Here is a 55,320-nt window from a genome sequence, read left to right as displayed (position 1 = left end):
CCTGCTGCAAAGGCCTCGCTGCCCGAGCTGCGTACAGGCAGCGCCTGCAGCCATGGCCTGCGCCCGGTCGTTGACGCAGCCTGCCCTGCCAGCACGAAAAAATACCGTTGCCAGCGCCCCGGGGGACGGAGCGCGCGGATCTCATCGGGGCGGTATTGCCCTGGCCCCTGCACGCACATTCCGAACGATTTCATGCAAAGATTTTGCCTATCGGTTGACTATAGCTATAGATATTCGATGACGATAACGCTAGAATCGGTTGCAACAAATTTTTACAAAAGAGGCGATTTCCGATGCTGTTCTCTCGAATGACGGTGGCCAGGCGTTTGTATGCGGGGTTTGGTCTGATTCTGGCGGTCTTGGTCGCGGTCACCGGAATGGCCATGGTCAAGGTCGAGGTCATCAACAGCGCGTTGCGCGCCAACAGCGACGAGCATGTGCTGGTCCAGCGCTACGCGATCAATTTCCGGGGATCGGCGCACGATCGTTCGATCGCGGTGCGCGACGTGGTGCTCAGTGACACACCTGCGCAGCGCCAGAAGGAAGTCGCCACCATCGCCGCGCTGGCGGCCTTCTATGCGCAGTCCGCGGGCCCGCTCGAGAAGCTCATCGCCATGCCCGGCGCCGCCCCCGAGCTGGCCAGGCTCTACGCCGACATCCGCCAGATCGAGGCCCAGGCCGTCGCAACCACGCAATCCATCATCGCGCAGGCCGAGTCCGGTGAGGCCGCTGCGCGCGAGGCGCTGTGGAACCAGGCCAAGCCCCAGTACGTGCAATGGCTGGCAGCGATCAACAAACTCATAGACTTCGAAGAGGCGCGCATCCAGGCAGAGAACAAGACCGCCCTGGAGCAGGCCGGAGGCTTCCTGACCGTGATGCTGACGGCGCTGGTGCTCGCGCTGCTCCTGAGCGCCGTGGTGGCCTGGCTCGTCTCGCGCGGCATCCTGAACCAGCTGGGCGCCGAACCGCGCGAGCTGGCCGAAGTGGCCAGCCATGTGGCCGGTGGCGACCTGAGCCCCGTGCGGGGCGCAATGCTGGCGCGGTCCGGCAGCGTGCTGGCGTCGCTGGGTGCGATGCAGGAAAGCCTGGCCACCGTGGTGGGCAAGGTACGCCAGGCCTCCAATGCCATGGCCACCGGCTCGACGGAAATCGCCAGCGGCAATGCCGGCCTGCTGCAGCGCACCGAGGAGCAGGCGGCCAATCTGCAGCAGACCGCGGCGTCGATGGAGCAGATGACCGCGACGGTCAAGAACAACGCCGATTCGGCGCGCCAGGCCACGCAACTGGCCACGTCGGCCAGCGCGGCAGCGGAAAAGGGCGGCGCCGTGGTCGGCCAGGTCGTGGCCACGATGGACGACATCACCGCCAGTTCGCGCAAGATCGCCGACATCATCGGCGTGATCGACGGCATCGCGTTCCAGACCAACATCCTGGCCCTCAATGCCGCCGTGGAAGCGGCGCGTGCCGGCGAGCAGGGCCGGGGCTTCGCCGTGGTGGCCGGCGAGGTGCGCAGCCTGGCGCAGCGCAGCGCGGGGGCTGCCAAGGAGATCAAGACGCTCATCGACAACAGCGTCTCCAGGGTCGAGGAAGGCTCGCGGCTCGTGGGCGATGCCGGCACGACCATGACCGACATCATGGCCCAGGTGCAGCGCGTGGCCGACCTGATCGCCGAGATCAGCGCCGCCACCATAGAGCAGACCGGCGGCATCGCGCAGGTGAGCGACGCGGTCAGCCACCTGGACCAATCCACGCAGCAGAACGCGGCCCTGGTCGAACAAAGCGCAGCGGCGGCCGACGGCCTCAAGCAGCAGGCCGCGCACCTGGCCGAAGTGGTGAGCGTTTTCAAGCTGGGCCATGGCCTGGAGCAGCAACAGGCTTTCAGACCGGCTCCCCAGCTCCGTGCCAGCCGGGCCCCAGGCGCAGCCAAGCCGCTGCCGAAGCCCTCGGCGCCGGCCCGGCTCACGCAGTCCAGCGCGGCGGCGGTGGCCAAGCCACCTCGACTGGGCAGCAGCCGCAGCGAGAGCGCGGACTGGGAATCCTTTTGACCGCACAACGACCACGGCCGTAGCCCGGCTACCGGGGCCGCCGCAGCGCAGCGCGCGCGCCCTTACCGCGCCGCGAGCCACTGCTCCAGATAGTGGATGCCGGTGCCGCCCTGCATGAATGCCGGATCGTTCATCAGCGCGCAATGCAGCGGCACATTGGTCTCCACGCCCGTGGCCACCAGTTCGCCCAGCGCCACGCGCATGCGCGCCATCGCGTCTTCGCGGGTGTTGCCGTGGGTGATCAGCTTGCCCAGCAGCGAGTCGTAGAACGGCGCAATCTCGTAGCCGCTGTACATGTGCGAATCCACGCGCACGCCCGGGCCGCCGGGCGCTATCCATTCGCGCAGCACGCCCGGGCAGGGCTGGAAGCTCAGCGGATGCTCGGCGTTGATGCGGCACTCGATCGCATGGCCGCGCCGCACGATATCGGCCTGCTGCCATGGCAGGGGCTCGCCCGAGGCAATGCGCAACTGCATCTCGACGATGTCTATGCCCGTGACCCATTCGGTCACCGGATGCTCGACCTGCACGCGCGTGTTCATCTCGATGAAATAGAACTCGCCGTTCTCGAACAGGAACTCGAACGTGCCCGCGCCCACATAGCCCATGCGCTCGCAGGCGCGGGCGCAGCGCTCGCCCACCTGCGCCAGCGCCGCCGCATCCACGCCCGGCGCCGGCGATTCCTCTATCACCTTCTGATGGCGCCGCTGCATGGAGCAGTCGCGCTCGCCCAGCCACACGGCGTGGCCCTGGGTGTCGGCCAGCACCTGGATCTCGATATGGCGCGGCGCGAGCAGGTACTTTTCCATATACACCGCGGCATTGCCGAACGCGGCGCCGGCTTCGGCCTGGGTCATGGCAATTGCCTGCAGCAGCGCGCCTTCGCTGTCGACGACACGCATGCCCCGGCCGCCGCCGCCGCCCGCGGCCTTGATGATGACCGGGTAGCCAATGGCCGCCGCCAGCGCCCGCGTCTTGTCGGCGTCGTCCCCCAGCGCCTCGGGCGAGCCCGGCACGCAGGGCACGCCCGCGGCAATCATCGCCTGCTTGGCCAAGACCTTGTCACCCATGGTGCGCATCGCTGCGGCGCTGGGGCCGATGAAGACCAGGCCCGATTGCACGACCTTGTCGGCAAAGCCCGCGTTCTCGCTGAGAAAACCGTAGCCCGGGTGGATCGCGTCCGCGCCGCAGAGCGCGGCGGCATCGAGAACCGCCGACTGGTCCAGGTAGCTGCGCGCAGAAGGCGGGGGTCCCAGGCAATAGGCTTCCTCGGCATGGCGCACGTACAGCGCGTCCCGGTCCGCCTCGGAGAACACCACCACGCTGGCGATGCCCAGGCGCTTGCAGGCGCGCTGCACGCGCAACGCGATTTCGCCGCGATTGGCGATCAGCACTTTCTTGAGCATGGTCTCAGCACTCCTGCAGTTCAAACAAGGGCTGGCCGGCCGCAACGAGCTCGCCATTGCCGCACAGCACGCGCAGGATGCGCGCGCGGCATTCGCTTTCGATCTCGTTCATGATCTTCATCGACTCGAGAATGCCCAGCACCGTGCCCGGCTCGACGCTTGCGCCTTCCTCCACCAGCGGCGCGCCATCGGGCGTGGGCGCGCGATAGAAATTGCCGGCCATCGCGGCCTTGAGCGTGCGCACGGGCGCGCCGGCTGGCGCGGCCACAGCCCCAGGTTGCGCCGGCGCGGCAGGCGACACTGCGGCGACCGGCTCGGGCACAGGCGCGGCGGGCGCGGCGGGCGCGGCGCTGCCATCGACCCGCCGCACGATGCGCACGTCCAGGCCGGCCTCCGACAGCTCCAGCTCATCGACCTGCGCCTGCGCCGCCGCCGCAATCAGCGACGTCACGCGTTCCATATCGAAAACAGCCATGTTCGTTCAACTCCGATGTTGGGAAAGAGGCAGCACCTGCAAGCCGGCCTGCGCCAGCCGCGCGCGCACCAGGCCGGCGAGCCGGGCCGCGCCGGGCGTGTCGCCATGCACCAGCACCGAGTCGATGGCCACGGGCATGCGCTTGCCACTCTGGCTGGTGATGGCGCGCTCCTGGAACATGTGCAGCACGCGCTCGACCACGCGCTGTTCGTCGTGGATCACCGCATCGGGCAGCTTGCGCGAGACCAGCAGGCCGCTGTCGTCATAGGCGCGATCGGCAAACACCACGCGCTTGACGGCCAGGCCCGCGGCCAGCGCCGCGCTTTCCATCTCGGTCATCGGCGGCGCGATCACCGTGAGCGTGGCGTCGAACGCCTTGATCGCCTGCATCAGCGTTGCCGCCAGCGCCGCATCCGCAAAGCACATATTGCCCAGCGCGCCGTGGAAGGTCACATGCTGCACCTTGCGGCCCAGCGCCTGCGCAATACCCTGCAGCGCGCCCAGCTGGTACCAGGTCATGGCGCGCAGCTCCGCGGCATCGAGATGCAGCACACGCCGGCCAAAGCCCTGGAGGTCGGCAAAGCCCACATGCGCGCCTATGTCGACCCCGTTTTCCACCGCCAGCTGCACGGTCTTGACCATGATGCTCGGGTCGCCCGCGTGAAAGCCGCAGGCGATGTTGGCCGAGGTGATCACTTTCATCAGCGCCGCGTCGTCGCCCATGCGGTAGGGGCCGAAGCCTTCGCCGAGATCGCAGTTGATATCTACACACTTGTTCATTCATGCATCCTGGAAAAATTGCGCCACCGCGCGCCGGACCGTGGCGAGGTAGGTTTGCTGCTGCGCATTGGCGAGCAGCGCGTCTTCCATGCCCACGCACTGAAAGCGCAACTGACCGCCTATCGCTGTCTGCGCCAGCCGCCACATGTCGGCGGCAATCACCGTGGCGATCTTGGGGTAGCCGCCCGCGGTCTGCGCATCGCACTGCATGACGATGGGCTGGCCGTGCGGCGGCACCTGGATCACGCCGGGAACAATGCCGTGCGACAGCAGCTCCAGCGGCGCGTCCGGCTTGATTTCGCCGCCGCCCAGGCGCAGGCCTATGCGGTTGCTGTCGGGCGTGATGCGCCAGCAGCTCGCCAGAAAGCGCGCGCGCGTCGCCTCGCCAAATGCCTCCCATTGCGCGGCCGGCAGCACGCGAACCACCGTCGCCTGCGCGGGCGCTTCGCCTTCCACCTGCGGCGCGGCCAGGCCGGCGCATGGCGGCAGCACGCCAAAGCGCCGGCTGCTCGCGGCCGCCCTGCCCGGCAGCGCGGCGAGCACATCGCCCTTGCGCAGCGTGCGCCCGCAATGGCCGCCAAACCCGGCCTTGAGATCGGTGCTGCGCGAGCCCAGCACCAGCGGCACGTCGATGCCGCCCGACACGCACAGATACGCCACACCGCCGCCTTGCGGCGCGCGCAGCGTCAGCACCTGGCCCGGCTGCACCACCACGCTCCACCACGGCGGAAAACGCTGGCCGTCGACTTCCATCTGCACGTCCGAGCCCGTCACGGCGATGCGCAGCGCGCAGTCGAAGCGCAGCCGCAGCGGGAAGATCACGACTTCGAGAAACGCCGCGTCCGGCGGGTTGCAGAGCATCAGATTACCGACTTCGGCGGCCAGCGCGTCGAGTGGGCCGCTCACGCCCACACCAAAGCGCCGCAGGCCGCGGCGCCCGCTGTCCTGCACCGTCGTCAGGCCTCCGGTCGACAGCACCTCCATCACGACAACACCTCCACCGCGCGAAAGCGCACGACATCGCCCGGCGCCAGCAATGCGGGCACGGCGGATGTGGGATCGAAGAATTTCCGGTCAGTGAAACCGATCAGGTTCCAGCCGCTGGGCAGCGTCTGCGCCTGCACCCCGGCCTGTGCACCGCCAATCGCCACCGAGCCGGCGCGCACCTTCAGGCGCGGCTGGGCGCGCCGCGGCGTATGCAGCCGCGCATCGAGCCCGCCAAGATAGGCGAACCCCGGGTGCGCGCCCAGGCAGAACACGGTGTAGGTGGCGCGGCTGTGCAACTCTATGACCTGCTGCGTGCTCAGCCCGTTGTGCCGGGCGACATGCGCGAGATCGGGCCCCTGCTCGCCGCCATAGACCACGGGCAATTCGAACACGCGCGGTGTTCTGGGCTGCGCCACCGGGCTCGTCCATGCGCGCTGCACACGCTGCTCGAGGTCACCGACGCGTGCAGATGCGGAATCGAAAACCAGCATCAGATTGTTCATTCCGGGAACGGCTTCCTGCACTTCACTCCAGCCAGCCGCCGCATCCGCGAGCGCGAGTATCCGCTGCTGCACCTGAGCGTCCAGCGGCCCGCTGGTTTCGAACAACAAGGCGTGCGTGCCCAGCGCGCTCACCGAAAGGCGCTGCACGGACGGTGTTGCGCTGCGGCTCATGATTGGGCCGCGCCGCGCAACGTGAACAGCGGCCGGCCGAAGTCCACCTTGTCGCCCTCCGCAACCAGCAGCTCGGCGACTTCACCGCCCACGGGCGCGACGACCGACTTGAAGAGGCCGCGCGACTCCAGATAGACCGCGGGTGCGCCCTGCTCCAGCGGCATGCCGACCGCCAGGGGCACATGCGGCTGTGCAGGATGGCGCAGCCGCAGCACGCCCAGCCCGTTGGAGCGCACCAGCGTGGTGGCCTCGCCGGGCAAAGGCGGGCTCTGCTCCGCGGCAGCCGCGGCCTCGCCCGGCGCGCCCTGGCGCGTGACGATGCGCAGCCGCGTGCCGGCGCTCTGGATCTCGATGGCCTGCATGCCGCACTGGCGCAGTTGCTCGGCAATCCGGGGGATGTCAGCGGAATTCATCATGGGTAGGACATTCAAGGCATTCAAGGGCCTATGGTCCGCGCGGACCATCGGCAGCTGGATCATGGACATCCATTCAGGGCAGCGGTTCGAACGGGATGTCTTTGATCGCCGTGACCTTGTAGGGGCGCTTGAGCTTGTAGTCCGAGCCTTCGCCAAACCACTTGTTCCAGTGCTGGTCCATGTAGCCGCTGGCTTCGAGCTTGCCCAGCACGGCGTTGATCTCGTTGATCAGCGCGGTCTCGCCCTTGTTCATGCCGATGGCGACCGGCTGGACGTACAGCTCTTCCTCTATCACCGCGGCGGGCCTGGCGCCCTTTTGCGATTGCAGCGCGAACGCGGCCGCCGACACGTTGTTGATCACGAACGCGTCGACCTTGCCCTGCTGCAGCGCGAGAAAGGCCGACGACGCGTCCTGGTAGGTCAGCGGCGTTGCGCCCTTGAGGCGCAGCTTGATCGCGGTCTCGGACGTCGAGCCCTTGGTCGCGCTGATCTTCTTGCCGTCGAGCTGGGCCAGCGTCTTCAGGCCGGAGGCGGTGTTGGCCAGCGCGACTTCCTTGCCGACGTTGTAGGCGTGGCTGAACTCGACCTGCTCCGCACGGGTCCTGGTGTAGCCCATGTTGGCGATGATGATGTCGATGTGGCCCAGCTTCAGCTCGGGAATATGCACGCCCACGGGAAAGCCACGCACTTGCGCGGCCAGCCCCATTTCCTTGGCGACGGCATGGCACAGCTCCACGTCGGAGCCAATGGTCTCGCGCGTCTTGGGATCGGGGTAGCCGAACGGCGCGATCGCGCCAAACGTGCCGCACACCAGCGTTTTCTTGGCTTTGATACTGTCGAGTTGATCGGCATGGGCCACCGTGCCCAGACAGGCGGCAGCGATCAGTACAGGCAGCAGACGGGAAGTGGAAGGCATGGTGTTTCCTTGGTTTGAAAATGGAATGAATCGCCGGGGGATCTCAATGCGCGCGCAGGTCGTTCAGAAAACGCTGCGCACGCTCTGACTGGGGGTTGCTGAAGAACGCTTGCGGCGTGTCCGACTCGATCAGCGCGCCGTGGTCCATGAACCAGACGCGGTCGGCCACTTCGCGCGCGAAGTTCATCTCGTGCGTCACGCACATCATGGTCATGCCGTCGCGCGCCAGCTGCTTCATCACCTGCAGCACCTCGCCCACCATTTCGGGGTCGAGCGCGCTGGTGGGCTCATCGAACAGGATTGCGGGCGGGTTCATTGCCAGCGCACGCGCGATCGCCACGCGCTGCTGCTGGCCGCCCGAGAGCTGGCCGGGATAGGCCGAGGCCTTGTTCGCCAGGCCCACGCGGTCGAGCAACTGCAACGCGCGCTCGCGCGCACTGCTGCGCTTTTCGCGCAGCGCGGTCACGGGCGCAAGCTCGATGTTCTCCGTCACCGAAAGGTGTGGAAAGAGGTTGAAGCTCTGGAACACGAAGCCCACATGCGCGCGGAACTTGTTGATGTCCAGCTTGGGCGAGTAGACGTCCTGGCCGTCGAACTCGATGTGGCCTTTCTGGATGGGCTCGAGCCGGTTCACCGTGCGGATCAGCGTGGACTTGCCCGAACCCGAAGGCCCGCAGACCACGATCACCTCGCCCTTGTTGACCTGGGCGCTGATGTCGTTGAGCGCGTGGTAGTCGCCATACCACTTGTGCACGTTCTTGAAGGAAATCATGGGCTGACCGGAGGACTCTTTTGCATTGCTCATGGGGATTTTTCTTTCCGTATTCCTTAAACCTTGACCGGCTGCCGCGCCACCGCGCCACCCCCTGCCGCAGCCCGGGCGGGCCCGTGGCCGGCGCGCCGGCGTGCAATGCGCTGCTCCAGCTTGCGCGCCAGCTGCGTGAGCGCCGAGCACACGACGAAGTAGATGGCGGCCAGCAGGATGTAGACCTGGAACGGCATGGTCAGCAGCGTCGCGTTGATCTGGCTGCCGGCGAACGTCAGCTCGTTCACGCTGATCACATAGCCCAGCGCCGTGTCCTTGATGCTGGAGACGAACTGCGAAATGATGGCCGGCACCATGTTGTAGATGGCCTGGGGCAGCAGCACCTTGAAGGTGGTCTGCATGTAGTTCAGGCCGATGGCGCGCGCCGCTTCGGTCTGCCCGCTGGGCAGGCCCGTCATGCCGGCGCGAACGATCTCGGCCAGGTAGGCCGACTGGTAGATCACCAGCGTCACCAGCATCGTGGTGAAGCCCGCGACCGGGCGGCCCAGGATCTGCGGCACGATGAAATACGTCCAGAAGATGAACATGATCAGCGGCACGCCGCGCACCACATAGACCACGGCGGTCGCCGGGTAGCGCAGGAACCGCAAAGGGCTCAGGCGGCACAGCGCCAGCGCCACGCCCAGCGGAAACGCGAACGCGATGCCCAGCACCGAGAGCAGCAGCGTCACCGCCAGGCCGCCGAGCGGGCCGTGCGGATACTGGCCGATCAGCAGCAGCAGCCAGTTGTCGGAAATGATATGCAGGATGTCGTTCATGGTCAGCGGGCCCGGATGCGCGTGCGGTGTTCGATCAATGCGCCACCCCACATGAGGACCAGCGAGAGCGCGAGATAGATGACGGTGGAGGCGAGGTAGACCTCGAAGGTCTTGAAGGTCTGGCTTTCCACTTCCTTGGTCACGTAGGTGAGCTCGGCCACGCCTATCGTCATCGCCAGGCTGGTGTTCTTGAACAGCAGCACCGTGTGGTTGACCAGCGGCGGCATCGCCACGCGCACCGCCTGCGGCAGGATCACCAGGCGGCAGGCCTGCAGATACGACAGGCCCAGCGCGCGCGAAGCCTCGAGCTGCGCAGTGGGAATCGAGCGTATGCCGCCGCGCAGGTCCTCCGACATGTAGCCGCCCAGGCACAGCCCGACGCCGATGAAGGCAAAGATGAATTCGCTGTTGTTCGCGTTGATCCACTGCTGCACGTCGGCCGGCAAGACGGCGGCAACGCCGAAGTACCAGAGAAAGATATGCACCAGCAGCGGCACGTTCTGGTGGTACTCGACATAGGCCGCGGCCACCGCCACGCACAGCCGGTTGGTACTCATGCGCATCACGGCGATGACCACCGCCATCGTCATCGCCAGCGCAAAGGCGAACACCGCCAGCTCGATGGTGTTGATCAAGCCCTTGCCGACCTGCGCCAGGAACTGGGGGTCGGAAAACAGCGTGTAGTCCAGCGCTATGCTCATGCCACGGCCTTTGCTGTCCGGGGCGCGCGCAGCGTCATCGAGCCGTATCGGAATGGGTGGAATGCAAAGGGAATTCTCATGAAATTTCTCATCCGGGATGGTTGATGAAGTCACTCACGCGCGCGCTGCGGACTTGCGGATTGGGGGCGGACAAAAGACAGGCCGGAGCATGCGCGCCGGCCTGTCTTTCACGCATCTTCCATGCCAGTCTTGCACGCTGCGACGGCTTGGGCAATCGCGGCAAGACCGGCTTCCAGCTGCTCCATCGATGTGGCAAACGACAGCCGCAAGAAGCCCGGGCAGCCATAGGAAGTGCCGTCGATCACCGCCACGCCGGCCTGCTCGATGAACAGGTTCACCACGTCCACGTCGCTGCGGATTTCTCGGCCCGCCGGCGTGATGCGGCCGAACAGTTGCCGCACATTGATGAACGCGTAGAACGCGCCTGCGGGGCATACGCAGCTCAGGCCCGGAATCTGTGCGATCAATTGCATCACGCGGTCGCGGCGCGACGCGAACAATAGCGCGCCCTCGACCACGCAGTCCTGCGGGCCATCGAGCGCCACCACCGCTGCCTCCTGGCTCACGGCGCTGGCGCAGGTGGTGCTTTGTGTGAGCAGCAAATTGATGCGCTTGATCAGCTCCACCGGGCCTGCGCCGTAACCAATGCGCCAGCCCGTGAAGGCGTAGGCCTTGGACAGGCCATTGACCAGCAGCGTGCGCGCACGCAGATCGGGCGCGACGCTCAGCGGCGAGACATGGCGCGCGCCGCCGTAGACGAAGTGCTCGTAGATCTCGTCGGTGAGCAGCCAGACCTGGGGGTGGGCGCGCAGTACCTCGCACAGCGCCGCCAGCTCCGCGTGTGAATAGACCGCGCCGCTGGGATTGTTGGGCGTGTTCAGGATCAGCCAGCGCGTGCGCGGCGTGATGGCCGCGGCCAGCGCCTCGGGCGAGAGCTTGAAGCCGCTGGCCTCGTCGCACGGCACGATCACCGGCTGGGCCGCCTGCAGCGCCACCATGTCGGGATACGAGACCCAGAATGGTGCGGGCACGATCACCTCATCGCCCTCGTTCAGGGACGCCGCAAAGGCGTTGTAGATGATGTGCTTGGCGCCGCAGCCGACGACGATTTCCTCGGGGCTGAAACGCAGCTGGTTTTCGCGCTCGAGCTTGCGCACGATGGCCGCGCGCAGCGCAGGCGTGCCCGCCGATGCGGTGTAGCGCGTGTGGCCGGTCCTGAGTGCCTGGATGCCGCCTTCGATGATGTGCGGCGCGGTGTCGAAATCGGGCTCTCCGATGGTGAAGTCGATCACCTTGTGGCCCTGGGCGCGCAGTGCATCGACCTTGGCTTTGGCCGCCATGCTGGGCGAGGTTTTCACAGCGGCAAGACGTTCTGAGAACAAGATGGAAGTCCTTTACATGATGAATGTGACTCACCGATGGAAGGTGAGCGTCCATCGGATTCTTGATGCATATGAAAACAAATAAAAGCGATATTTATGCATAAAATCGCATGACATTTTTCGATTTTGTGCACGCTACTTCCGAGGTCTTTCATGATGACTTTCAAGCAGCTGGAGGCGATCTACTGGGTCACCCAGCTCGGCGGTTTCTCGCAGGCCGCAGCCAAGCTGCACACCACGCAGTCGGCGATCTCCAAGCGCGTGCAGGAGCTCGAGGCACTGTTCGCCACGCCGCTGTTCGATCGCACGCAGCGTACCTCGCGGCTCACCGAAAAAGGCGAGGAAATGTATGTGGTCGCCAGGCGCCTGCTGGAGCAGCGCGATGCGGCGATGCACCAGTTCGCCTCGTCGCAGGAAGTGGTGCGCCGCCTGCGCATAGGCGTGACCGAGCTCACCGCGATGACCTGGCTGCCGCGCCTGGTGGAGCTGGTGCGCGAGCACCATCCCAAGGTCGTGCTGGAGCCCGATGTGGACCTGAGCATGATGCTGCGCGACAAGCTGCTGGCCAACGAGGTCGACGTGGCCTTCGTGCCCGACACCTGCAAGGACGAGCGCTTCACGCTCAAGCGCCTGGGCGTGGTGGAAAACGCCTGGATGTGCAAGCCCGGGACTTTCGACGGCATCAAGGTGCGGCGGCTGCACGATCTGTCGTCGCACACGTTCCTGACCCAGGGCGACAAGTCGGGCACCGGCGTGCTCTACAACCAGTGGCTGGGTTCGGTGAACATGCAGCCCACCAACACCATTGTCTGCAACAGCCTGCTGGCCATCATCGGCATGACGGTCTCGGGCCTGGGCTTCAGCTACCTGCCCAGGCAGTGCGTGGAGCCGCTGCTGCACGCCAACTATCTGGAGCTGCTCAAGGTCACGCCCGCGCTGCCCAAGACGCACTACGTGGCGGCGTACAAGAGCGACCAGCGCAGCACGCTGATCTCCTCCATCGTGCGGCTGGCGCAGGAATGCTGCGACTTCTCGCGCGCGTTTCAGATCAGCGAACCCCGGCGCGCAAACCGCTGACGCTGTCCGCGTCAGCGTTCACGGCGAGGCCCGCTCAGGGGCCGACGATATTTTGGGGCTCGCCGCGCTCGAAGGCCTCGATGTTGTCGACGAGCTGGTCCGCGAGTGTCTGAATGGCTTGCTCGCTCGCCCAGGCCACATGCGGCGTGAGGATGAAGTCGGGGCGCGCGGTCAATTGCATCAGCGGATGGTCCAGCGCCGGCGGCTCGACCGAGACCACATCGAACGCGGCACCGGTGATCTGCCCGGCATCGAGCGCCGCGCCCACGGCCTCTTCATCGACCAGTCCGCCGCGCGCGGTGTTGATCAGCAGGGGGCGCCGGTGCATCAGCGCGAACTCGCGCGCACCAATCATGTGGCGCGTCGCGGGCGTGAGCGGGCAATGCAGCGTGAGCACGTCAGCCTGCGCCAGCGTCTGCTCGAACGGCGTGTACAGGGCGCCCTGGCCCGACACGCCCTTGTGGCCCGCAAACAGCACGCGCATGCCCAGCGCCCGGCCCACGCTGGCAACGGCCTGGCCGAGCACGCCGTCGCCAATGATGCCCAACGTGGCGCCGGCCAGATCGCGTATCGGGTAGTCGAAGAAGCAGAACTGGTCGGCCTCGATCCAGCGGCCCGCGCGCACCGCATCGCGGTAGGCGCAGATGCTGCGGCGCAGCGCGAAGATCAGCGCAAACGTGTGCTCGGGCACGGTGTGGACCGCGTAGTTGCGGATGTTGCTGACCACGATGCCGCGCTCGCGGCAGGCCGCGATGTCGACGTTGTCGGTGCCCGTGGCCGCCACGGCCACCATGCGCAGCCTTGGCGCGGCTTCAATCACCGCGCGCGTGAGCCTGACCTTGTTGACGATGACGATCTGGGCATCGGCAATGCGTTCGGCGACCTGCTCGGGCGCAGTCTGCTCGAACACCGCCCACTCGTGCGCAAACCCGGGCGCGCGCAACACGGTCTGCGGGCACAGCGTGGCGCGGTCGAGAAAGCGGATCTTCATGCCGCAACCTCGACGCCCAGGCGCTTGAGCGTCGCGTCTATCCAGGTGTTGTCCAGCGTGCCCTGCTTGATGTCGCGCATCATCACCTGCTCCAGCTCCTGCTTGCCCAGCGTGGCCTGGAGGAGTGTTTCCGCGTCGGCCAAGGGCACGCACAGCAGGCCGTCGGCATCGCCCAGGATCAGATCACCCGGGTTCACCACCATGCCGTTGAGCGCTATCGGCACGTTGATCTCGCCCGGTCCGTCCTTGTAGGGGCCGCGGTGCGTCACGCCCGCGGCATAGACGGGGAAGGTGCCCGCGCCGATCGCGTCGACATCGCGGATCGCGCCGTTCATCACGAAGCCGGCCAGGCCGCGCTGGATGGCGGTGTTCACCATCAGCTCGCCGATCAGCGCATTGGTGACGTCGCCGCCGCCGTCCACGACGATCACATCGCCGGGCTGGGCCAGCTGCAGCGCCTTGTGGATCATGAGGTTGTCGCCGGGGCGCGTCTTCACCGTGAACGCCGGCCCGGCGAGCACGCCTTTGGAATGGTAGGGCCGCAGCTGCGCTCCGCCCGCGGTCATGCGCGACATGCAGTCGCTGACATTCGCCACCGGCAGCAGGCGAAACGCCTCGACGATCCTGGAATCCACCCGGCGGGTGAGACTGCAAATTTGAAATCCGATCATTTCCATTGACTTTCGTATTCGGTGGTTCGAGCCGTTGCAACGCAGCGTATCGAAAGGCCCCTGGCCTTCGCAAAGGCCCAAAGGCGCGTTTTTCCAAAGAGGCAACAAAAGTGTAGGAAATGTGACTACGGAAAAAAAGCGAATTTATGTTCTCGTTTCGCATCGCTTTTGGAGATTCTTCAAACACCCTGCCGAGTCCGGCAGACGCAAAAAAGGGATTGCCATGCAATCCCTTTTTCTCTTCTGCTGCCCGTGCCGGGCAGCCAAGTCAATGGCGGATCAGGTGATCGAAGGCCGACAGCGCGGCCGTGGCGCCCGCGCCGGCGGCGATCACGATCTGCTTGTACGGCACATCGGTGCAGTCGCCCGCGGCGAACACGCCGGGCACATTGGTGTGGCCCTTGGCGTCGATGATGATTTCACCGAAGCGCGTGAGCTCGACCGTGCCCTTGAGCCAGTCGGTGTTGGGCAGCAGGCCGATCTGCACGAAGATGCCTTCGAGCGCCACGTCCTTGACTTCACCGGACACACGGTCCTTGTAGGTCAGCCCCGTGACCTTCTTGCCGTCGCCGTTGACCTGCGTGGTCTCGGCGTTCACGATGATGTGAACGTTGGGCAGGCTGCGCAGCTTCTTTTGCAGCACCGCATCGGCGCGCAGTTCCGCGCCGAACTCGAGCAGCGTCACATGCTTGACCAGGCCGGCCAGGTCGATCGCGGCTTCCACGCCCGAGTTGCCGCCGCCGATCACGGCCACGGGCTTGCCCTTGAACAGCGGGCCGTCGCAATGCGGGCAGTAGGTCACGCCTTTGGTGCGGTACTGCTCTTCGCCGGGCACGTTCATGTTGCGCCAGCGCGCGCCCGTCGACAGGATCACGGTCTTCGACTGCAGCGTCGCTCCCGACTCGAGTTCCACCGTGATCAGCCCGCCCTCTTCCTTGGCCGGCACCAGCGCCTTGGCGCGCTGCAGGTTCATGATGTCGACTTCATAGTCGCGCACATGGCGCTCGAGCGCCGCCGCGAACTGCGGGCCTTCGGTCTTCTGCACCGAAATGAAGTTCTCGATGTCCACGGTATCGAGCACCTGGCCGCCCAGGCGTTCGGCGGCAATGCCGGTACGGATGCCCTTGCGCGCCGCATAGACGGCTGCGGCCGCGCCCGCAGGGCCGCCGCCGACGATCAGCACGTCGAACGCATCCTTGGCGCTGATCTTCGCGGCTTCGCGCGCCGATGCACCGCTGTCGACCTTGGCGACGATCTCGGCGAGTTCCATGCGGCCCTGGCCGAAGCGTTCGCCGTTGACGAACACCGTGGGCACGCCCATGATTTCACGCGACTCGACTTCGCTCTGGAACAGGCCGCCGTCGATCGCCGTGTGGGTGATCTTGGGGTTGAGCACGCTCATCAGGTTCAGCGCCTGCACCACATCGGGGCAGTTGTGGCACGACAGCGAGTAATAGGTCTCGAAGTGCAGCGGCGTGTCGATGCCGCGGATCTGCTCGAGCAGTTCGGCCGATTCCTTCGACGGGTGGCCGCCGACTTGCAGCAGCGCAAGCACCAAAGAGGTGAATTCATGGCCCAGGGGCACGCCCGCAAAACGCAGGCCGGTGTCCACGCCGGGGTTGGTGATGAGGAACGAGGGCTTGCGCACATCGGCCGCATTGTTCTCGATCACGGTGATCTTGTCGCTGAGCGCGACCAGGTCGGCGAGCAGGGACTTGACTTCGCCAGACGCCTTGCCGTCGTCGAGCGTGGCGACGATTTCAATGGGCTTTTGCACCCGTTCGAGGTATGCCTTGAGTTGGGCCTTGAGGTTGGCGTCGAGCATGATAGTCAAATCCTACTGAAATTTATTATTGATAGCTATTGTTCAAATACTTCAAAAAAAGCCCAGGTCGCCCCGGGCTTTTTCAGGGGCATTTACTTAGATCTTGCCGACCAGGTCCAGCGAAGGAGCCAGCGTGGCTTCGCCTTCGTGCCACTTGGCGGGGCAGACTTCACCGGGGTGGGCGGCGACGTACTGGGCAGCCTTGACCTTGCGCAGCAGTTCGGTGGCATCACGGCCAATGCCTTCGGCGGTGATTTCCACGGCCTGGATCACGCCCTGGGGGTCGATGATGAAGGTGCCGCGGTTGGCCAGGCCCTGGTCAGCGCGCAGGACTTCGAAGTTGTTCGAGATGGCCATGGTCGGGTCGCCGATCATGGTGTACTGGATCTTGGCAATGGTTTCCGAGGCATCGTGCCAGGCCTTGTGCACGAAGTGCGTGTCGGTGGACACGGAGAAGATCTCCACGCCCATCTTCTGGAATTCTGCGTAATGGTCAGCGACGTCGCCCAGTTCGGTGGGGCAGACGAAAGTGAAGTCGGCGGGGTAGAAAACGAACACAGCCCACTTGCCCAGCACGTCCTTTTCGGTGATGTCGATGAACTTGCCGGCCTTGAAAGCGCTGGCCTTGAAAGGTTTGATTTCGGTATTGATAACGGACATGGTTGCTTCCTTTAAGTGATGCGACTGAACACAGGTATGAAGTTTAGAGCTTCCACGGGATATATCCAATCAATTGACTTTATTATGTTAATTTAATTTGACTATCGAATGTCACAGCCCATAGCTCGACAACGCGAACACGAGTCATCATCAAACGCAGACAGACCGGATGAGCAGGGACAAGCCCTTACAACCCTGCCGTGAACAGCGACAATCGGAGCATTCACACAAGCGAAGGAGTTCCCCATGAAAGGCGATTTACAAGCCATTGCCCACCTGCAGGCACAACTGAAGAATGAGCTCACGGCCATCAACCAGTACTTCCTGCACTACCGCATGTACAAGCACTGGGGCTTCGACAAGTTGGCGAAGAAGGAATACGCAGAGTCGATCGGCGAGATGAAGCATGCCGACTGGCTGATGGACCGCATCTTCACGCTCGACGGCCTGCCCAACCTGCAGGACCTGGGCAAGCTGCAGATCGGCGAAGACGTGCCCGAATGCCTGGCCTGCGACCTGCGCCTCGAACTGGGCGCGCAGCAGACCATCAAGGACGGCATTGCCCACTGCGAATCCGTGCGCGACTACGTTTCGCGCGACCTGCTGCAAAAGATCCTCGACGACACCGAAGAGCACATCGACTTCCTCGAAACCCAGCTCGACCTGATCGAGAAGGTCGGCGTGCAGAACTATCTGCAGTCCCAAATGGGCGAGCTGGAATAAGGTTTTCGCAGCAGAGATTGAAAGCGGGCCTGGCCCGCTTTTTTTCCGCCTGCTTGTCCCTGAATGCGACGCAGCCGGCCAATCTCGCTATGCTCGCCCCCATGCAGAATCCGCCCGAGACGCCCCCCGCACCCGCCAAGCAAACCAACAACCCCTTGCACGGCATGACACTGGCCGCCATTGTCGAAGCCTTGCACGCCCACTACGGCTGGGAAGAGCTCGCACGGCTGGTGCCTATACGCTGCTTCCAGAGCCAGCCCAGCGTGAACTCCAGCCTCAAGTTCCTGCGCCAGACACCCTGGGCGCGCGAGAAGGTCGAAGGCCTCTATCTGTTCATGCTGCGCGAACAGCGGCGCGCGGGCGCGAACCGCTGAAGCGAGGTAAATCGTCAACTTGAAAGGCAAGTGGAAATAGCGCGGCGTTTACTTGGTGCTTGTCCTGCGCGCGCTGGATAAAACTGGCGCGACTCAAAGGCCAGGGGCAGCGAGCAAGGGCCGCCCCGCAGCGAGGCTGCAGCCCCTAGCCGGGCGCCCCCCTCCACCGAAGGATGAGAGGGGGGAGACGGGGCCGGCCATCCGGCGTGAGCGGCTCAGGGGGTGCTTCAGTCAACTCGGCACCAGAAAATCCCGGCTGATATCCGCGCCCAGCGCATTGACGCGCTCGAGGAACTGCGTGAGATAGGCGTGCAGCCCGGTCGCGAGGATTTCGTCGATGCGCGCATAGCGCAGGTCAGCAAGCAGCCGCCCCGCCTTGCGCTGGGTTTCGCCCGACTGCTCGTTCGCCACCAGCGCCAGGTTGGCCACCACCTCCTGCATGCTGGCCAGCAGCGACCTGGGCATGTCGGCGCGCAGCATCAGCAGTTCGGCCACGCGCTCGGGCGTGATCACGTCGCGGTAGACCTTGCGGTAGACCTCGAACGCCGAGACGCTGCGCAGCAGCGCGCTCCAGTGGTAGAAGTCGAACTGCACGTCACCGTTGCCGCGCGCGCTGCCGTGGTATTCGCGCTCGAGCGCGTGGAATTTCACATCCAGCAGGCGCGCGGTATTGTCCGCGCGCTCGAGGAAGGTGCCCAGGCGCAGGAAGTGGTAGGCCTCGTCCTGGAGCATGGTGCCTTGCGTGACGCCGCGCGACAGGTGCGAACGGTCCTTGACCCATTCGAAGAATTGCGCGGGATCGCGCTCGAACGCACCGTGATCGAGCTGCCTACCGACTTCAAGCCAGGTCTGGTTATGCGTTTCCCAGACTTCGGTGGTCAGCGTGCCGCGCACCGCACGCGCGTTTTCGCGCGCGGACCGCAGGCAGGACACGATGGACGCGCTGTTGCTCTCGTCACGCACCAGGAAGTGCAGCACCTTGTCGCGCGTCACCTCATCGTGCAAGGCCTGATAGGCGGGCACGAGTTCGCTGATCGACAGCACGCCCTGCCAGGCCTTGCGCGCCTGTCCCGGCGCCTGCGGCAGCATCGAAGTGTCATAGGCCACGCTCAGCAGACGTGCCGTGTTTTCGGCGCGCTCGACATAGCGGGACATCCAGAAAAGATGGTCGGCGGTACGGCTCAGCATGCAACGCTCCCTTGCGCGAGGCCGGAGTCCTCCGCGCCTTCGAGTACCCAGGTGTCCTTGGTCCCCCCGCCTTGCGATGAGTTGACCACCAGCGAGCCTTCCTGCAAGGCCACGCGCGTGAGCCCGCCGGCGACCATCTTCACGGTCTTGCCGCTGAGAACGAAGGGCCGCAGGTCGATGTGGCGCGGCGCAATGCCGCTTTCGACATAGGTCGGGCAACTCGACAGGCTCAGCGTCGGCTGGGCGATGTAGCCCGCGGGATTGGCCAGCAGCGCGCGCCGGAAATCCTCGATCTCGGCGCGCGTCGCGGCCGGGCCGATCAGCATGCCGTAGCCGCCCGCGCCATGCACTTCCTTCACGACGAGCTCATGCAGGTGGTCGAGCACATAGCGCAGATCGTCGCTCTTGCGGCACATCCAGGTCGGCACGTTCGACAGCAGCGGCTGCTCGCCCAGGTAGAAGCGGATCATGTCGGGCACGTAGGGGTAGACCGACTTGTCGTCGGCCACGCCGGTGCCGACCGCATTGCAGATCGCCACATTGCCCGCGCGATAGGCGCGCATCAGGCCGGGGCAGCCCAGCGTCGAGCTCTCGCGGAACACTTCGGGGTCGAGAAAATCGTCGTCCAGGCGCCGGTAGATCACGTCGACGCGGCGCAGCCCGCGTGTCGTGCGCTTGAACACCGTGTCCTGCTCGACCACCAGATCCTGGCCTTCGACCAGGTCCACGCCCATTTGCTGGGCCAGGAAGGCATGCTCGAAATAGGCACTGTTGTGCATGCCCGGCGTGAGCACCACCACCGTCGGCTCGGGTGCGCTCGCGGGCGCCACGGCGCGCAGCGTGTCGAGCAGCAGGTCAGGGTAATGCGCGACCGGCGCCACCGCATGCTGGGCGAACAGCTCGGGAAACAGCCGCATCATCATGCGGCGGTTTTCGAGCATGTAGGACACACCCGAAGGCACGCGCAGATTGTCCTCGAGCACAAAATATTCACCTGCGCCGTCGGCATTCGCGGCACGCACGATGTCGATGCCCGCGATCTGCGCATAGATGTCGCCGGGCACCTTGACACCGGCCATTTCCGGGCGGTACTGGGCATTCTCGAGCACCAGATCGGCGGGTACGATGCCCGCGCGCAGGATCTCCTGGTCATGGTAGACGTCGTGGATGAAGCGGTTGAGCGCCGTCGCGCGCTGCACCAGGCCGCGCTGCAGGTGCGACCATTCCTGGGACGGAATGATGCGCGGTATCAGGTCGAACGGAATCAGCCGCTCCCGGCCGACCCCGCCCTCATCCTTTGCGCCGTAGACGGCAAAAGTGATGCCGACCCGGCGGAAAATCATTTCCGCCTCGGCGCGCCGTGCCTGCATGGCCGCGCCGGGCTGGCGTGCAAGCCATTGGCGGTAGTCTTTGTAATGCGGTCGAACATCACTGCCCTCAAAGGGCGTGGTTGCATACATTTCGTCGAATCTTTGCATCAGCGGAGCCTCCTGCCGTCCAACCAAGCAAGCTTCGGGCCCGATACGGCTGCGCGCTTGCCTGGCGCTTCAGTGTACCCAGCGCGCAAGAGGATGTTGACGCTCGCCGCAGATCAATTTTTCCGGCCATCGCCCGTCTGCCAGTAGCGCAGGCGCAGCGCGCGCTCGCAGTCCAGGCGCTGTGGCTGCGCCGACGACCACTGCGCGGCGCCACAGGCCGCGCTGGTCACCACGTTCACGCCCTGCGCGCGGTAGCGCTGCACCACCGGCGCTGCGGGGTGGCCGTAGCGGTTGCGGTAGCCGGCCTGCACCAGCGCATGGCGCGGCGCGACGGCGGCAATCCAGTCGGCGCTCGACGACGTCTTGCTGCCATGGTGCGGCACCAGCAGCCAGTCGGCGCGCAGTGGCGCGCGCTGCGCCAGCAGCGCGGCCTCCTGCGCGCGCTCGATATCGCCCGCGAGCAGGGCCGCGGCGCCATTGGCGGCGACGATGCGCAACACGCAGCTGTGCGCATTGGGCACGGCCTGGGCCGGCCGCCGCCGCTGTCTCCGCGCCGCAGGCGCCGGCGCATCGGCCGTGGCCGGCAATGGATGCAGCACTTCGAAGGCCACGCCATCCCATGACCACCGCTGGCCCGCAGCGCAGGCCGTGGCCGAACGCTGCACAGCCACCGGCCATTCGGGGCTGATCGCGCCGCGCAGCGCGGCCTGGGGCTGCGCGCGCAGCACGGACGCCGCGCCGCCAACGTGGTCGCTGTCACCATGGCTGAGCATCAGCACATCAAGGCGAGCGCCCAGCGCGCTCAGCAGCGGCACCAGCACCCGCTGGCCTGCATCGCTGTCCGGGCCGTAGCGCGGGCCGGTGTCGTAGAGCAGGCTATGGGACCGGGTGCGCACCAGCACCGCATTGCCCTGCCCGATATCGGCCGCGAGCAGCGTGAAGCTGCCATGCACGGGCCGCGCGGGCTGCCACCACAGCGCCGGCAGCAGCAGCGGCAGCCCCATGAGCCGCACGGGCCAGGGCAGGCGCAGCACCAGCCAGATGCCGCCAGCGACCGCAGCGAACGCGGCCCAGACCGGTGCCGCGGGCAGGAACAGCTGCGCCGCGGGGAGCTGCGCGAGCCACGCCAGTCCCGCGGTCAGGGGCAGCACGCAGATCGTGGCCAGCTGCCACAGCGGCGGCCAGCACATGCCCAGCAGGGCGAGCGGGGTGACCACCAGCGTCACCCAGGGAATGGCCAGCAGGTTGGCCACCACCCCGACCAGCGAGACCTGGCCGAACAGCAGCACGCCCAGCGGCGTGAGCGCGAGCGTGACCACGGCCTGGGTGCGCAGCAACGCGAGAGAACGCGCGCGCAGCAGTGCCAGCGGGCGCGCTCTCTCGCCGTTCGGCGCGCCTTCCTCGTGCGCCGCCGCGGTACGCGCCGACGCCGCAAACAGCACGCCAACGGCGACAAAGCTCAGCCAGAAACCCGCCTGCCACAGGGCCCAGGGGTCGGCCAGCACGACCGCTGCGAGCGCGAGCAGCCAGACCTGGTGCCAGGGCCAGCGCGCGCCGGCCAGGCGCAGGCCACCGACCACGGCCAGCATCGCGACCGTGCGCTGCGCGGGCAGCCCCCAGCCGCTGAGCAGCGCGTAGGCCAGCGCCAGCAGCACGCCGCCGACCAGCGCGGCCGTGGGCGCGGGCAGCCACAGACAGCAGCGCGCCGATCGCCGCCAGGCCCAGCCCAGCACCGCCGCAGCGATCCAGGCGAACAGCGTGATGTGCAGACCCGAAATGCTCATCAGGTGGGCCACGCCGGTCGCACGAAACAGCGCCCAGTCGCTGTGCGCGATCGCGCCCTGGTCGCCCACCACCAGCGCCGCGACCACGCCACGCGCACGCTGCCAGGACGGACTCTGCGGCACAGCCGGCGGCGCGACGACCGCATCACGCAGGTGCTGGCGCAGCCGTGCGACGGGATGGCGCCCGGTCTGCGCGAGCCGCTGCGGCTTTGCCTGCGCCTTGCCCGCACGCACATAGCCCGTGGCCTGCACGCCCTGCTCCCAGAGCCACAGCTCCTGGTCAAAGCCATGGGGATTGCGCAGTCCATGCGGGGCCTTGAGCCGCACCGTCAAGGACCAGCGCTCGCCGGCCGCAAGCGGCATGGGCGCAATCTGTGCAGATGCGCGCTCACCGCCGCGCGGCCCCTGCCAGCTCAGCTCGACCAGCGGCGGCACCCGCACCCGGGCGCCCTGCCCTGCATCCGTTTTGGCAAGCCGCTCGGCATGCTCGACCGCAAGGCGAAAGCGCGTACCCCAGGGCGTGGGTTCGGGCATCGCGGCAACGACCCCCGTAAGGCGCAGATCCTGGCCTTCGAGCGCTGCGTCCAGCGCCTGCGACTGGAATGCGAGCGCGCGCACCCCGCTGCCCGCGCCCATGGCACAGGCAGCGGCAAGCGCGCACAGCAGCCAGGCCACACCCCAGGGCGTGCGGCGGTTGGCGATCCAGGCCGCGCCGGCCAGCGCCACGCCGGCGAGCAGCAGGCCCGCATAGCCGCCCGGGCGCCACAGCGCGGGCTGCGTGACCTGCCAGGCCGCGCCCGCGACCAGGCCAATGAGCGCCGCCTGAAAGCCAGACCACGGCCGCAGCGGCCGCAGGGCGGCAGCCGGGGTCGACAGGGGGTGGAGCGCGGCGCGCATGGCGCAGATGCTAGCCAGTGCCATCCTCCCCTGCCAAGCCCGCATCCACGCTGCCCCTGCGCCCATCAGTGGCTATCGGCGCCAGGCCTATGTCACACTCGCGGACGACCCCATTTCCCTGATCTTTTGCCAAAGGAAACCGTGATGAGCGTTTACAACAAGCTGAATGAACTGCAGATCGAACTGCCCGCGCTGGCCGTGCCCGCCGCCGCCTACCTGCCCTATGTGCAGACCGGCTCGCTGGTGTTCCTCAGCGGCCATATCGCCAAGAAGGACGGCAAGGTCTGGGCCGGCCAACTGGGCCGCGACATCACCACCGAAGAAGGCAAGGCGGCAGCGCGCGCCGTGGCCATCGACCTGCTGGGCACGCTGCAGCATGCGGCCGGCGGCGACCTCAACCGCGTGCAGCGCATCGTCAAGGTGATGAGCCTGGTCAACTCGACTGGCGACTTCACCGAGCAGCACCTGGTCACCAATGGCTGCAGCGAACTGCTGGGCGAAGTCTTCGGCACCAAGGGCCAGCATGCGCGCAGCGCGTTTGGCGTGGCACAGATTCCCATGGGCGCCTGCGTGGAGATCGAGCTGATCGCGGAACTGGCCTAACGGTCTTCGGCCTGCGACATCCACGCCGGAATGTCGCGCTGGCCATGGAGCACGCGCCAGACATCGATATGGTCGTGTCGCTCGACATAGAACACCACATGCGGGTAACGGCTCAAAGGCCGGGCCCGCAGACCCGGCAGCTGGAGTTCATGCGCCCAATGCGGTGACCCCGTACCGGGGTGGCGACCAATGTGCGCATAGGCCTGCTCCAGCGCATCAATGAAGCCCAGCGCGGCAGCCTGCGCATGCTCATCCAGGTAATGGGCAATCACTTCGTCAACGTCCCGGCAGGCCTGCTCGCGCGGGACTACGGGCTTGGCTTTCATTCTTGCGCGCCCGCCTTTGCGCGCTGGCGCACACGGTCCCGCAGGCCGGCAAAGTAGGCGCCATCGACCGCCTCCGCCCGGGCACAAGCCGCGCCCGCGAGCAGCAGGCCGCGCAGTTGCAGACGATCCTGGTCCTTGCGGATCAACTCGCGCACGTACTCGCTGCTGGTGCCATAACCGCGCTGACTGACCTGTTCGTCGACAAAGGACTTGAGGGATTCGGGCAGGGAAATGTTCATCGTGCTCATGCCACAAGCTTAGCGATTTTGGCAAAATTTGGCAAAGTTGCTGCATTCCCCCCGATGGACGAAACCCCGCTTTGAGCGGGGTTTCAAACGGGCCTGGGTCAGGCCCTTCATCGGGCCAGCCGTCATTCCACGCGCGTAACGCGCGCCGGCTTGAAGCCGAGATCAGCCGCCTTGCCCTTGCCTGCGCGCTTGCCGCGGGCGTTGTTGAGGCTGCGGATTTCCAGCGTCTCGTCGCGCGCCTTGCCGCCGCGGCCAATGCCCTCGAGGCGGATGCTGCGCGTGTAGGCCGCAGCGCCCGCAAGCTGGTCGCCGGCTTCGAGCGCCAGCAGCATCAGGCCGCGCGCCGCGCTGCCCATGGTCTTGAGCTCGCCGATCTCGAACGTCAGGATGCGGCCACCGACCGAGCCCACGGCCACATGGGTGGCGGCCGGCGGGGTGACACTGCCCGAGCCGCCGCTCGCGAGCGACGGCGCGCACAGCGTTTCGCCTTCGGCCAGGTTGACAAAGGCCTTGCCGCCCTTGTTGCGCGAGACCAGGCTGTCGACATTGGCGAGGAAGCCGTAGCCGCCCGAGCTGGCCAGCAGCAGGCAGGCCTGGGCCGGGCCCGCGAAGTAGTACTGCAGCCGCGTGCCGCTTTCGAGCTCGACCAGCGTGGTCACGGGCTGGCCGTCACCGCGCCCGCCGGGCAACTGCGCCACCGGCACGGAATAGACCCGGCCATTGCTGCCGAACGCCAGCAGCTGGTCGACCGTGCGGCATTCGAAGGTGCCATAGAGCGCATCGCCGGCCTTGAAGCTGAAGCTCGCGGCCTCATGGCCATGGCCCTGGCGCGCGCGCACCCAGCCTTTTTCCGAGACCACCACGGTGACGGGTTCGTCGGCGACCTTGACCTCGGCAATGGCTTTCTTCTCTTCCTGGATCAGCGTGCGGCGCGCATCGGCGAACTGCTTGGCGTCGGCTTCGATCTCCTTGATCATCAGCCGGCGCAGCGTGGCCGGATTGCCCAGGATGTCCTCGAGCTTGCCCTGGCTTTCGCGCAGCGCGGCGAGCTCCTGCTCGATCTTGATGGCTTCGAGCCGCGCGAGCTGGCGCAGGCGGATCTCGAGGATGTCCTCGGCCTGGCGCTCCGACAGCGCAAAGCGCTCGATCAGCGCGGCCTTGGGCTCGTCGCTCTCGCGGATGATGGCAATCACTTCGTCGATGTTGAGCAGCACGATCTGCCGCCCTTCGAGGATGTGGGCGCGGTCGAGCACCTTGGCCAGGCGGTGCTGCGAGCGCCGCGTGATCGTGCCCTGGCGAAACTCGACCCACTCCTGCAGCATCTGCAGCAGGGATTTTTGCACCGGCCTGCCGTCCAGGCCGATCATCGTCAGATTGATCGAACTCGAGGTCTCGAGGCTGGTGTGGGCCAGCAGCATATGCGACAGGTCGGACTGGCGCACCTTGCCGCTCTTGGGCTCGATGACGATGCGCACCGGCGCATCCTTGCTCGACTCGTCGCGCACGCCGTCGAGCACGGCCAGCAGGTTGACCTTGAGCTGCTGCTGGTCCTGGGTCAGCGTCTTCTTGCCGGTCTTGATCTTGGGGTTGGACAGCTCCTCGATCTCCTCGAGCACCTTCTGCGTCGAGACGCCGGGCGGCAGCTCGGTGACCACCATCTGCCACTGGCCGCGCGCGAGTTCCTCGATCTTCCAGCGCGCGCGCACCTTGAGGCTGCCGCGGCCCGTGCGGTAGGCGTCGGCGATGTCGGCCGGGCTGCTGATGATCTGGCCGCCGCCGGGATAGTCGGGGCCGGGCACGAGCAGCGCGAGGTCGGCCTGGGACAGCTGCGGCTTCTTGATCAGCGCCACGCAGGCGTCGGCGATCTCGCGCAGGTTGTGGCTGGGGATTTCGGTGGCCAGGCCCACGGCGATGCCGCTGGCGCCATTGAGCAGGCTGAACGGCAGGCGCGCGGGCAGCTGGCGCGGCTCCTGGGTCGAGCCGTCGTAGTTGGGCACGAAGTCGACCGTGCCCTCGTCGATCTCGTCGAGCAGCAGGCCGGTGATCTTCGACAGGCGTGCCTCGGTGTAGCGCATGGCCGCGGCGCCGTCGCCGTCGCGGCTGCCGAAGTTGCCCTGGCCGTCGACCAGCGGGTAGCGCTGGGCGAAGTCCTGGGCCATGCGCACCAGCGCGTCATAGGCCGACTGGTCGCCATGCGGGTGAAAGCGGCCGAGCACGTCGCCGACCACGCGCGCGCTCTTGACCGGGCGCGGCGCGGTATTGCCCGAGTAGCTCAGGCCCATGCGGTCCATCGCATAGAGAATGCGCCGCTGCACGGGCTTCAAGCCGTCGCAGACATCGGGCAGGGCCCGGCCCTTGACCACCGACAGCGCGTACTCGAGGTAGGCGCGTTGCGCATAGGTTCCGAGGTCCAGCGCATCGCCATTGGCTTGCACTGCCAGATCCAAAGTATCTTGATCGCTCATTGTTCTCGTTTCTTGTCGAAAGACTCCCGCGCGCTGCCCGCAGGCAGCGTCATGCGGATGCGTGAAGATCGTGCGGCCGGCGTACCGGCGGCCGGCGCCTCGTCAGCCCCTGCCATCCAGGCCGCGGCGACGGGCGCCAGCGGCTGGAGCTGGCGGTACAGCGCCAGCACGGTCTTCACATAGTTTTGGGTTTCCTTGAACGGCGGAATCTTCTGCCCCGCGCGGCGCACCGCGCCTTCGCCCGCGTTGTAGGCCGCAAGCGCCAGGTCCAGCCGGCCGTCGAACAGGTCCAGCAGATGGCGCAGGTAGCGCGCGCCCGCGGGCACGTTCACGGCCGGATCGTGCAGTTGCTGGGCCAGCGTGCGGCTGCCCGCGGCCGCAACGCCGAAGCGCTCGGCCGTCGCGGGCATCAGCTGCATCAGGCCCAGCGCGCCCTTGGGCGAGACCGCGTGCGCGTCGAAGCCCGACTCGGTGGCAATCACCGCCTTGAGCAGCGCATAGTCGACACCGCTGCGCTCGGCCGCGCGGCGCAGGTGCGGCCGCACGCTTTTATAGGCCGGCAGGATGTCGAAATACGACTGCACGCGCGCCCGGACGACCAGTGTCGCACCCGGGTCCTCCCCGGCATGGGCCGCCCCCCCGATATCGCGCTCGGAGTCGAAGCTCGGCCCCCGAAAGAACAGCGCATAGCGCTCATCGAGCTGCTCGGCCGCGAAATGCGTCACGCCCTGCGCATCGACAAACGCCCAGAGATCGGCGCGCGCCGCGCCCGCGACCAGCCCCAGGCACAGCAGGCCTGCCGCCAGCAGGCGGCGGCCAAGGCTGCGGCCTGGCAGTGGCAGGAAGCGGGCGATGCCGGGCATGCGTTACCGGTTCTTCAGATGTCGATTTCCACGGCATCGCCATGCAGTTCCATGAGCTCGCGGCGGGCCGCGGCCTCGCCCTTGCCCATGAGCTTGGTGATCACGCCTTCGGACGCAGCAAAGTCCATGTTCAGCAGCTGCACCGGCAGCAGGCGGCGCGTGTCGGGGTTGAGCGTGGTGTCCCAGAGCTGCTCGGCGTTCATCTCGCCCAGGCCCTTGAAGCGGCTGACCTGGCACTTCTCGCGCGGCACGCCGTCCTTGGCGCACTTCTCGAAGATCGCGGCGAGTTCGCTGTCGTCCAGCGCATAGACCTTGGCCGCGGGCTTCTTGCCGCGCGCGGGCACGTCGACGCGAAACAGCGGCGGCAGCGCCACATGGATGTGGCCGGCCTCGACGAGCTTGGGGAAGTGGCGAAAGAACAGCGTCAGCAGCAGCACCTGGATGTGCGAGCCGTCGACGTCGGCGTCCGACAGGATGCAGACCTTGCCGTAGCGCAGGCCCGACAGGTCGGGAGAATCGTTGGGCCCGTGCGGATCGACACCGATGGCCACCGAAATGTCGTGGATTTCGTTGTTGGCGAACAGCCGGTCGCGGTCGACTTCCCAGGTGTTGAGCACCTTGCCGCGCAGCGGCAGCACGGCCTGGGTTTCCTTGTCGCGGCCCATCTTCGCGCTGCCGCCGGCCGAGTCGCCCTCGACCAGGAAGACTTCGTTGTGCAGGAGGTCACGGCTTTCGCAGTCGGTGAGCTTGCCGGGCAGCACGGCCACGCCCGAGCCCTTGCGCTTTTCGACTTTCTGGCCGGCCTTCTGGCGGCTTTGCGCGGCCTTGATCGCGAGCTCGGCGAGCTTCTTGCCCCACTCGACATGCTGGTTGAGCCACAGCTCGAGCGCCGGGCGCACGAAGCCCGAGACCAGGCGCACGGCGTCGCGCGAATTCAGCCGCTCCTTGATCTGGCCCTGGAACTGGGGATCGAGCACCTTGGCGTTGAGCACGTAGTTGGCGCGCGCGAACACGTCGTCGGGCATCAGCTTGACGCCCTTGGGCAGCAGCGAATGCAGGTCGATGAAGCTTTTGACGGCCTGGAACAGACCGTCGCGCAGGCCGCTTTCATGCGTGCCGCCGGCCGTGGTCGGAATCAGGTTGACGTAGCTTTCGCGCACCGGCGCGCCGTCCTCGGTGAACGCCACGCACCAGGCCGCGCCTTCGCCTTCGGCAAAGCTGTCGTGGTTGCGGTCGGCGAAGCCTTCGCCTTCGAACAGCGGAATCGCGGGCTCGCCGTGCAGGCTCTGCTGCAGGTAGTCGCGCAGACCGCCCTTGTACTGCCAGGTCTGGGTGTCACGGGTCTTCTCGTTGACCAGGGTCACCGTGACGCCGGGCATCAGCACGGCCTTGCTGCGCAGCAGATGGACCAGCTCGCCCATGGGCAGCTGCGCGGTTTCGAAATACCTGGCGTCGGGCCAGACGCGCACCGTGGTGCCGCGCTTGCGCTCGCCATTGGCCAGCGGCAGGGTCTGCAGCGGCTCGATCACGTCGCCCGCGGAAAACACCAGGCGCGCGCTGTGGCCGTCGCGGTAGCTCGTGACTTCCATGCGCGTGGACAGCGCATTGGTCACCGAAACGCCGACGCCGTGCAGGCCGCCCGAAAAGCTGTAGGCGCCGCCCTGGCCCTTGTCGAACTTGCCGCCCGCGTGCAGGCGCGTGAACACCAGCTCGATCACGGGCGCATTTTCTTCGGGATGCAGGCCGTAGGGAATGCCGCGACCGTCGTCCTCCACGCTGACCGAATGGTCGGCATGCAGGATGACCTTGATTTTCTTGCCGTAGCCGGCCAAGGCTTCGTCGGCCGCGTTGTCCACCACTTCCTGCAGGATATGCAGTGGGTTGTCGGTACGCGTGTACATGCCCGGCCGCTGCTTGACGGGCTCTAGGCCCTTGAGCACGCGGATCGAGCCTTCGGAGTAAGCGCTGGTGGAGGAGGATGAAGGTTTAGCTGCCATGGGCTGGGATTGTAGTGCTGCGCAATCGAAAAAGCTGTATGGGCAGACAGCATGGCCTTGCGACCTCTGTGCTGCCACCCCGCGAAGCCGCGTGCGAGCCAGCGGTGCGTGGCCAATTTGGCTACAGTCGCATCATCATGCAAAAAACATTACCAACACCACTGTCCATGATGCAGGTGCTGCTGTGCGGGGGCGCAGTCGTCACCTTGTCCATGGGGATTCGCCACGGCTTCGGCCTGTGGCTGCAGCCCATCACCCAGGAAATGGGCTGGACCCGCGAATCCTTCGCCATGGCCATTGCCATCCAGAACATTGCCTGGGGCGTCATGGGGATTTTCGTCGGCATGGTCGCCGACCGCTTCGGCGCGTTCCGCGTGCTGCTGGCCGGCGCCGCAATGTATGCCCTGGGGCTGACCGGCATGGCGCTGTCGACCACGCCCACCTGGTTTGCGCTCACGGCCGGCCTGCTGATAGGCGCGGCCCAGGCCGGCACCACCTATGCCGTGGTGTTCGGCGTGCTGGGCCGGCAGATACCGGCCGCGCGCCGCTCCTGGGCCATGGGCGTGATCGCGGCCACCGGGTCGTTCGGCCAGTTCTTCATGGTGCCGGTAGAAGGCGCACTGATTGCCCAGATCGGCTGGTCGAATGCGCTGATCGTGCTGGCCATGCTGGTGCTGATGATCGTGCCGCTGGCGTTCGGCCTGCGCGAGCCCGGCTTTTCTTCCAGCAGCCCGCGGCCGCAGCGCGAGCAGACCGTGGGCCAGGCCATGGCCGAAGCCTTCCGCACACCGAGCTTCCTGCTGCTGACCGCGGGCTACTTCGTCTGCGGCTTCCAGGTCATGTTCATCGGCGTGCACATGCCCAGCTACCTCAAGGACTACGGCCTCGCTCCGCATGTGGCCAGCTATTCGCTGGCGCTGGTCGGGCTGTTCAACATCTTCGGCACCTATCTGGCCGGCAACCTGGGCCAGCACTTTCCCAAGCGCTACCTGCTCGCGGGCATCTACCTCGCGCGCTCGGTGGTCACGGTGGCGTTCCTGCTGGTGCCCCTGTCGCCCACGTCGGTCTATGCGTTCTCGGCGGCCATGGGCTTTCTGTGGCTGTCGACGGTGCCGCTCACCAATGCCACCGTGGCGCAGATCTTCGGCATCCACCACCTGTCCATGCTCGGCGGCTTCGTGTTCTTCAGCCACCAGGTCGGCAGCTTCCTGGGCGTCTGGCTGGGCGGCTATCTCTATGACCGCAGCGGCAGCTATGACATCGTCTGGTATCTGTCGATCGCGCTGGGCATCTTCGCCGCGCTGATCAATCTGCCGGTGCGCGAAGCCGCGCTGCAGCGGCCCGCGGCGGCAGCGGCCTGAGCCATGGCAGACAAACCCCTTCCCCTCGGCCTGCGCGTTGTCGGCGGCGCACTGATGGCGCTGGTGTTGCTGGCCGTGTTCGGGCTTTACACCAACCCTGAATTCATGCGGATGATGGCCGATCAAATGTGGGCGTGCTTCTGATGACGGCCTCGCCCTGGATACAGCGCTTCAGCCATCTGGTGCCCGCGGGCGGCACGGTGCTGGACGTGGCCTGCGGCCAGGGGCGCCATGTGCACTGGTTTGCGCAGCGCGGCCACCCTTGCCTTGGCATAGACCGCTCGGAGCAGGCGCTCGCGGCGCTGCCGGCCTCGGCGCAGCGGCTGTGCGCCGATATCGAGCAAGCCGCCTGGCCGCTGCCGGGCGCGCAGTTCGCGGCCGTGGTGGTCACCAATTACCTCTGGCGCGCGCTGCTGCCCACGATCGTGGCCAGCGTCGCGCCGGGCGGCGTGCTGCTGTATGAGACTTTTGCCGAGGGCAACGCGCGCTTTGGCAAGCCCTCGCGCGCCGGCTTCCTGCTGCAGCCCGGCGAACTGCTGCGCGCCTGCGGCAACGAACTGCGCGTGGTTGCCTACGAAGACGGCTTTCTCGATGGCCCCGCGCGCTGCGTGCAGCGCATCGCGGCCCTGCGGCCGCTGCCCGGCACCGACACGCTGGCGGCGCTTTAGGACACTGATCAGGACGCCAATGGCTGCACTTTTTTCGTCCGGAAACAGTCCCCATTCCCTTCGCACGCCTGCGAGCACCCTGTGGGTTGCGCACACTCGTTAGAATGTCTCTTTCCCGTTTTCAACTGCGGACATGACCTCTTCCACCGTCGCCCTCACTGGCAGCATTGTTGCCCTCGTCACCCCCATGCACGAAGACGGTAGTGTCGACTACCCGAGCCTGCGCAAACTGATCGACTGGCATATCGCCGAAGGCACCGACTGCATTGGCGTGGTGGGCACCACAGGTGAATCCCCCACCGTCAATGTGGAAGAGCACTGCGAGATCATTCGCGTGGCCGTCGAACAGGCCGCCAAGCGCGTGCCCATCATGGCCGGCTGCGGCGCCAACTCGACGCGCGAAGCGATCGAGCTGGCGAAATTCGCCAGGACCGTCGGCGCCGACAGCCAGCTGCAGGTCGTGCCCTACTACAACAAGCCCACGCAAGAGGGCCAGTACCAGCACTTCAAGGCCATTGCCGAAGCCGTGGGCGACCTGCCGACGGTTCTCTACAACGTGCCGGGCCGGTCCGTCGCCGACATGCTGCATGAAACCGTGCTGCGTCTGGCGCAGGTTCCCGGCATCATCGGCATCAAGGAAGCCACGGGCAACATCGAGCGCGCCCAATGGCTGATCCGCGACGTGCCCGCGGGCTTTGGCGTGTACTCGGGCGATGACCCGACCGCCGTGGCCCTGATGCTGTGCGGCGGCCACGGCAACATCAGCGTGACGGCCAACGTGGCGCCGCGCCTGATGAGCGAACTGTGCAAGGCAGCGCTGGCCGGCGACGCGCAGCGCGCGATGCAGATCCAGCGCCAGCTGATGCCGGTGCACAAGCAACTGTTCGTCGAAGCCAATCCGATTCCCGTGAAATGGGCCGTTGCCCGCATGGGACTGTGCGGCGCCACCATGCGCCTGCCGATGACGGACCTGAGCCCCCAATATGTGGACGTGGTCGAGGGCGCGCTGCGCTCCGCAGAGCTGCTCTGAGCCTGCGTCCCCCTTACCAGAGCACCGAGGATTTTTCGCGTGAAACCAACTACTGCACGTCTGGGCCTGCTGGGCCTTGCCATGGCGCTTTCTGCCTGCTCCACTTTCAATTCGGAAAAGATCGATTACAAAAGCGCCGTCAAGGCGCCGACGCTCGAAGTTCCCCCCGACCTGAGCCAGCTGACGCGCGACACGCGCTACAACGTGCCCGGAGGCGTGGTCTCGGCCAATGCACTGCAAGCCGGCCAGGCCACGCAGGCGCCGAGCGGCGCGCAGACCGTGGTCAACGCCGTGGGCGATGTACGCATCGAGCGCGTGGGCAATGAGCGCTGGCTCGTGATCCAGCGCCCCGCCGACAAGCTCTGGGACCCGGTGCGCGATTTCTGGCTCGAAAACGGTTTCGTGCTGGTACAGGACGATGCCAAGATCGGCATCATGGAAACCGACTGGGCCGAAAACCGCGCCAAGCTGCCGCAGGACGTGATCCGCTCGGCCCTGGGCAAGGTGTTCGACTCGCTGTACTCCACGGGCGAGCGCGACAAGTTCCGCACGCGCCTGGAGCGCAAGCCCGACGGCGGCACCGAGATCTACATCACCCACCGCGGCATGCAGGAGGTCTATTCCAGCCGGGAAAAGGACGCGACCGTCTGGCAACCACGCGCGGCCGACATGGAACTCGAAACCGAGTTCATGCGCCGCCTGATGGTCAAGCTGGGCCTGAGCCAGGAGCAATCCCAGGCCGCGACCGCTTCGGTGCAGGCCGCGCCTGCCGCGCCCAGCGCCCGCATGGACACCGTCGACAACGCTCCCGTGGTGCTGCTCGACGAAGGCTTCGACCGCGCCTGGCGCCGGGTCGGCCTGGCGCTGGACCGCACCGGCTTCACGGTCGAGGACCGCGACCGCAGCCGCGGCATCTATTACGTGCGCTATGTCTCTCCCGAAGAACAGAAGGCCAAGGGCTTCTTCGGCCGCATCTTCAGCCAGGGCGGCGAAGCCTCGGCCCCGGTCAAGTACCAGATCCAGGTGCGCGCCGAAGGCGAACGCTCGACGGTGTCGGTGCTGACGACCGCCGGCGCGCCGGAAACTTCGGCCAACGCCCAGCGCATCGTGCGCGTGCTGACCGACGACCTGAAGTAAGACCAGGATCCGACAGGCCCGCGAGGGCCTGGCAAGCCAAAGCCACCGCATGCGGTGGCTTTTTCATTTTCCAGGCACGGCACCGGCCCGGCGGCAATAAAAAAAGCCCCGATCGCAAGACCGGGGCTTTCATGCCAGGCAGGGGAGCGGCGAACCGGCCCCCTGCGGCGCGTGATTACTTGGCAGCTTCGCCAGCAGCAGCGTCGGCAGCAGCCTTGGCGGCATCTTCAGCAGCCTTGGCGGCTTCTGCAGCGGCGTCAGCGGCAGCGTCTGCAGCGGGGGCCGCGTCAACAGGAGCGGCATCCGCAGGAGCGGCGTCAACGGGAGCAGCAGGAGCGACTTCCACGGGTTCTGCAGGAGCTTCCACGGCGGGTGCGGCCACGGGAGCAACTTCTTCCTTCTTGCCGCAAGCGACGAGGGCAGCAGCAGCGATCACGGTAGCCAGAACGAGAGAGTTCTTCATGTCAGTTTTCCTAATTGAGGAGCAGTGAGAATTCGATATGCCAATTAACGGCCAGCCTCTTGCAGCCATGGAACGTTCCGGCAGAGTCGCAAGAAAATTACTGCGACACAGCGGGCAATTATAGGGAGATTTCACGAATCCTGACGATTCCTGACGCCACTTCTACAATTGACCACAAACTTTTTTACGGGTTTACCCGCTGGTTGCAGTACAGGCCTGCCTGCTTAACGCGCGAGCCCCGGATTGCGCTGACAGGAATCGGGCCGACACGACAAAAAACCGTGCTGGGCCCTACGCCTTATCATTCAGCAGCACGTACCCAGCCGGCCTCGTGCCACGAAGCCAGCAGTTCAAGCGCATCGTCGCTGGCCTTGGCCAGATCGCGCGCCGACAGCGCGCGCTGGTCGGCAAGCAGGCGCATCAGCTTGGCGTCGCGGCCTGCGGCCAGATAGCTTTCGCCGTTGATGAACACATGGCGCGCGTCGTACATCATGCGCGTGCGGCGGTCGAGCACCAGGCTTTCCAGCATCACGCCCTCCTCGCCGGCCTCGAACCAGACATTCGGCTTGGGGTCGGTCAGGTACTCGCCCAGCGCGCGCTCCAGCGCCAGCGGTTCGGCCAGCGCACGCTCGAGCGCCTTGCGCGCGAACTCCGCCATGGCCGCGGGAATTTCACCCGGGTGTGTCACCGCCTCCTGCCTGGGGTCGCGGTACAGCACCGGCGCTTCGGGTTCGTCGGGTTCGTCCGACATGCGCAGCAGCAGCTCGCGCGCGAGCTCCTCGCGCGCCGGCGCCCGAAAGCCTATCGAATAGGTCATGCACTCGCCTTCGGCCACGCCGTCGTGGGCGTAGCGCGGCGGCAGGTAGAGCATGTCGCCGGCCTCGAGCACGAACTCCTGCTCGGGCTCGAAATCGGCAAGAATCTTCAGCGGAACGCCTTCCTGCAGCGTCAGGTCCTTTTGCCGGCCTATGCGCCAGCGGCGCTTGCCGTGCGCCTGCAGCAGGAACACGTCGTAGCTGTCGAAGTGCGGGCCCACGCCGCCGCCGTCGCTGGCGTAGCTGATCATCAGGTCATCGAGCCGGGCCTCGGGCACGAAGCGGAACTGCTGCAGCAGCGCGTGCACGCCCGCGTCGTGCAGGTCCACGCCCTGCACCAGCAGCGACCAGGCCTTCTGGCTCAGCGCCGGCAGGTCCTTGCTGGAGAAGGGGCCGTGGTCCATGGTCCAGCCCTTCTTCTGCTGGCGGATCAGCCGCGACTCGACACCGTCCTGACCGGCCAGCGCGAACAGCGCATCCCGCCCCACGGGCGCGACCAGCGCGGGCACGGCCTGGCGCACCAGCAGCGGCTTCTTGTGCCAGTGGCGGCGCATGAACTGGGAAGCGGTCATTCCGCCGAGCAGGGCGAGGGGTTGGTCAATATCCATGGTGGTCAACGGGGTCGCGATCTAAGAAACAGGCTGCATTGTCCTATGTATGCCGCCGGGGCTGTTTGCTTGTCCTCAAAGGGATCGTGCCCAGGGCTTGAGCACAGAATGCCCTGGCTCAGCGCAAAGCCCGAAACTCGCTGGGCGCCATGCCCGTATACGCCTTGAACGCGCGGCTGAAATGTGCGCTGTTGCTGAAGCCGCAGCCGAAAGCGATGTCGGTGATGGTGCGCGCCGCGGCGCGCGCGTCGCGCAGCTCGCGCATGCACAGCTCCAGGCGCAGCTGCTGTATCCAGGTGGCAAGCGTCAGGGGTTCGTCGGCAAACGCGTTGTAGAGGTGGCGCTTGCTGCAATGCATGGCCTGGGCGATGTCGTCGATGGTCAGGCGCGGGTCGCGCACATGGGCCGCGACATGGGCGCGTATGCGGTCCTTGAACGCCTCCTGCTGGGTCAGGACCGTGCCGCGGCCCGAAAGCTCCTGCAGCGACAGATGCACCAGGTCGATCAGCAGCTCGCCCGCGCGCTCGGCGACCGCAGGCGCCATGGTCGGCAGTTCCTGGTAGGTGCTGCGCATGGCCTCGAGCGCGACACGCGCAATGCCCGAGGCACCGCCTACGTTGCGCCCCATCAGGCCTTCGAGCCGGATGCCGCGCTGCACCAGACTGCGGCGCGGCAGCATCACGATCAGGTGCTCGGACCACTCGGGGTTGGCGACTTCATAGGCCTGGCTGGTGTCGTAGATCACCCAGTTGCCGCTGCGCGCGCTGGCTTCGCGGCCCTGCTGGCTCACGGCCGCAAGCCCCTGCCAGGGCGCGACGATCTTCACATAGTCGGGGTCGTGCGAGCGCCGCCCCTGGACGCTGCGGATCACGCGGTGGCGCGCGGCCTCGAGCCGGGTCATGACCACCGCGCCCGCCTGCGAGCGCTGCAGGTGGCCTTCGAACACCGTATCGCCATAGAGGTCGGTGCCCAGGCCCGAAAACAGCGTGGACATCCAGTCCTGCCACGCGGGTACGGCGTCCTGGGCCGACAGGCCATCGGTGCTCAAAGTGCTTGCGGTGTTCATCGGCGCGCTTTCCGGCTCCCGGCCTCGCGGCCTGATATGACGGTCCATTATCCGGTGCATGCGCGCGCGGCGCCGGCCATCGTGCGCTGCCACGGGAAAACCCTGAATCCCGTGCATTCACAGTCAAGCACTTTGTGCATGCTCAGTACAGCCGCGCCCGGGGCCACGCCCTAGCATCCCTGCACGCTCAGCAAAAGAGCGCCCAAGGAGACAAGCATGAAGACAGCGAGCAAGCGTTTCTGGCTGCGGCAGGTGAGTGCCGCCGCCGCGATCACCACTTTGGCCACCCTGGCCCCGCTGGCCCTGGCGCAGGAAGCACCGAAATCGGTGCGCATAGGCTGGGCCATCGCCAAGACCGGCCACAACGCCGGCGGCACCGCGGCCACCGTGACGCCCAACTACCAGCTCTGGGTCAAGGAGATCAATGCCGCCGGCGGCATCATGCTCAAGGCCTACGGCAAGCGCGTGCCCATCGAAGTCGTCGAGTACGACGACCGCTCGAGCACCGAGGAAGCGGTGCGCGCGACCGAGCGCCTGATGACCCAGGACAAGGTCGACTTCGTGCTGCCGCCCTGGAGCACGGGCAGCAACCTGGCCGTGGGCCCGACCTACGAAAAGCACAAATACCCGCTGCTGGCCGCGACCGCGGTGACCGACAAGGCGCCCGAACTGGCCAAGCGCTGGAAGCATGCGTTCTTCTTCCTGGGCACGGGCGCGGGCTACGCCGAGTCGCTCGTGAGCTACCTCGAAACCGCGAAGAAGGAAGGCAAGATCGGCAACAAGATCGCGATGATCAACATCGCCGACGGCTTTGGCGTGGAACTCGCCAACGCCACGCGCAAGGCGGCCAAGCAGCACGGCTTCGAGCTGGTCTACGACAAGAGCTATCCGATAGGCACGCAGGACATGACGCCGCTGCTGACCGAGGTCAAGAGCAAGAACGCCGACGTGTTCATCGCCTACTCCTACCCGCCCGACACCATGCTGATCACCGAGCAGTCGCGCATCAACGGCCTGAACCCCAAAGTGATGTTCACCGGCGTGGGCACGCAGTTCCCTATGTTCAAGGCCAAGTTCGGCGCGGCCGCCGAAGGCATCATGGCGCCCGGCGGCGTCGACTTCGACGCCCCGGCAATCAAGGACTACTTCCAGCGCCACAAGGAATCCGCCGGCCACGAGCCCGACCGTTTCGCCAGCACCATCCAGTACACCACGCTGCAGGTGCTGCAGCAGGCGATAGAGCGCGTGGGCAAGATCGACCGCGCGGCCGTCACGCAGGAAATCAGGACCGGCACCTTCGACACCATCATCGGCCCGGTCAAGCTCGAGAACCAGATGCTGACCAAGCTCTGGTACGTGGGCCAGTGGCAGAACGGCGAGTTCTACGGCATTGCGCCGAGCAACCGTGCAGGTGCCAAACCGGCCATCATTCCCAAACCAGCCTGGAAGAACTGACGCCAGCCCGCGCAGCGCCCATGCGGGTGCTGCGCCGGTGCGTGACACTATGAATCTCCTCGACATCCTGCTCGCGGGCAGCACCCTGGGCGGCCTCTACGGGCTGATCGCCATGGGACTGACCCTGCAATACGGCGTCGCGCGCATCATGAACCTCTCCTATGGCGAGTTCCTGATCGCGCCGGCCTTCCTGGCCTACCTGGGCGTGACCGCCTGGGGCCTGTCTCCCCTTCTGATGCTGCTGCTGGTACTGCCGCTGGGCTTTGGCGTGCAGTGGCTGGTCTATCAATTGCTGTTGACTCCGCTGGTGCGTCGCACCGGCGCGGGCCCGGCGCTCGAAATCGACTCCATCCTCGCCACGTTCGGCCTGATGTTCGTCGTGCAGGGCGTGATGATGGTCGGCTTCGGCGGCAACTACCACAGCTACAGCTATCTCTCGACGCCGGTGCAGATCCTGGGCAGCACGGTCGCGGCCAACCGCCTGCTGGTGCTGGGCGTGGCCGTTGCGCTGGGCCTGGGCCTGTACCTGCTGCTGACGCGCACCCGCATGGGCACGGTGGTGCGCGCCGTGTCGGTCGCACCGCGCTTTGCGCCGCTGGTCGGCATCGACGTGCGCTTCACCGCGGCGCTGGCGTTCGGCATAGGCGGCGCGATGGTCGCGGCTTCGGGCGTGCTGGTCAGCATGTTCCTGCCGTTCTCCGCGGCCATGGGCACGATGTTCGCGATGAAGGCGCTGATCGTGGTGATCATGGGTGGCGTGGGCAACCTCATGGGCTGCCTGCTCGCGGGAATGATGCTGGGCTTTGCCGAAACGCTGGTCGCCACCTTCATAGACCCCGGCCTGACACTGGCCGTGAACTACGCGCTGTTCCTCGGCGTCTTGCTGCTGCACCCCACGGGCCTGTTTGGAAAGGGCACACGATGAGCCGCCGCGATGCAATGGCATGGGGCGCGGGCGCCCTCACCCTGGCCCTGCTGGCCACGGTGCCCCGGTGGATGCACAACGACTACTATCTGTCGCTCTTGATCAGCGTGCTGATGTACAGCGTGCTGGCCTCGGCCTGGGCGCTGTTCTCGGGCCCGACGCGCTATGTCTCGCTGGCCACCGTGGCGTTCTTTGGCGTCGGTGCCTACACCACGGCGGTGTTCGGCGAAGCGCTGCCCTGGGCGGCGGTGCTGCTGATCGCGCTGGGCGTGGGCGTGGCGATGGCGCTGCTCGTCGGGCTGGCGACGCTGCGGCTGTCGGGCGTGTACTTCGTGATCTTCAGCTTCGGCCTGGCCGAGCTGACCAAGCAGCTCGTGACCTGGTATGAAGTCAACATCACCAAGGACCTGGGCCGCTATGTGTTCGTCGACATCACGGCCCAGGACATCTACTGGCAACTGCTGGTGCTGCTGGCCCTGGTGCTGGGCCTGCGCGCCTGGATCGCGCGCACCCGCCTGGGCCTAGCGCTGCGCGTGATCGGCGAGGACGAGACCGTGGCCGTGCACGTGGGCATCAACACCACGCGCGTGAAGGTGCTGCTGTTCACGCTCAGCGCCGCGTTCATGACCGTGGCCGGGGCGATCATGGCGCCGCGCTGGACCTACCTCGACCCGACCATTGCCTTCGCGCCCGCGATCTCCTTCCAGACGCTGATCATGGCCTTGCTCGGCGGCGCGGGCACGCTGTTCGGGCCGCTGCTCGGCGCGGTGCCGCTGGTGCTGCTGTTCGAGTTCCTGTCGGCGAATTTCCCCAACCATTTCGCCATCCTCGTCGGGCTGGTGTTCATGGTGATCGTCTATGCGGTGCCCAACGGCATCTCCGGCTGGCTGCGCCGGCGCAAGAAGAACAACGGAGGTGGGGAATGAATACACCCCTGCTGGAACTCAAAGGCCTGAGCAAGCGCTTTGGCGGTCTGGTCGCGGTCAACGACCTGTCGTTCGACGTGCACGCGGGTGAAGTCGTGGGCCTGCTGGGCCCCAACGGCTCGGGCAAGACCACGGCCATGAACCTGGTCTCGGGCGCCTTGCCGCTCAACGCCGGTGAAGTGCGCTTCGACGGCCGCACCATCAGCGGCCTGGCCAGCCACCAGATCGCGCGCCTGGGCGTGGCCCGCACCTTTCAGCTGGTGCGCGTGCTCGGCGGCATGCACTGCCGCGACAACGTGGCCGCGGGCCTGGCGTTTCGCCCCGGCGGCCTGCACGGCCGGGCTGCCGAGCGCGCCGCGCAGCAACTGCTCGAGCGCGTGGGCCTGGGCGCCCAGGCCGAGCTGCCCGCAGCCGAGCTGACCTATATCGACCAGAAGCGGCTGGAACTGGCGCGGGCGCTGGCGCTCGCGCCCAGGCTGCTGCTGCTCGACGAATGGCTCGCCGGGCTCAACCCCACGGAACTGCAGCAGGGCATCGCGCTGATCGCCGCGCTGCGCGATGAAGGAATGACGGTGCTGATGGTCGAACATGTGATGGATGCGGTGCACGCGCTGTGCAGCCGCTGCGTGGTGATGAACACCGGCGCGCGCATCGCCGACGGCCCCACGCGCGAAGTGCTCAGCGACCCGCGCGTGATCGAAGCCTATCTGGGCAGCGACGACATCGAGGAGGCCGCCCATGCTTGAAGTGCACGACCTGTCCCTGGCCTACGGCAAGCACCAGGCGCTGCGCGGCGTGTCGCTGCAGGTCGACAAGGGCGAACTGGTGGTGATGCTGGGCGCGAATGGCGCGGGCAAGTCTTCCCTGCTCAAGGCCATAGGCGCGATGGTGCGCCCGCAGGACGGCGCGCGCGTGCTGCTCGCGGGCCAGGAGCTCACGCGGCTGCCGGCCCACAAGGTGGTCGAAGCGGGCCTTGCGCTGGTGCCCGAGGGCCGCGGCGTGTTCGGCGACCTCACGGTGCGCGAGAACCTGCAGCTGGGCGCCCAGCCGCGGCGCGCACGCGCGCTCGAAGCGCAAAGCCTGGCCCGCGTGCTCGACCTGTTTCCCAAGCTCGCCCAGCGCATGGCGCAGACCGTGCGCACCATGAGCGGCGGCGAGCAGCAGATGGTGGCCGTGGGCCGCGCGCTGATGTCGGCGCCCGATATCCTGCTGCTGGACGAGCCGTCTCTCGGCCTGTCGCCGCTGATGTGCAAGGAGCTGTTCGCGGCGCTGGCGCGCATCCGCAAGCTCGGCGTGGGCGTGCTGCTGGTCGAGCAGAACGCGCGCCAGAGCCTGGCGATTGCCGACCGCGGCTATCTGCTGGAGACCGGGCTGGTCGTGGGCCAGGGCAGCGCTGCAGAACTGCAGGCCAGCCCGGCCGTGCGCAAGGCATATCTGGGCGCAGCCCACTGATTTTTTTGTGAAGGAAGTTCCATGATTGAACAACAAATGCTGATTGGCGGCCAACAGGTGGGCGCCACGGGCGGTGCGACGTTCGAGCGCCGCAACCCGCTCGACGGCCAGGTGGCCACGCGCGCGCCGGCCGCGACGCCCGACGATGCGCGCGCCGCGATCGACGCCGCCGCCAAGGCCTTTCCCGCCTGGGCCGCGATGGGCCCGGGCGAGCGCCGAGGCCTGTTGATGAAAGCTGCTGCGGCCATTGAATCCAAAGGTGAAGCCTTTGCCGGGGCCATGGCCGCGGAAACCGGATCGTCCGGCATCTGGGCCGGCTTCAACGTGCACCTCGCGGCCGACATGCTGCTCGAAGCCGCGTCGCTGACCACCCAGATCAGCGGCCAGGTCATTCCCTCGAACGTACCCGGCAGCGTCGCGCTGGCCGTGCGCCAGCCCGCGGGCGTGGTCGTGGGCATCGCGCCCTGGAATGCGCCCATCATCCTGGCCGTGCGCGCCATCGCCACGCCGCTGGCCTGCGGCAACACCGTGGTGCTCAAGGGCTCGGAACTGTGCCCCGCAACCCACGGTCTGATCATCGAGGCGCTGCAGGAAGGCGGCCTGCCGCCGGGCGTGGTGAACTTCGTGACCAACGCGCCGGCCGATGCCGGCAGCGTTGTGGAAGCCATGATTGCCCACCCGGCCGTGCGCCGCGTGAACTTCACGGGCTCGACGCGCGTGGGCCGCATCATCGGCCAGACCGCAGCCAAATACCTCAAGCCCGCGATTCTCGAGCTCGGCGGCAAGGCGCCGTTCCTGGTGCTCGACGACGCCGATGTCGACGCGGCCGTGGCCGGCGCGACCTTTGGCGCCTTCGCCAACTCGGGCCAGATCTGCATGTCGACCGAGCGCATCATCGTCGACGAGAAAGTGGCCGACGAGTTCATCGGCAAGCTGGTCGCGCGCGCCACTTCGCTGCCGCTGGGCGATCCGCGCCAGGGCCCGGTGGTACTGGGCTCGGTCGTCGACCAGACCACGGTCGAACGCGTCAACGCGCTGATAGACGACGCGCTCGCCAAGGGTGCGAAGCTGCTTTGCGGCGGCAAGGCGAGCAACACCTTGATGCCCGCGACGCTGCTCGACCATGTGACGTCCGCGATGGACATCTTCTACGAGGAGACTTTCGCCCCGGTCAAGGCCATCGTGCGCGTGCAAGGCGTCGAGCAAGCGATTGCCATTGCCAACGACAACGAGTTCGGCCTGTCGGCCGCCGTCTACGGCCGCGACACGGCGCGCGCCTGGCAGGTCGCGGCGCGCATCGAATCGGGCATTTGCCACATCAACGGCCCGACGGTGCACGATGAAGCGCAGATGCCGTTCGGCGGCGTCAAAAGCTCGGGCTATGGCCATTTCGGCGGCCAGGCGGGCATCGACGCATTCACCGATACGCGCTGGATCACGATGCAGACCACACCGCGCCAATACCCTTTCTAAGAACGTGTTCACGTTCTAAGCCCGGCGCAGCCCGCTGGCCTTGACAGGCATGGGAAAATCAACGCCATACGGGCCGGTCGCAACGCGGTCGGCCTTTTCCCACTCACAAGGCTGCAAACCCATGGACATCAAAGAACAATGCGTGGTCGCTCTGACCTGGACCCTCAAGGACACCCTGGGCGAAGAACTTGACGTGCTCGACGAGCCGGTGGATTTCCTCGTCGGCGGCGATGACCTGCTCAAGGCCATAGAGCGCGCGCTGCAAGGCCACGGCGTGGGCGCCAAGCTCGATCTGCACCTCGAACCCGAAGACGCTTTTGGCGACTACAACGAGAAGCTGATCTTTCTCGAGCCGCGCACGCTGTTCCCGGCAGAAATCGAGGAAGGCATGACCTTCGAAGGCCATGCGCTGCCCGCGGGCACGAACGCCGACGCGCCCAAGGAAGCGCTCTACACCGTCACCGACATCTACCCCGAGCATGTTGTGCTCGACGGCAACCACCCGCTGGCCGGCATCGCGCTGCGCCTGCACCTCAAGGTCGAAGGCGTGCGCGAGGCAACCGAAGAGGAAATCGGCCGCGGCAGCGCGGGCACGGGCTTTTTCCGCATCCAGCCCCCCCAGGCACCGGGCAACGACACTGTGCATTGAACGCACAAGGGACTCCGAGGAGTCCCTTGTTCATTGACCGGATTCAGCGGTAGATCTGGTCGTTTTCAATGCGCACGTAATCTCCAACGTTCAGCTGCGGCGGGTTCGGATAGTCGAACGCGCGCAGGCTGCCGTCGCGGGTCTCCACGGTCACGCGGTAGATGTCGCGCACACTGCCGCCGCCCACATTGCTCTGCACGGCATTGCCCGCGAGCGCGCCGCCGACCACACCGGCCGCCGTTGCCAGCGCCTTGCCCGAGCCGCCGCCGATCTGGTGGCCCACCAGGCCGCCGAGCACGCCACCGACAATCGCGCCACCGGCGCCCACGCCGCTGGAGTCCTGCACGCGCATGGTCTCGATATTGACAATGCGGCCTTGCTGTACCTGGTAGCCCTGGTTGCTGTTGTGCACGGGATAGCTGTTCGGGTAGCCGGCCGCAGGATAGGATGGGGCGGGATAGCTGGCCGTGGGCTGGCCGGGATAGCCGGGCTGGTTGTAGCCGCCCTGGGGGTAAGCCGCGCACGCGGTCAGCGCGGCGACAATGACGCCCGCACCCGCTACGCGGCCCCAACGTTGAATGTTTTGCATGGAAATCTCCTGTTGCGACATGCCGATGCGACCTGGGTCGAGGGACACCGGTCTTCGGCATGGGCCTGTCCCATTTTGACCGGCCTGTCTACCTATAACGGTAGGCCATCAGCCCATGCCGACAGGTTTGACACTTCCTCACAGATAGTGCTTTCGGATACGTCTCAGTTTCCGCGCAGCGCACGCAGCACCTGCGCCCGCGTATCGGCCTGCGGAAAGAACGTTCACCCGCTGGCGGTCGAATCGTCTATGGTCGCGCTTGTGAACCTCCACCTCCAACCCATGAGAAGGCTGCGCCCACCATGACGACATCACGCGCCCACCGGCTGCTCAGTCGCATGGTCCGCATCGAGCCGCACGAAGTGAAAGCCACGCTGCTGGGCTTTTCCTGGTTTGCCTGCCTGCTCTCGGGCTACTACCTGCTGCGGCCACTGCGCGATGCGATGGGCCTGGTGGGGGGCGTGGAAGAACTGCGCTGGCTTTTCACCGCAACGTTCCTGACCATGCTCTTGCTGGTGCCGGCTTTCGGCCTCCTGGTGAGCCGGCTGGCGCCGCGCCGATTCGTGCCCTTCGTCTACCGGTTCTTCGCGCTGACGCTGCTGGGCTTCAGCGCGTTGATGGCCATGCACGTGGAAAGCGTCTGGCTGGGCCGCACCTTCTTCGTGTGGGTCAGCGTGTTCAACCTCTTCATCGTCAGCATCTTCTGGAGCGTGCTGGACGACCGCTTCAGCAGTGAACAGGGGCGGCGCCTGTTTGGCTTCATTGCCGCAGGCGGAACCTTGGGCACCGTGGTGGGCCCACTGCTGGCCGCCGCCGCAGTCAGCGTGTTCGGCCCCATGGCGCTGGCACTGGCTGCCGCGCTCCTGCTGGAATTGGCGCTGCGCTGCTTCCGCGGGATCTACCCGGATCACCGCCAAGCCGGTGCGCAGGATGGCGGCACCCATGCGGTCACGCTGGCCCAGTCAAGGCCGCTGGGCGGGCAGGTGTGGGCCGGCCTGTCATTGATTGCCCGCTCGCCCTACCTGCTGGGCATCTGTGCCTACCTGCTGGCGCACACGGCCGCGTCGACCTTCCTGTACTTCGAACAAGGAAGAATCGTCGCCGATGCCTTTGCCGACACCGCATCGAGAACGCGTTACTTCGCCCTCGTCGATTTCTGCGTCTCGTCGCTGACGCTGGCGCTGCAAGTGTGCGTCACCGGCGCGCTGATGCGAAAGTTCGGCCTCGTGCTGTGCCTGGCCATGCTGCCGCTCGTGACGGTGGCCGCGTTCGGCGCACTTGCGTTGGCACCCACGCTGGCCGTGCTGGCCGGCGTGCAAATCTTCAGACGCTCGCTGGACTACGCCATTGCCCGGCCGGCCAGGGAAGTGCTTTTCACGGTGATCAGCCGTGAGCAGAAGTACAAGTCCAAGAACGCCATCGAGACCCTGGTCTACCGCGGCGGAGATGCGGTCAGCGGCTGGCTGTCGGCGGCGCTGTCCGCGCTGGGGGTGGGGCTGGGCGGCATTGCCCTGCTGGCCATCCCGCTCTCGGCCGCATGGTGCGCACTGTGCGTCTGGCTGGCGCGGCGCCAGGAGGTATTGCGCAGGACCGGCGCGACCCGTCCTGCCCAGGTTTCAGCAACTTTCCCGGAGAAATCATGAACCAAACGCAAGCCACCGGAGTCAACCGCGCCCAGTTCATGCGTGCCACGCTGGCCGCATCGCTGGCCATGGGCCTGCACCAGGGCCTGGCCGCAGCCCCGGCCAGGGCTATGCACCAGCGCAAGATTGCCTCGACCGGCGAAGCACTGCCCGTGGTGGGCTGCGGCACCTGGCGCGGCTTTGGTCATGCGCCCGGCACGCCGGAATACGCGCGTCTGCCTGGCGTGCTCGAAGCACTGTTCGACGCGGGCGGCACCCTGCTCGACAGCTCGCCGATGTATGGCCGATCGGAAAGGACCACGGGCGAGCTGCTGGCGCAATCGCGCCGGCGCAGCCAGGCCTTCCTGGCCACCAAGGTGTGGACCTCGGGCCGGGATGCGGGCATCCGGCAGATGGAGGAATCCATGGCGCTGCTGGGATCCGACAAACTCGACCTGATGCAGATCCACAACCTAGTGGATTGGCAGACGCATCTGCAGACCTTGCGGGGCTGGAAATCGCAGGGCCGGGTGCGCTACCTCGGCATCACCCACTACACCACGTCGGCATTCCGCGAGGTGGAGGCGGTGCTCAGGCGCGAGCCGCTGGACTTCCTGCAGATCAATTACGCCTTCGACGACCAGGGCGCGGCCGAGCGGCTGCTGCCGCTGGCGGCCGACAAAGGCGTCGCGGTGCTGGTGAATCAACCTTTCGGCGGCGGCGGGCTGCTGCGCCGGCTGAGCGACCGGCCGCTGCCGGCCTGGGCCAGGGAAATCGAGTGCACCAGCTGGGCCCAGGTGCTGCTGAAGTTCGTGCTCAGCCACCCCGCGGTCACCTGTGTCATTCCCGGCACCAGCCGGCCCGAGCACATGGCCGACAACGCCAGGGCCGGCCAGGGCGTGATCCCTGATCCGGCCTTCTGGCGCCAGCGTTCGCTGAACCTGTAGCTTGCCTGCCTGCCAGTGGCAGTCCAGTCACGCCAAACGCCAGCTGGTTCTGTGGGCGCTGCGTGGAATCAAGCGGCCTGGCGGCGTTTGATCAAGTCCAGGGCCACATCCACAATCATGTCCTCTTGGCCGCCCACCATGCGGCGTTTGCCTAGCTCCACCAGGATGTCCACCGCTTTCAGGTTGTACTTGGCGGCGGCCACTTCCGAGTGGCGCAGAAACGAGCTGTAGACACCGGCATAACCGAGGGCCAGCGTTTCTCGGTCCACCCGCACCGGCCGGTCTTGCAGCGGGCGCACGATGTCGTCGGCAGCGTCCATCAGTTGGTACAGGTGGGTGCCATGCTCCCAGCCCAGTCGTTCGGCGGCGGCAATAAATACCTCCAACGGCGCATTGCCGGCACCGGCACCCATGCCGGCCAGGCTCGCATCCACCCGGTCGCAGCCTTCTTCGACGGCCACGATGGAGTTGGCGACACCCAGGCTCAGGTTGTGGTGGGCATGCATGCCGGTCTGGGTTTCGGGCTTCAGGATATCTTTGAAGGCCCGGAAACGGGCGCGCACATCCTGCATGCCCAGGGCGCCACCGGAGTCAACCACGTAGCAGACGGTGGCGCCGTAGCTTTCCATCAGCTTGGCCTGCTCGGCCAGCTTTTGCGGCGTGGTCATGTGGCTCATCATCAAAAAACCCACCGCCTCCATGCCGAGATGGCGCGCGTACTCAATGTGCTGCTTGGAGACATCGGCCTCGGTGCAGTGGGTGGCCGCGCGCCTGCGTTGTAGGCCGCCTTGAGGTCGTGCACGGTGCCTATGCCCGGCAGCAGCAAGGTGGCGATCTTGGCATGCTGGACCACATCGGCTACCGCCTCGATCCATTCCAGATCGGTGTGGGCACCAAAACCGTAGTTGAAGCTGCTGCCCTGCAGGCCATCGCCATGGGCCACTTCAATCGAGTCCACCTTGGCATCATCGAGCGCCTTGGCGATCTGGCGGGCCTGGGCCACGCTGTACTGGTGGCGAATGGCATGGCTGCCGTCGCGCAGCGTCACATCGGAGATGTAGATTTTCTTGTGCGGGTTCATCGGGTGCCTCCTCAGGCGGTAACGATCTGCTCGGCCAGCGAGGCTGCCAGCAAGCGGGCGGCCATTTGCTCGGCCGTGCGAAGGCCTGCGCTGGTCATGATGTCCAGGTTGCCGGCGTAAGCAGGCAGGTAGTGGGCCGCGCCCTCCACCTCCAGAAAGATCGAGGTCTTCAAGCCGCGCAGCGCATCGCCCACGCCAGGGATGCGGATGGGCTGGTCGATACGGTCGAATTGCACCCTCTGCTTTAGGCGATAGCCGGGCACATAGGCATGCACCTCGGCAGCCATGCGCGCCACCGAGTCGGCAATGGCGGTTTCATCGGCCAGCTCGCTCAGGGTATAGACCGTGTCGCGCATGAGCAGCGGCGGCTCGGCCGGGTTCATGATGATGATGGCCTTGCCCTTGGTGGCGCCCCCCACTGCCTCGATGGCCTTGGAGGTGGTTTCGGTGAACTCGTCGATGTTGGCGCGGGTACCAGGGCCTGCGCTCTTGCTGGAGATCGAGGCAATGATCTCGCCATAGTGCACCTTGGCCACACGAGAGACTGCTGCCACCATGGGAATGGTGGCCTGGCCACCGCAGGTGACCATGTTCACATTGAGCGCATCCAGATGGGCATTGCCATTGACCACCGGAATGCAATAGGGGCCGATGGCAGCCGGTGTCAGATCGATCATGCGGATGCCGGGCTTGAGGCTGCGCAGGAAAGCATCGTTCTTCACATGGGCGCCGGCGCTGGTGGCGTCGAACACGAAGTCGATATCGGCGAACTGGGGCAGGCCAGCAAGGCCCTCGACGCCTTCATGGGTGGTGGCCACGCCCATGCGGGCTGCGCGCGCCAGGCCATCCGATGCGGGGTCGATGCCGACCATGGCGGCGATCTCGATATGCTGGCCGTGGCGCAGGATCTTGATCATCAGGTCGGTGCCGATGTTGCCGCTGCCAATGATGGCGGCTTTGAGTTTACGGGTCATAAAAGTCCTTTCAAACCGGGTCATGCAGGCTGGCGCTGGTGGGCGCTGGCAGTTGCCAAATAGGGGGGAGCGCTGTTCAATCGGTAAATGCGCACGGCGTTGTCGTGCAGCACGGCCTGTTGCTGGGCATCGCCAAGCGGTGCAATGGCCTCTACAAAGCCTCGCATCACCGTGCCGTAGTCGGCCACCAGGCTATCTACGGGGAAATTGCTGGCAAACAGGCAGCGCTTGTGGCCAAAAATCGCCAGCGTGTCGCGGATCAGCGCAATGTTGTCTTGCGCGCGCCAAGGCTGGCCCGCCAGGCCCAGGCCCGAAATCTTGACAGCGGTATTGGGTGCCGCCGCCAGTTGCTCCAGGGCACGGCGCCAGCCAGCCAGGCCTTCTGCACTGCGATCACTGGGCAGGCCGGTGTGGTTCAAGATGATCAGGGTGTCTGCAAAGTCGCGGGCCAGGTCGGCGGCCTGGTCCAGGTTCCACCAGGGCACCTGCAAATCGAACGTCAGGCCGTGCGGTGCCAGCAGCGCATAGCCCGCACGCCAGCGGTCGTTGTCCATGGAGCCCGCCAAGGCGCTGCTGCGCCTGCCGCCGCGTTCGGTGGGTGTGGGCTTTTGGCGGATGCCTCGCACCAGCGACACGGCGGCCTGGCGCGCCAGCGTTTCTGCCGCATCGCTGGCGGCAAGATCGGCATGCGCCACGATGGCATGGGGCCGGCCATGTGTGGCCGCCACTTCGGCCAACCACAGGCTTTCATCGACCGGGTTGGCACGCGACCATTCCGCTTCCATGTGCACCGTCATTGCCGGGGCAAAGCCGGCGGTGTCTCGAGCGTAATCGGCCGGCAGATAGTTACGACGCAGCGCGCTGTAGTCGCCATAGCGGAAGGCCGGCAGCACCTCATCCTGCAGCCAGGGATAGGGGTTGCGGTCGAGGTTCCAGAAATGGTGGTGCGCGTCAACGAACGGGCGGGCGAAACCAAACAATGCAGGCATGGCAGGGTCAGGACAGTTTCAGTTGCACTTGCTCGATCAGTTCCTTGAATAGCGCGCTGTCACGCTCCATTTGCGCAGCCATCACGGTGTGGTCGCCATACGAGTCGGCGCTGAACTGCAATTTTTTCAGCGTATCGAGCAGCACCGGCTCGCGCGCGGCCTGGGCCGCCGCAGTGCGAAGCACGGCCATGACCGCATCGGGCGTGCCTTTGGGGGCCGCCAACGCACGCCACAGGCTCACGGTGAGGTCGATACCGGTTTCGCGCAGCGTGGCGACTTCGGGCAGATTGCTCAGGCGGCGCTCGGCCATCACGCCCAAGGGGCGCAGGGTGCCGGCGGTCACATAGTTGGCGGCTTCAGCCGTGGTGATCGACACCGCGTCGATGTGGCCACCCAGCAGGGCCTGCAGCGCAGGAGCGCCACCGGCAAATGGGATATGGTTGAACTCCACACCCGCACGCTGGCACAGCGCGAGCGCAGCCATGTGCAAGGTGGAGCCCTGGCCGGCATTGCCCACACGGACGTTGGCGCCGGGCTGGCGGGCAGCGGCCAGCAGGTCGTTCAGGTTTTTGTAGCCGGAATCGGTGCGGGCCACGATGGCAATCGGATCGGCATTGAGCCGGGCAATCGGGCGCACATCATCCGGGCTGTACTTGCCCTGGCCCAGGTGTTTGACGAAAGTGATCTCGTTGGTGGTCAGCAGCAGCTTGTAGCCATCGGGCTTGGCGCCCAGCACATCCTTCATGCCCAACAGGCCTGTGGCTCCCGGGCGGTTGACCACAACGATGGGCTGGGGCAGGTGCGATGCCGCAGACACGCCAAAGGCCCGCGCCACCACATCGGCACCACCCCCGGCCTGCCAGGGCACGACCAGCTCGATAGTGCGCGTGGGAAAGGCTGGCGTGGTTGATTGGGCCTGCACCATCGAGGTACCGGCCAGACCTGCCGTGGCCAACTGCGCCGCGCCCGCCTGAAGCAGCAGGCGGCGCGACAAGGGCAGTGAAGAAAGATTGCGCATGGTTTTGTCTCCTGAAATGGGCCGCTTTTTGTGGCAGCCTCTGGGGAATCAGCGTTGTCGTCTCAGTGGTTGTCGCGCGGCACACGAGAGCCGCTGCAGCCCACCAAAAAGTCCAGGTCCGCGCCTTCATGGGCCTGGGTCACATGATCGATGTAAAGCTTGACATAGCCCCGGCTGGCATGCGGTTCGGGCGCTTGCCATGCGGCGCGTCGCTCGGCCAGTTCGGCGTCATCCACCAGCAGTTGCAACTGGCGCGCAGGCACATCCAGGCGAATCAGATCGCCGCTGCGTACCAGGGCCAGTGGGCCGCCCACGGCGGCTTCTGGCGAGACATGCAACACCACCGTCCCGTAGGCCGTGCCGGACATGCGGGCGTCAGAGATGCGGATCAGGTCGGTAATGCCACGGCGCAGCAGCTTGGGCGGCAGCGGCATATTGCCCACTTCGGCCATGCCGGGGTAGCCCTTGGGGCCGCAGTTCTGCAGCACCATGATGCTGTTTTCATCAATGTCTAGCGATTCGTCATTGATCCGGGCATGCAGGTCTTCTATGGTGTTGAACACCACGGCGCGGCCAGTGTGCTGCAGCAGATGGGGTGATGCCGCAGAGGGTTTGATAATGGCGCCGTTGGGTGCCAGATTGCCTTCGAGCACAGCAATGCCGGCATCGCTCTTGAAGGGTTGGTCCATCGGGTGGATGACTTCGTGGCGCCAGTTGCGGGCATTGGCCACGTTCTCGCCCATGGTCTTGCCGTTGGCGGTCATGGCATCGGCATGCAGCAGGCCGCGCTGGTGCAACTGCTGCAGCACGGCAGGCAGACCACCCGCTTCAAAGAAGTCTTCCATCAGGTACTGGCCTGAAGGCATGAGGTTGACCAGGCAATGCACGTCGCGGCCCAGCTTGTCCCAATCGTCCAGATCCAGCGGCACGCCCACGCGGCGTGCCAGGGCCAGAAGGTGGACCACGGCATTGGTGGAGCCGCCCACGGCAGCAGTGGTGCGAATGGCGTTTTCAAACGCCTTGCGGGTCAGCAATTGCGAGAGGGTGACGTCTTCGCGCACCATGTCCACAATGCGCCGGCCGGCGTCGCGGGCCAGCACATTGCGGCGAGCATCCACCGCAGGAATCGCGGCATTGCCGGGCATGCCCACGCCCAGTGCTTCAACCAGGCAGGCCATGGTGGATGCGGTACCCATGGTCATGCAGTGGCCGTGCGAGCGGTTCATGGCGGCTTCGGCTTCATGGAACTGCTCGATGGTGATGGTGCCGGCGCGCAATTGCTCGCTCATCGAGATGGTGTTGGTGCCCGACCCCACGGTGCGGCCTTCGTAGTAGCCGCGCAGCATGGGGCCGCCCGACACACCCACGGTGGGCAGATCCACGCTGGCTGCGCCCATCAGGAGCGCGGGCGTGGTCTTGTCGCAGCCCATCAGCAGCACCACGCCATCCAGCGGATTGGCGCGCACGGCTTCTTCCACATCCATGGACGCCAGATTGCGGTACAGCATGGCCGTGGGGCGCATCATGGTCTCGCCCAGCGACAGCACCGGGAACTCCAGCGGAAAGCCGCCGGCATCGAGCACACCGCGGCGCACATGCTCGGCAATCTCGCGAAAGTGCGAGTTGCAGGGGGTGAGCTCCGACCAGGTATTGCAGATGCCGATGACCGGCCGGCCATCAAACTGGTCTTGCGGAATGCCGCTGTTCTTGAGCCAGGAGCGGTAATAAAAGCCCATCTTGTCCTGGCGTTCGAACCAGGCGCGGCTGCGCAGTTTTTTGGGTGTGGTGGTCATCGTGAAAATCTTTTGTCTGGCACCGTTTGGACGGGCCGGGGAGGAATGGGCGGGCGCTTTGTCGGGCGTGATTCAGGGGGGCGTGGCCGGGGCGTTGATGTGCGCGATCTGGCGCCACAGGCCGCTGTGGTCGATCTCGCCTTCGCGCGCCACCAGGTCTTCGAACAGGGTGGTCACGATGTTCACCGTGGGGGCGGTAAAACCGGTGTCCAGCGCCACTTCCTGGGCATTGCGCAGGTCTTTGAGCTGCATGGTGGAGCGGGCACGGAGGGTGAAATCGCCATCGACCATGCGCTGGCCGTGCAGCTCCAGCACGCGGCTTTCGGCAAAGCCGCCGCGAATGGCGTCGCGTACCTTGGCAGGATCCGCGCCACCTGCTGCGGCCATTTGCAAGGCCTCGGCAACAGCGGCAATGTTCACCGCCACGATCATCTGGTTGGCCAGCTTGGCCAATTGCCCCGCACCGGACGGACCCACGTGGGTGGCGCGGCCCATGGCCGACAGCAGGGGCTGCACGCGGTCAAACACAGCCTCGTCACCCCCGGCCATGATGGCCAAGCTGCCAGCCTCGGCGGCGCTGACGCCACCCGATACCGGTGCGTCGACATGCTGCAGACCCAGGGCATGCAACTGCAGCGCATGCTGACGCGCCTGCGCCGGCTTGATGGAGCTGGTGTCCACCACCACGGCGCCAGGTTGCGTCCGGGCCAGTGCTTGCGCGGCGCCGCTGTCGAACAGCACCTGCTGGACCACATCGCCGTTTTCCAGCATCACAAACACCACCTCGGCCTGGGCCACGGCTTCGGCGGGCGTTGCGGCCACCGTGGCGCCATCGGCCACCAGGGCCCGTGCCTTGTCGATACTGCGGTTCCAGGCGCACACGGTGTGGCCGGCCTTCAGCAGGCGGCGCGCTTGGTGGGCGCCCATCAGTCCTGTTCCCAAAAATGCGGTGCGCATGGGATGGTCCTGTCAGGCTGTCACTGCGGCGATGCGGCTGGTGGCCGCATTTCTCGGCACAGCCGCGCCCATGCGCACGCACAGGTCAAAGGCACGCTGCAGGCCATGGATCTTGGCCAGCCCCTTGCCGGCTATGTCAAAGGCGCTGCCACTGGCGGAAGTGGCCACGGGCACCGGCAGGCCGCCGTGCAGCGTCACGCCCTTGTCAAAGCCCATCAGCTTCATCGCGATCTGGCCCTGGTCGTGGTACATGCAGACCACGGCGTCAAAGTCGCCACGCTGGGCGGCGATAAACACGGTGTCTGACGGGAACGGGCCCAGCACCTTCTTGCCGGAACGCTGGGCGGCTTGCACGGCGGGAGCAATGATGTCGATCTCTTCGCGGCCGATGGAGCCGCCGTCGCCCGCATGCGGGTTCAGGCCGCAGACGGCTACGCGGGGCGACTCAATGCCGGCCTGGCGCAAGGCGCCCCAGATGATGGCGATGGCGTCCTCCACACCCTGTTGGTCGATGTGGTCGGCTATCTCGCGCACCGGCACATGGGACGTCACGCGCGATGTCCACAGGCATTCTGCAATATTGAATTCGCAGACGAAACTTTCTACCCCGAAACGCTGCTGCATATGGCGCAGCTCGTCTTCGGCGTCCAGGCCACCGATGCGCAGCGAGTGCTTGTTGAGCGGGGCAAACACAATGGCTTGCGCCACGCCAGCGCTCACCGCATCAATGGCTTTTTCCATCGCAATGAACGAGGCGCGGCCGGCTTCCTCGGTACTTTGGCCGCGTACAGGCAGCTTGCCTCCCAGCGTGTCCAGGTCCAGCAGCGTGACGTCGCCGGGGCGCGCAACATAGTCGGCCAGTTCGGTGATGGTGTGGGTGGGAACGTCCACACCGGCAATGGCCTGGCCGTCTTTCCAGACACAGGCATCACCGATCAGCAGCAGGTTAGCGGCGGTACGGTTGGCGGGAAGGGCCAGTAGGCGAGCCATCATCTCCGGGCCGATACCAGCGGAGTCGCCCATTAGGAGTGCGAGAGTGGGAAGGGGGGTAGCTTGCATGTGGACGGTTCCTTGGGTACTTACTCTGCCTTGACGTTGGCGCTGCGGATCAACTGGCCGTAGCGCTCGAACTCTTCCTGGTTGAACCTGGAAAACTGCTCAATGCTCAAAATCTGCACTTCGCCGCCCAGGCCCTTGATGCGCGCGACCGAATCGCTGGCCGTCAGCACATGATTGAGGGCACCGACCAGGCGCTGCACCACTGGCGTCGGTGTGCCTCCGGTGGTGTACAGCGCATACCAGGTGGACACATTGGTAAGGGGCCAGCAAACACACGTTGATATCGACCCGACGCTGTAGGAGGCTCGTGTCCACCAACTTAGGCGGACACATGAACACTTACGGAATAGATTTGATGGGCCGGCGACGCAGGCGGCGGCACAGCTCGGAGTTCAAGGGTAAGGGGCCAGCAAACACACGCGGTCCGGCCCTTGCGCAGAGTCGGCGCTATGCGGTAGCAGTAGGCGGCAACCAGATGTGCGGCAGCAGTTGGTCAATGTCACGTGCCTTGTGGGTGGGCAGCCGCGTGAGCACGTCTTTCAGATACGCATAGGGATCGTGGCCATTGAGTTTGGCCGTCTGGATCAAGCTCGTGATCGCGGCCGCACGCTGGCCGGCCAGCAGCGTACCGGCGAAGAGCCAATTTTTTCTGCCAGTCGCCCAGATTCGCATTTGCTGCTCATCGTGATTGTTGTCTATGGGCAGC

General features: G+C 66.2%; 54 protein-coding genes and 1 pseudogene. 19 read left to right on the top strand and 36 right to left on the bottom strand.

Annotated features, from left to right (window positions below; all coding sequences use genetic code 11):
* Nucleotides 1–293: 293 nt before the first annotated feature.
* Nucleotides 294–2,045 (top strand): methyl-accepting chemotaxis protein, encoded by a 1,752-nt coding sequence (locus GVL12_RS26895; RefSeq protein WP_159914003.1) that lies wholly within the window; start codon nt 294–296, stop codon nt 2,043–2,045.
* A 62-nt stretch (nt 2,046–2,107) separates the two neighbouring features.
* On the opposite strand, the gene accC is transcribed toward GVL12_RS26895, so the two are convergent.
* From accC to GVL12_RS11490, 11 genes are all read right to left on the bottom strand, one after another.
* Nucleotides 2,108–3,451: an acetyl-CoA carboxylase biotin carboxylase subunit gene (accC, locus tag GVL12_RS11540; protein WP_159914001.1), complete on the bottom strand. Its 1,344-nt coding sequence runs from the start codon at nt 3,449–3,451 to the stop codon at nt 2,108–2,110.
* 4 nt (nt 3,452–3,455) lie between these two features.
* Nucleotides 3,456–3,926, bottom strand: a complete 471-nt coding sequence (locus GVL12_RS11535) for a biotin/lipoyl-containing protein (RefSeq protein ID WP_159913999.1) — start codon at nt 3,924–3,926, stop codon at nt 3,456–3,458.
* Between the two features lie 6 nt (nt 3,927–3,932).
* Nucleotides 3,933–4,706: a LamB/YcsF family protein gene (locus GVL12_RS11530; protein WP_159913997.1), complete on the bottom strand. Its 774-nt coding sequence runs from the start codon at nt 4,704–4,706 to the stop codon at nt 3,933–3,935.
* Nucleotides 4,707–5,690 carry a biotin-dependent carboxyltransferase family protein gene (locus tag GVL12_RS11525; protein WP_235033854.1) on the bottom strand — a complete coding sequence of 328 codons (984 nt, stop codon included), beginning with the start codon at nt 5,688–5,690 and terminating at the stop codon, nt 4,707–4,709. It lies immediately after the preceding gene.
* Nucleotides 5,690–6,367, bottom strand: a complete 678-nt coding sequence (gene pxpB, locus GVL12_RS11520) for a 5-oxoprolinase subunit PxpB (RefSeq protein WP_159913993.1) — start codon at nt 6,365–6,367, stop codon at nt 5,690–5,692. Before pxpB ends, GVL12_RS11525 begins: the two co-directional genes overlap by 1 nt.
* Nucleotides 6,364–6,783 (bottom strand): biotin/lipoyl-containing protein, encoded by a 420-nt coding sequence (locus tag GVL12_RS11515; RefSeq protein ID WP_159913991.1) that lies wholly within the window; start codon nt 6,781–6,783, stop codon nt 6,364–6,366. Before GVL12_RS11515 ends, pxpB begins: the two co-directional genes overlap by 4 nt.
* A gap of 73 nt (nt 6,784–6,856) precedes the next feature.
* Nucleotides 6,857–7,699: a transporter substrate-binding domain-containing protein gene (locus tag GVL12_RS11510; protein WP_159913989.1), complete on the bottom strand. Its 843-nt coding sequence runs from the start codon at nt 7,697–7,699 to the stop codon at nt 6,857–6,859.
* A gap of 43 nt (nt 7,700–7,742) precedes the next feature.
* Nucleotides 7,743–8,504: an amino acid ABC transporter ATP-binding protein gene (locus tag GVL12_RS11505; protein WP_306770595.1), complete on the bottom strand. Its 762-nt coding sequence runs from the start codon at nt 8,502–8,504 to the stop codon at nt 7,743–7,745.
* A gap of 23 nt (nt 8,505–8,527) precedes the next feature.
* Entirely contained in the window at nt 8,528–9,283 is a 756-nt protein-coding gene (locus GVL12_RS11500; RefSeq protein WP_159913987.1) for an amino acid ABC transporter permease, read from the bottom strand.
* Between the two features lie 2 nt (nt 9,284–9,285).
* A complete protein-coding gene (locus tag GVL12_RS11495) occupies nt 9,286–9,984 on the bottom strand; it encodes an amino acid ABC transporter permease (protein ID WP_159913985.1) in 699 nt (232 codons plus the stop codon).
* 188 nt (nt 9,985–10,172) lie between these two features.
* Nucleotides 10,173–11,363: a pyridoxal phosphate-dependent aminotransferase gene (locus GVL12_RS11490; RefSeq protein ID WP_200843690.1), complete on the bottom strand. Its 1,191-nt coding sequence runs from the start codon at nt 11,361–11,363 to the stop codon at nt 10,173–10,175.
* Nucleotides 11,364–11,540: 177 nt separating this feature from the next.
* Between GVL12_RS11490 and GVL12_RS11485 the strand changes: the two genes are divergently transcribed.
* Entirely contained in the window at nt 11,541–12,464 is a 924-nt protein-coding gene (locus tag GVL12_RS11485; RefSeq protein ID WP_235033853.1) for a LysR family transcriptional regulator, read from the top strand.
* A gap of 34 nt (nt 12,465–12,498) precedes the next feature.
* Here GVL12_RS11485 and GVL12_RS11480 read toward each other — a convergent pair whose 3' ends face one another.
* From GVL12_RS11480 to ahpC, 4 genes are all read right to left on the bottom strand, one after another.
* Complete coding sequence (locus tag GVL12_RS11480) at nt 12,499–13,455, bottom strand: D-2-hydroxyacid dehydrogenase (protein ID WP_159913981.1); 957 nt, start codon at nt 13,453–13,455, stop codon at nt 12,499–12,501.
* Nucleotides 13,452–14,126, bottom strand: a complete 675-nt coding sequence (locus tag GVL12_RS11475; protein ID WP_159913979.1) for an RraA family protein — start codon at nt 14,124–14,126, stop codon at nt 13,452–13,454. The genes GVL12_RS11480 and GVL12_RS11475 overlap by 4 nt, the downstream gene beginning before the upstream one ends.
* A gap of 268 nt (nt 14,127–14,394) precedes the next feature.
* Nucleotides 14,395–15,951 (bottom strand): alkyl hydroperoxide reductase subunit F, encoded by a 1,557-nt coding sequence (gene ahpF, locus GVL12_RS11470; RefSeq protein WP_159913977.1) that lies wholly within the window; start codon nt 15,949–15,951, stop codon nt 14,395–14,397.
* A 96-nt stretch (nt 15,952–16,047) separates the two neighbouring features.
* Nucleotides 16,048–16,611, bottom strand: coding sequence for an alkyl hydroperoxide reductase subunit C (ahpC, locus tag GVL12_RS11465; protein ID WP_159913975.1), 564 nt, complete (start codon nt 16,609–16,611; stop codon nt 16,048–16,050).
* A 246-nt stretch (nt 16,612–16,857) separates the two neighbouring features.
* On the opposite strand from ahpC, the gene bfr reads away from it, so the two are divergent.
* Together bfr and GVL12_RS11455 are read left to right on the top strand one after the other, a co-directional pair.
* Nucleotides 16,858–17,334, top strand: coding sequence for a bacterioferritin (bfr, locus tag GVL12_RS11460; RefSeq protein WP_159913973.1), 477 nt, complete (start codon nt 16,858–16,860; stop codon nt 17,332–17,334).
* Nucleotides 17,335–17,435: 101 nt separating this feature from the next.
* Nucleotides 17,436–17,708: a VF530 family DNA-binding protein gene (locus GVL12_RS11455; RefSeq protein ID WP_159913971.1), complete on the top strand. Its 273-nt coding sequence runs from the start codon at nt 17,436–17,438 to the stop codon at nt 17,706–17,708.
* Nucleotides 17,709–17,939: 231 nt separating this feature from the next.
* Here the strand turns inward: GVL12_RS11455 and GVL12_RS11450 are convergent, their stop codons facing one another.
* The 3 genes from GVL12_RS11450 to GVL12_RS11440 form a co-directional block, all read right to left on the bottom strand.
* On the bottom strand, nt 17,940–18,896 hold the full coding sequence (locus tag GVL12_RS11450) for an alpha-E domain-containing protein (RefSeq protein WP_159913969.1): 957 nt from the start codon (nt 18,894–18,896) through the stop codon (nt 17,940–17,942).
* Nucleotides 18,890–20,374 carry a circularly permuted type 2 ATP-grasp protein gene (locus GVL12_RS11445; RefSeq protein ID WP_159913967.1) on the bottom strand — a complete coding sequence of 495 codons (1,485 nt, stop codon included), beginning with the start codon at nt 20,372–20,374 and terminating at the stop codon, nt 18,890–18,892. The genes GVL12_RS11450 and GVL12_RS11445 overlap by 7 nt, the downstream gene beginning before the upstream one ends.
* A 113-nt stretch (nt 20,375–20,487) precedes the next feature.
* Nucleotides 20,488–23,055, bottom strand: coding sequence for a DNA internalization-related competence protein ComEC/Rec2 (locus GVL12_RS11440; RefSeq protein WP_200843689.1), 2,568 nt, complete (start codon nt 23,053–23,055; stop codon nt 20,488–20,490).
* 144 nt (nt 23,056–23,199) lie between these two features.
* On the opposite strand from GVL12_RS11440, the gene GVL12_RS11435 reads away from it, so the two are divergent.
* Complete coding sequence (locus tag GVL12_RS11435; protein ID WP_159913963.1) at nt 23,200–23,658, top strand: RidA family protein; 459 nt, start codon at nt 23,200–23,202, stop codon at nt 23,656–23,658.
* On the opposite strand, the gene GVL12_RS11430 is transcribed toward GVL12_RS11435, so the two are convergent.
* The 5 genes from GVL12_RS11430 to GVL12_RS11410 all read right to left on the bottom strand — a co-directional run bounded on the left by GVL12_RS11430 (nt 23,655) and on the right by GVL12_RS11410 (nt 29,557).
* The gene (locus GVL12_RS11430) at nt 23,655–23,984 is read right to left on the bottom strand and encodes a type II toxin-antitoxin system RelE/ParE family toxin (protein ID WP_159913961.1); all 330 of its coding nucleotides are present in this window, start codon (nt 23,982–23,984) and stop codon (nt 23,655–23,657) included. The genes GVL12_RS11435 and GVL12_RS11430 overlap by 4 nt on opposite strands.
* Nucleotides 23,981–24,223, bottom strand: a complete 243-nt coding sequence (locus GVL12_RS11425; protein ID WP_200843688.1) for a ribbon-helix-helix domain-containing protein — start codon at nt 24,221–24,223, stop codon at nt 23,981–23,983. Before GVL12_RS11425 ends, GVL12_RS11430 begins: the two co-directional genes overlap by 4 nt.
* Before the next feature lie 131 nt (nt 24,224–24,354).
* On the bottom strand, nt 24,355–26,697 hold the full coding sequence (gene parC / locus GVL12_RS11420; protein ID WP_159913957.1) for a DNA topoisomerase IV subunit A: 2,343 nt from the start codon (nt 26,695–26,697) through the stop codon (nt 24,355–24,357).
* Nucleotides 26,694–27,560, bottom strand: coding sequence for a lytic transglycosylase domain-containing protein (locus GVL12_RS11415; RefSeq protein WP_159913955.1), 867 nt, complete (start codon nt 27,558–27,560; stop codon nt 26,694–26,696). Before GVL12_RS11415 ends, parC begins: the two co-directional genes overlap by 4 nt.
* A gap of 14 nt (nt 27,561–27,574) precedes the next feature.
* On the bottom strand, nt 27,575–29,557 hold the full coding sequence (locus GVL12_RS11410) for a DNA topoisomerase IV subunit B (RefSeq protein WP_159913953.1): 1,983 nt from the start codon (nt 29,555–29,557) through the stop codon (nt 27,575–27,577).
* Between the two features lie 167 nt (nt 29,558–29,724).
* On the opposite strand from GVL12_RS11410, the gene GVL12_RS11405 reads away from it, so the two are divergent.
* From GVL12_RS11405 to bamC, 5 genes are all read left to right on the top strand, one after another.
* On the top strand, nt 29,725–30,918 hold the full coding sequence (locus GVL12_RS11405; RefSeq protein WP_159913951.1) for an MFS transporter: 1,194 nt from the start codon (nt 29,725–29,727) through the stop codon (nt 30,916–30,918).
* Nucleotides 30,919–30,921: 3 nt separating this feature from the next.
* Complete coding sequence (locus GVL12_RS11400) at nt 30,922–31,062, top strand: hypothetical protein (protein ID WP_159913949.1); 141 nt, start codon at nt 30,922–30,924, stop codon at nt 31,060–31,062.
* Entirely contained in the window at nt 31,062–31,586 is a 525-nt protein-coding gene (locus tag GVL12_RS11395) for a bifunctional 2-polyprenyl-6-hydroxyphenol methylase/3-demethylubiquinol 3-O-methyltransferase UbiG (RefSeq protein WP_159913947.1), read from the top strand. The genes GVL12_RS11400 and GVL12_RS11395 overlap by 1 nt, the downstream gene beginning before the upstream one ends.
* 133 nt (nt 31,587–31,719) lie before the next feature.
* A complete protein-coding gene (dapA, locus tag GVL12_RS11390) occupies nt 31,720–32,616 on the top strand; it encodes a 4-hydroxy-tetrahydrodipicolinate synthase (RefSeq protein ID WP_159913945.1) in 897 nt (298 codons plus the stop codon).
* Between the two features lie 39 nt (nt 32,617–32,655).
* Nucleotides 32,656–33,753, top strand: coding sequence for an outer membrane protein assembly factor BamC (gene bamC / locus GVL12_RS11385; RefSeq protein WP_200843687.1), 1,098 nt, complete (start codon nt 32,656–32,658; stop codon nt 33,751–33,753).
* A gap of 175 nt (nt 33,754–33,928) precedes the next feature.
* Here bamC and GVL12_RS11380 read toward each other — a convergent pair whose 3' ends face one another.
* The 3 genes from GVL12_RS11380 to GVL12_RS11370 all read right to left on the bottom strand — a co-directional run bounded on the left by GVL12_RS11380 (nt 33,929) and on the right by GVL12_RS11370 (nt 36,705).
* On the bottom strand, nt 33,929–34,216 hold the full coding sequence (locus GVL12_RS11380; RefSeq protein ID WP_159913943.1) for a hypothetical protein: 288 nt from the start codon (nt 34,214–34,216) through the stop codon (nt 33,929–33,931).
* A 301-nt stretch (nt 34,217–34,517) separates the two neighbouring features.
* Nucleotides 34,518–35,639: a cupin domain-containing protein gene (locus GVL12_RS11375; protein WP_159913941.1), complete on the bottom strand. Its 1,122-nt coding sequence runs from the start codon at nt 35,637–35,639 to the stop codon at nt 34,518–34,520.
* A gap of 118 nt (nt 35,640–35,757) precedes the next feature.
* Nucleotides 35,758–36,705, bottom strand: coding sequence for a helix-turn-helix domain-containing protein (locus GVL12_RS11370; RefSeq protein ID WP_159913939.1), 948 nt, complete (start codon nt 36,703–36,705; stop codon nt 35,758–35,760).
* A 216-nt stretch (nt 36,706–36,921) separates the two neighbouring features.
* Here GVL12_RS11370 and GVL12_RS11365 point away from each other — a divergent pair, with 216 nt between their 5' ends.
* The 7 genes from GVL12_RS11365 to GVL12_RS11335 all read left to right on the top strand — a co-directional run bounded on the left by GVL12_RS11365 (nt 36,922) and on the right by GVL12_RS11335 (nt 43,585).
* Nucleotides 36,922–38,160 (top strand): amino acid ABC transporter substrate-binding protein, encoded by a 1,239-nt coding sequence (locus tag GVL12_RS11365; RefSeq protein ID WP_159913937.1) that lies wholly within the window; start codon nt 36,922–36,924, stop codon nt 38,158–38,160.
* A 49-nt stretch (nt 38,161–38,209) separates the two neighbouring features.
* On the top strand, nt 38,210–39,085 hold the full coding sequence (locus GVL12_RS11360; protein ID WP_159913935.1) for a branched-chain amino acid ABC transporter permease: 876 nt from the start codon (nt 38,210–38,212) through the stop codon (nt 39,083–39,085).
* The gene (locus GVL12_RS11355) at nt 39,082–40,011 is read left to right on the top strand and encodes a branched-chain amino acid ABC transporter permease (RefSeq protein ID WP_159913933.1); all 930 of its coding nucleotides are present in this window, start codon (nt 39,082–39,084) and stop codon (nt 40,009–40,011) included. Before GVL12_RS11360 ends, GVL12_RS11355 begins: the two co-directional genes overlap by 4 nt.
* Complete coding sequence (locus GVL12_RS11350) at nt 40,008–40,757, top strand: ABC transporter ATP-binding protein (protein WP_159913931.1); 750 nt, start codon at nt 40,008–40,010, stop codon at nt 40,755–40,757. Before GVL12_RS11355 ends, GVL12_RS11350 begins: the two co-directional genes overlap by 4 nt.
* The gene (locus GVL12_RS11345) at nt 40,750–41,463 is read left to right on the top strand and encodes an ABC transporter ATP-binding protein (RefSeq protein WP_159913929.1); all 714 of its coding nucleotides are present in this window, start codon (nt 40,750–40,752) and stop codon (nt 41,461–41,463) included. Before GVL12_RS11350 ends, GVL12_RS11345 begins: the two co-directional genes overlap by 8 nt.
* A gap of 21 nt (nt 41,464–41,484) precedes the next feature.
* Complete coding sequence (locus GVL12_RS11340; protein ID WP_159913927.1) at nt 41,485–42,936, top strand: aldehyde dehydrogenase; 1,452 nt, start codon at nt 41,485–41,487, stop codon at nt 42,934–42,936.
* 121 nt (nt 42,937–43,057) lie between these two features.
* Nucleotides 43,058–43,585 carry a peptidylprolyl isomerase gene (locus GVL12_RS11335; RefSeq protein WP_159913925.1) on the top strand — a complete coding sequence of 176 codons (528 nt, stop codon included), beginning with the start codon at nt 43,058–43,060 and terminating at the stop codon, nt 43,583–43,585.
* Between the two features lie 43 nt (nt 43,586–43,628).
* Here GVL12_RS11335 and GVL12_RS26890 read toward each other — a convergent pair whose 3' ends face one another.
* On the bottom strand, nt 43,629–44,174 hold the full coding sequence (locus GVL12_RS26890) for a glycine zipper 2TM domain-containing protein (RefSeq protein ID WP_159913923.1): 546 nt from the start codon (nt 44,172–44,174) through the stop codon (nt 43,629–43,631).
* A 302-nt stretch (nt 44,175–44,476) separates the two neighbouring features.
* On the opposite strand from GVL12_RS26890, the gene GVL12_RS11325 reads away from it, so the two are divergent.
* A complete protein-coding gene (locus tag GVL12_RS11325; RefSeq protein ID WP_200843686.1) occupies nt 44,477–45,817 on the top strand; it encodes an NTP/NDP exchange transporter in 1,341 nt (446 codons plus the stop codon).
* Nucleotides 45,814–46,743, top strand: coding sequence for an aldo/keto reductase (locus tag GVL12_RS11320; RefSeq protein WP_159913921.1), 930 nt, complete (start codon nt 45,814–45,816; stop codon nt 46,741–46,743). Before GVL12_RS11325 ends, GVL12_RS11320 begins: the two co-directional genes overlap by 4 nt.
* 68 nt (nt 46,744–46,811) lie before the next feature.
* On the opposite strand, the pseudogene dmpG reads toward GVL12_RS11320, so the two are convergent.
* The 9 genes and pseudogenes from dmpG to GVL12_RS11275 all read right to left on the bottom strand — a co-directional run.
* Nucleotides 46,812–47,824 (bottom strand): annotated as a pseudogene (dmpG, locus tag GVL12_RS11315) (4-hydroxy-2-oxovalerate aldolase).
* Nucleotides 47,825–47,835: 11 nt separating this feature from the next.
* Nucleotides 47,836–48,798: an acetaldehyde dehydrogenase (acetylating) gene (locus GVL12_RS11310; protein ID WP_159913919.1), complete on the bottom strand. Its 963-nt coding sequence runs from the start codon at nt 48,796–48,798 to the stop codon at nt 47,836–47,838.
* Between the two features lie 20 nt (nt 48,799–48,818).
* Nucleotides 48,819–49,787, bottom strand: a complete 969-nt coding sequence (locus GVL12_RS11305; protein WP_159913917.1) for an amidohydrolase — start codon at nt 49,785–49,787, stop codon at nt 48,819–48,821.
* A 7-nt stretch (nt 49,788–49,794) separates the two neighbouring features.
* Nucleotides 49,795–50,805 (bottom strand): tripartite tricarboxylate transporter substrate binding protein, encoded by a 1,011-nt coding sequence (locus tag GVL12_RS11300; protein ID WP_159913915.1) that lies wholly within the window; start codon nt 50,803–50,805, stop codon nt 49,795–49,797.
* 62 nt (nt 50,806–50,867) lie between these two features.
* On the bottom strand, nt 50,868–52,598 hold the full coding sequence (locus tag GVL12_RS11295; protein WP_159913913.1) for an IlvD/Edd family dehydratase: 1,731 nt from the start codon (nt 52,596–52,598) through the stop codon (nt 50,868–50,870).
* Between the two features lie 72 nt (nt 52,599–52,670).
* Nucleotides 52,671–53,555: an NAD(P)-dependent oxidoreductase gene (locus GVL12_RS11290; RefSeq protein WP_159913911.1), complete on the bottom strand. Its 885-nt coding sequence runs from the start codon at nt 53,553–53,555 to the stop codon at nt 52,671–52,673.
* Nucleotides 53,556–53,567: 12 nt separating this feature from the next.
* On the bottom strand, nt 53,568–54,545 hold the full coding sequence (locus GVL12_RS11285) for a 4-hydroxythreonine-4-phosphate dehydrogenase PdxA (protein ID WP_200843685.1): 978 nt from the start codon (nt 54,543–54,545) through the stop codon (nt 53,568–53,570).
* Between the two features lie 89 nt (nt 54,546–54,634).
* The gene (locus tag GVL12_RS11280; RefSeq protein WP_159913907.1) at nt 54,635–54,865 is read right to left on the bottom strand and encodes a tripartite tricarboxylate transporter substrate-binding protein; all 231 of its coding nucleotides are present in this window, start codon (nt 54,863–54,865) and stop codon (nt 54,635–54,637) included.
* 196 nt (nt 54,866–55,061) lie between these two features.
* Nucleotides 55,062–55,320, bottom strand: a 259-nt coding sequence (locus GVL12_RS11275; protein ID WP_159913905.1) for a transposase domain-containing protein, incomplete at its 5' end; no start/stop codon positions are given.

Origin of the sequence: Pantoea sp. 18069 (assembly GCF_902706035.1) — a bacterium.
Classification (GTDB): domain Bacteria; phylum Pseudomonadota; class Gammaproteobacteria; order Burkholderiales; family Burkholderiaceae_C; genus Comamonas.
The sequence above is the reverse complement of the archived record's forward strand: the minus strand, read 5'-3'. Positions and strand labels throughout refer to the sequence as shown.

What these genes read in the sequence shown, in the direction of transcription:
- GVL12_RS26895 (WP_159914003.1), top strand. Translation starts at nt 294, where the DNA reads ATGCTGTTCTCTCGAATGACGGTGGCCAGGCGTTTGTATGCGGGGTTT.
- accC (WP_159914001.1), bottom strand. Translation starts at nt 3,451, where the DNA reads ATGCTCAAGAAAGTGCTGATCGCCAATCGCGGCGAAATCGCGTTGCGC.
- GVL12_RS11535 (WP_159913999.1), bottom strand. Translation starts at nt 3,926, where the DNA reads ATGGCTGTTTTCGATATGGAACGCGTGACGTCGCTGATTGCGGCGGCG.
- GVL12_RS11530 (WP_159913997.1), bottom strand. Translation starts at nt 4,706, where the DNA reads ATGAACAAGTGTGTAGATATCAACTGCGATCTCGGCGAAGGCTTCGGC.
- GVL12_RS11525 (WP_235033854.1), bottom strand. Translation starts at nt 5,690, where the DNA reads ATGGAGGTGCTGTCGACCGGAGGCCTGACGACGGTGCAGGACAGCGGG.
- pxpB (WP_159913993.1), bottom strand. Translation starts at nt 6,367, where the DNA reads ATGAGCCGCAGCGCAACACCGTCCGTGCAGCGCCTTTCGGTGAGCGCG.
- GVL12_RS11515 (WP_159913991.1), bottom strand. Translation starts at nt 6,783, where the DNA reads ATGATGAATTCCGCTGACATCCCCCGGATTGCCGAGCAACTGCGCCAG.
- GVL12_RS11510 (WP_159913989.1), bottom strand. Translation starts at nt 7,699, where the DNA reads ATGCCTTCCACTTCCCGTCTGCTGCCTGTACTGATCGCTGCCGCCTGT.
- GVL12_RS11505 (WP_306770595.1), bottom strand. Translation starts at nt 8,504, where the DNA reads ATGAGCAATGCAAAAGAGTCCTCCGGTCAGCCCATGATTTCCTTCAAG.
- GVL12_RS11500 (WP_159913987.1), bottom strand. Translation starts at nt 9,283, where the DNA reads ATGAACGACATCCTGCATATCATTTCCGACAACTGGCTGCTGCTGCTG.
- GVL12_RS11495 (WP_159913985.1), bottom strand. Translation starts at nt 9,984, where the DNA reads ATGAGCATAGCGCTGGACTACACGCTGTTTTCCGACCCCCAGTTCCTG.
- GVL12_RS11485 (WP_235033853.1), top strand. Translation starts at nt 11,541, where the DNA reads ATGATGACTTTCAAGCAGCTGGAGGCGATCTACTGGGTCACCCAGCTC.
- GVL12_RS11480 (WP_159913981.1), bottom strand. Translation starts at nt 13,455, where the DNA reads ATGAAGATCCGCTTTCTCGACCGCGCCACGCTGTGCCCGCAGACCGTG.
- GVL12_RS11475 (WP_159913979.1), bottom strand. Translation starts at nt 14,126, where the DNA reads ATGATCGGATTTCAAATTTGCAGTCTCACCCGCCGGGTGGATTCCAGG.
- ahpF (WP_159913977.1), bottom strand. Translation starts at nt 15,951, where the DNA reads ATGCTCGACGCCAACCTCAAGGCCCAACTCAAGGCATACCTCGAACGG.
- ahpC (WP_159913975.1), bottom strand. Translation starts at nt 16,611, where the DNA reads ATGTCCGTTATCAATACCGAAATCAAACCTTTCAAGGCCAGCGCTTTC.
- bfr (WP_159913973.1), top strand. Translation starts at nt 16,858, where the DNA reads ATGAAAGGCGATTTACAAGCCATTGCCCACCTGCAGGCACAACTGAAG.
- GVL12_RS11455 (WP_159913971.1), top strand. Translation starts at nt 17,436, where the DNA reads ATGCAGAATCCGCCCGAGACGCCCCCCGCACCCGCCAAGCAAACCAAC.
- GVL12_RS11450 (WP_159913969.1), bottom strand. Translation starts at nt 18,896, where the DNA reads ATGCTGAGCCGTACCGCCGACCATCTTTTCTGGATGTCCCGCTATGTC.
- GVL12_RS11445 (WP_159913967.1), bottom strand. Translation starts at nt 20,374, where the DNA reads ATGCAAAGATTCGACGAAATGTATGCAACCACGCCCTTTGAGGGCAGT.
- GVL12_RS11440 (WP_200843689.1), bottom strand. Translation starts at nt 23,055, where the DNA reads ATGCGCGCCGCGCTCCACCCCCTGTCGACCCCGGCTGCCGCCCTGCGG.
- GVL12_RS11435 (WP_159913963.1), top strand. Translation starts at nt 23,200, where the DNA reads ATGAGCGTTTACAACAAGCTGAATGAACTGCAGATCGAACTGCCCGCG.
- GVL12_RS11430 (WP_159913961.1), bottom strand. Translation starts at nt 23,984, where the DNA reads ATGAAAGCCAAGCCCGTAGTCCCGCGCGAGCAGGCCTGCCGGGACGTT.
- GVL12_RS11425 (WP_200843688.1), bottom strand. Translation starts at nt 24,223, where the DNA reads ATGAACATTTCCCTGCCCGAATCCCTCAAGTCCTTTGTCGACGAACAG.
- parC (WP_159913957.1), bottom strand. Translation starts at nt 26,697, where the DNA reads ATGAGCGATCAAGATACTTTGGATCTGGCAGTGCAAGCCAATGGCGAT.
- GVL12_RS11415 (WP_159913955.1), bottom strand. Translation starts at nt 27,560, where the DNA reads ATGCCCGGCATCGCCCGCTTCCTGCCACTGCCAGGCCGCAGCCTTGGC.
- GVL12_RS11410 (WP_159913953.1), bottom strand. Translation starts at nt 29,557, where the DNA reads ATGGCAGCTAAACCTTCATCCTCCTCCACCAGCGCTTACTCCGAAGGC.
- GVL12_RS11405 (WP_159913951.1), top strand. Translation starts at nt 29,725, where the DNA reads ATGATGCAGGTGCTGCTGTGCGGGGGCGCAGTCGTCACCTTGTCCATG.
- GVL12_RS11400 (WP_159913949.1), top strand. Translation starts at nt 30,922, where the DNA reads ATGGCAGACAAACCCCTTCCCCTCGGCCTGCGCGTTGTCGGCGGCGCA.
- GVL12_RS11395 (WP_159913947.1), top strand. Translation starts at nt 31,062, where the DNA reads ATGACGGCCTCGCCCTGGATACAGCGCTTCAGCCATCTGGTGCCCGCG.
- dapA (WP_159913945.1), top strand. Translation starts at nt 31,720, where the DNA reads ATGACCTCTTCCACCGTCGCCCTCACTGGCAGCATTGTTGCCCTCGTC.
- GVL12_RS11380 (WP_159913943.1), bottom strand. Translation starts at nt 34,216, where the DNA reads ATGAAGAACTCTCTCGTTCTGGCTACCGTGATCGCTGCTGCTGCCCTC.
- GVL12_RS11375 (WP_159913941.1), bottom strand. Translation starts at nt 35,639, where the DNA reads ATGGATATTGACCAACCCCTCGCCCTGCTCGGCGGAATGACCGCTTCC.
- GVL12_RS11370 (WP_159913939.1), bottom strand. Translation starts at nt 36,705, where the DNA reads ATGAACACCGCAAGCACTTTGAGCACCGATGGCCTGTCGGCCCAGGAC.
- GVL12_RS11365 (WP_159913937.1), top strand. Translation starts at nt 36,922, where the DNA reads ATGAAGACAGCGAGCAAGCGTTTCTGGCTGCGGCAGGTGAGTGCCGCC.
- GVL12_RS11360 (WP_159913935.1), top strand. Translation starts at nt 38,210, where the DNA reads ATGAATCTCCTCGACATCCTGCTCGCGGGCAGCACCCTGGGCGGCCTC.
- GVL12_RS11355 (WP_159913933.1), top strand. Translation starts at nt 39,082, where the DNA reads ATGAGCCGCCGCGATGCAATGGCATGGGGCGCGGGCGCCCTCACCCTG.
- GVL12_RS11350 (WP_159913931.1), top strand. Translation starts at nt 40,008, where the DNA reads ATGAATACACCCCTGCTGGAACTCAAAGGCCTGAGCAAGCGCTTTGGC.
- GVL12_RS11345 (WP_159913929.1), top strand. Translation starts at nt 40,750, where the DNA reads ATGCTTGAAGTGCACGACCTGTCCCTGGCCTACGGCAAGCACCAGGCG.
- GVL12_RS11340 (WP_159913927.1), top strand. Translation starts at nt 41,485, where the DNA reads ATGATTGAACAACAAATGCTGATTGGCGGCCAACAGGTGGGCGCCACG.
- GVL12_RS11335 (WP_159913925.1), top strand. Translation starts at nt 43,058, where the DNA reads ATGGACATCAAAGAACAATGCGTGGTCGCTCTGACCTGGACCCTCAAG.
- GVL12_RS26890 (WP_159913923.1), bottom strand. Translation starts at nt 44,174, where the DNA reads ATGCAAAACATTCAACGTTGGGGCCGCGTAGCGGGTGCGGGCGTCATT.
- GVL12_RS11325 (WP_200843686.1), top strand. Translation starts at nt 44,477, where the DNA reads ATGACGACATCACGCGCCCACCGGCTGCTCAGTCGCATGGTCCGCATC.
- GVL12_RS11320 (WP_159913921.1), top strand. Translation starts at nt 45,814, where the DNA reads ATGAACCAAACGCAAGCCACCGGAGTCAACCGCGCCCAGTTCATGCGT.
- GVL12_RS11310 (WP_159913919.1), bottom strand. Translation starts at nt 48,798, where the DNA reads ATGACCCGTAAACTCAAAGCCGCCATCATTGGCAGCGGCAACATCGGC.
- GVL12_RS11305 (WP_159913917.1), bottom strand. Translation starts at nt 49,787, where the DNA reads ATGCCTGCATTGTTTGGTTTCGCCCGCCCGTTCGTTGACGCGCACCAC.
- GVL12_RS11300 (WP_159913915.1), bottom strand. Translation starts at nt 50,805, where the DNA reads ATGCGCAATCTTTCTTCACTGCCCTTGTCGCGCCGCCTGCTGCTTCAG.
- GVL12_RS11295 (WP_159913913.1), bottom strand. Translation starts at nt 52,598, where the DNA reads ATGACCACCACACCCAAAAAACTGCGCAGCCGCGCCTGGTTCGAACGC.
- GVL12_RS11290 (WP_159913911.1), bottom strand. Translation starts at nt 53,555, where the DNA reads ATGCGCACCGCATTTTTGGGAACAGGACTGATGGGCGCCCACCAAGCG.
- GVL12_RS11285 (WP_200843685.1), bottom strand. Translation starts at nt 54,545, where the DNA reads ATGGCTCGCCTACTGGCCCTTCCCGCCAACCGTACCGCCGCTAACCTG.